Here is a 52,356-nt window from a genome sequence, read left to right as displayed (position 1 = left end):
CAACAATAGCAATTTCAATGCCCAATTCATGAACTTCTTTAATTTCCTGACAAATTTCGTGAATGGTGGGTGGTTGTATACCAAATCCAGCATCACCAGCAAGCGCTTCTCCACTTATTTTTAATATAATACGTTTGTACTTCGGTTCATCCATAAATTCTTTCCCTCCATCATTCATACAATAGTAATTTTACCACATTTAATGTGTAGCGTCATTAAAATATATTATATCATTTGTTCCTATATTACTATAAAAAAAAGCAGGAATAGTGAACTATCCCTACTTTTCTAACATATAATTATTTACCTAATTGACTTTGTACTTCAGCAGCGAAGTCTTCAGAGCGTTTTTCAATTCCTTCTCCTACTTCATAACGAATGAAGGATTTAATTGAAGCGCCATTTTCTTTCAGGTATTGTCCAACTGTTATATCTGGATTTTTAACGTAAGATTGGTCAACCAAGCTTACGTCAGCTAACCATTTATTCAAACGTCCTTGAACCATTTTTTCAACGATGTTTGCTGGTTTACCTTCACTTTTAGCTTGTTCAGTTAACATGCTTAATTCGTGATCTCTATCTTCTTGAGCGACATCTTCACGTGTAATATATTTAGGATTAATTGCCGCAATGTGCATAGCTACGTTACGTGCAACTTCAACGTCGTCTGTTCCTTCAACAATAGCTAAGACACTGATGCGCCCGCCCATGTGTTCGTAATCACCAAACGCGTCATTATCTGTCTTTTCTAATACTGCAAAACGACGGAAAGTGATTTTTTCACCAATGGTAGTCATTGCTTCAGTAATGGTATCTTGAATCGTTTCGCCATCCATATCTAATTGTAACGCATCTTCAACAGAAGCAGGATTGTTGTCGGCAACTGTTTTAGTAATGCCTTTAACTATATTTTGGAATTTATCATTTTTAGAAACGAAATCTGTTTCAGAGTTGATTTCAGCAATAGCTGCAACATTCCCATTAACATAAACGTTTGCTAAGCCTTCAGCTGCAATGCGGTCTGCTTTTTTAGCAGCTTTAGAAACACCTTTTTCTCTTAGGTAATCGATAGCTGCGTTCATATCGCCATCAGTTTCCACTAATGCATTTTTTGCGTCCATCATACCTACGCCTGTTTTATCACGTAATTCTTTAACTTGAACTGCTTTAATATTTGCCACTATACTTCTTCCTCCTCAGTAGATTATGGTTCTAACCTGTAAGTTTAAATTATTCGTTGTCGCCTTCTACAACTTCAACAATTTCATCTAAAGAATCAGATTTAGCTTCTTCTTCAAACTCTTCTTCTCCCTGGTTACCTTCGATAACAGCATCAGCCATCGTTTTAGTTAATAATTTAACTGCACGAATAGCATCGTCGTTTGAAGGGATAATTACATCGATCTCATCTGGATCACAGTTAGTATCTACCATTGCTACGATAGGAATGTTTAATTTTTGTGCTTCTTTAACTGCAATGTGTTCTTTACGTGGATCTACAATGAACAATACGTCTGGTTTTCTAGGCATATCTTTGATTCCGCCTAAGAATTTATCTAAGCGATCACGTTCTTTGACTAATAATCCCACTTCTTTTTTAGGTAAGACGTCAAATGTTCCGTCTTCTTCCATTTTTTCTAATTGTTTCAAACGTTTAATACGTTTTTGGATTGTGTCCCAGTTAGTTAACGTTCCACCCAACCAACGATGGTTGATGTAGAATGCGCCTGCTCTAATAGCTTCTTCTTTGATTGCATCTTGAGCTTGTTTCTTTGTACCTACAAAAAGAACAACTCCGCCATCTTCAGAAACGTCACGTACATAGTTGTAAGCTTTATCGATCAACTTAACAGTTTTCTGCAAGTCAATAATGTAGATACCGTTTCTTTCTGTGAAGATAAAAGGTTTCATTTTTGGATTCCAACGTCTTGTCTGGTGTCCGAAATGCACTCCTGATTCTAATAATTGTTTCATTGATACTACTGCCATTTTGTCATTCCTCCATTTGGTTTTTGTATTTTCCTCCCCTAGTGTCATCTGCCTGAACACTCCATGGCATCTGGAGCACCATTCAAAGCATCAACTAAGGTGTGAAATTAGTGCTTTATGCACCGTTTATAATTGTACTATAAAAAGTAATTAAATGCAATAATCAGATAATAATATCTTGCTAATTTTTAAATCCTATCGCATACTAATAAAAGAAGTAAAAAAAAGGAAGTGACTAATATGTTTTTCTCAGTAGTACGCAGCATAGTGCTTTTGTTATTTTGGATTTTAAATGGCAAACCGAATTTTATTGGTAAAGAAAATTTGCCTCAAGATGAAAATTATATTTTAATAGCCCCTCACCGCTCGTGGATAGATCCTCTTTATCTCGCGCTCGCCGCGTCACCCAAGCAATTCAGCGTTATGGCAAAAAAAGAATTATTCAAAAATCCGATAATCAGCTGGTTTATCACTAACATGAACGCTTTTCCAGTAGACAGAAACAACCCTGGCCCTAGCGCTATTAAAATACCTGTAAAATCTCTAAAAGAAAGTGATTTGGGTTTACTTATATTCCCCGCTGGAACAAGACATTCCAATGAATTGAAAGGCGGAGCAATAACGATAGCAAAAATGAGTAAAAAACCAATCGTCCCTGCCGTTTACAGTGGTCCGCTTACATTCAAAGACTTGATTAAGCGTAAGAAGGCAACTGTCCGCATCGGAGAACCTTTCTATGTGGAACGAAAGATTGAAGGGGTGAAAGATATAAATGCTTATTACTCTGAAAAGATTCAAACAGCTTTTGAACACTTAGACAAATAAACGATGCACAGAATCTTTTCAATCATTCAACTAATTATAGAAAGAGGCTGGAGCTATTGTTCCAGCCTCTTTCTATTTTTCAGGTTCTTAAGGACCAATTACTGGAAAAATCGATGTGATCCCTAATTGTCACGCTCGAAATGTCGAATTCACGAACATCTAGACTCCTAATCTGCGCTTTCCGGTACGTCTTTTCGCTAGCAAAAAAATAAAAAGCGGGATTAATCCTCAACGGATGAATGCCCCACTTTTTATTTATAACTATTTCATCTGTTATCTAGTCTGCAAGCCTAGATTTTGTAATTCGAACATGTCTTTATATTGACCACCGCGTTCAATAAGCTCGTCGTGTGATCCCCTTTCAACTATATGTCCGTTATCTAACACTAAAATCTGATCAGCATCTCTAATCGTTGAGAGTCTATGCGCAATAGCCACCGTTGTACGGCCTTTTCTCATGCGTTCTAAACCTTCTTGTATAAGTGCTTCAGTTTCAGTATCGATATTCGCTGTTGCTTCATCTAAAATAAGAATTTTAGGATCCCTAACAATGGTACTTGCGAATGAAATCAATTGTTTTTGACCGCTTGAGAAGCTAGCACCACGTTCAACGACTTTTGCATCATACTGACCTGGAAGCTCCTCAATAAACTTATCCGCTTGAACAAAACGTGCAGCCTCTATGATTTCTCTATCAGTGATTGAATCATTGAGTAATCGGATATTATCTTTTATAGTGCCGTAGAAGAGGAACGAATCTTGAAGTACTAATCCCGTACGTCCACGCAACTCTCTCATCGAAAACTCTTTAATAGATTTACCGTCAATGAAAACTTCTCCTTCTTGGAAATCATAAAAGCGCATCAAAACATTGATGATAGAAGATTTACCGCTACCCGTATGTCCCACCAGAGCAATCGTTTCTCCGGGATTGACAGTGAAAGAAATGTTTTTCAAGACATTATTTTTCCCGTCGTAGGAGAATGATACATTTTTGAATTCGATTTTCCCATCCACTATGTGTGCATCTTCATTGTCTAGCTGAGCAGGGGCATATTCCTCATTATCCATCACTGTTAAAATGCGGCTACTCGAGACGATCCCCTCTTGGAATAAGCTCATACTGTCCATTAGTTGTGTTAATGGTTTGAAAAAGTTGTTTGCGTATGATGTAAAGGCATAAATGATCCCTACTTCAACTGGTCCAGATAAAGCTTCTGTACCAAAGATACCTAAGATAACAACGATCGATAAGGTGTAAAGGAGATTAATGACTGGACTCAGCAACAATGCGTTGATTTTTATCATTGAAAAACGGGAATCAAAGTAAGACTTATTAATCTCTTCGAACTCTTTTTGCAGACGTTTTTCTTGACGAAATTGTTGGATGATTGAAATGCCATTAATAGTTTCCGCTAACTTAGTATTCAACAGACTCAATTTTGACTTCATGCCATTATACGTTTTCGAGCTATAAACTTGATAGATGCGAACAATGACTAATAAAACGGGTGCGAAGATCAAAATCCACAGTGTGACTGTTACATCAAGTAGAAACATGGCTCCTAATGAAATAACAACACCAAATACCCCTTGCATGATGACTAAAAATACATGCCAGAAATCTTTCATGGCTTCTGTATCGTTGGTTACACGTGTAATTATCCACCCTGTCGATGTCCTATCAAAAAAGCGCATCCCTAGTGTATGCAATTTCTCGAATAATTGATTACGAATATTCCGGACTGTTTTTTCTGAGGCCATATTGAAAATGTATAGCTCAAAATACCAGACCGTCAGACGAATCAGCGTGACACCGAAATGTAAACCTGCAAACATCAGAATAATTTGAAGAGTTACATTTCCAGTTGTTAAATGATCATCAATGAATAATTGAATGATCCGCGGTAAGGCTGCAGTTGAAATCGCCAGCGCCAAACTGAAGAATATAGCTAAGGCAAATTGTTTTCTATAAGGTTTTCCAAATTTCATAATTCGTTTCAAGACAACCATCTGTTCTTTGAAAGGTATGGATCGTCTAATTGATAGTTCTTTCTGTTCCATTATTAGTAATCCTCTCCTTCCAATTTACGTTCGAGTTGCTGCTGTTCATACATCTCTTTATACCATCCACCTTGTTCTAGCAGCTCATTATGCGTGCCTCTTTCGACAATCGTGCCTTCTTTAATGACGATGATCTCTTCAGCGTGCATGACAGAACTGATCCGGTGGGCGGCAATGATTGTTGTTTGGCCCTGACGAATTGTTTTTAAGCCTGACAAAATGGTTTCCTCTGTTTTAGCATCAACAGCTGACAGCGAATCGTCAAGGATCATTAACTCTGGATTAATAAGTATGGCACGTGCGATGGAAATCCGTTGTTTTTGTCCTCCTGATAAGGAGACACCGCGTTCGCCTACTTTAGTATCGTAGCCTTCGGGGAGATCCAGAATATCTTGATGAATATCAGCCAGTTTGGCTGCTGCTTCAACCGCTTCTTGAGAAACAGTTGGATCTGCAAACCGAATGTTCTCTCGAATCGTATTAGAGAAAAGATAATTATCTTGTGGTACATAACCGACTCGCTTGAGCAGCGCATCTAAAGTATAATCTTTGATGTCATAACCGCCGTAACGGATCGAACCTTTATAGGTATCATATTCGCGAAGCAATAATTTCATGATGGTTGTCTTACCCGCACCCGTCTTGCCTACGATGCCTAATGTTTTTCCTTGATCGATATTAAAATTAACATGATGTAATGCGACCATTTCGTCATCTGGATAGCTAAACGATTCGATATCAAATTCTAAAGTCCCAGAAATAGGTTCTTCGATCGCACCTTGTCGTTCGCTGATCGCAGTATCTTCTCTTAATAGATTTTCGATCCGGTCGTAACTAGCTGAACCACGTTCAATAATATTAAATAGTCTGCCAATGGCAAACATTGGCCATACCAGCATACCGATGTAGTTTATGAATGTTATAAAATCTCCGATTGAGATTTCATCTCCCGTAATAAGCAACCCGCCTACAAGAATGGTTAAGAAATAAGAAATCCCCATTATAAATGTAATAGCCGGATCGAAAAGAGAGTCGATCTTGTATACTGATTTGTTCTTTTGGACAACGTTATCTGTTTGATTGATAAACTCGTCGACATCTTCTTTTTCTTGTCCAAAAGTTTTGATTACTTTGATACCCTGGATGCTTTCCTGTACTTTATCGTTTAACTGAGAAAAAGCAGCTTGAGCATCCCTAAAACGTAGATGCAGGCGTCTGCCCAACACGCGAGATGTGAGTGCTAGGAAAGGCAAAGGAATGACGGCGATTAAAGTTAGTCTTAAATCGACGATAAACATCATTGCAATCAGCGTCGTTAGCCCAACACTGATTGCATCTGCCATAGTGAGGATTCCGCCACCTGCAACCATACGCAGACCTCTCAAGTCATTCGTTGCATGAGCCATCAGATCTCCGGCTCTATATTTTTGAAAAAAAACATTATCCATATTCGTGAAGTGATCGTATAATTGCCTTCTAACGATTTGTTCTAACTTAGCTGCGTTTCCCCAAATCCTTACACGCCACATGTATCTTAAGAGGTATTGTATGATAGCTGTTGAGGTTAAAATAATCAGCCACTGAAGCAAGGATTGTTGCGTCAGCGTTTCTGTTTCTATTTCATCGACAACAATACCGATAAGGCGTGGTGGTATAAGTTGTAAAATTGCTACGATCAATAAGCCAGCAACGCCCACTAAATAAGATTTCTTCTCTTTTTTAAAAAACCATCCTAATCGTTTAAATATGTCCATTATTCTAATCTCCCACAATTTACATTCTCTGTTATTACGAACCTTAACACAACATGACATATTGTCATGTTGTGTTAAGGTTCAGCGGACAGGATTCCTGCCCGCTGATTTACTATTTTCAAATGTTATTTCTTTTTCTTTTTAGTACTTTTTTTAGTGCTTTTTTGTTGCGTCTTCATTTGACTCAGCATTTGATTGATTTTTCTTTCAGACGGCTTTTGTCCCATTTGCGTCATCATCATGCGTAACATATTTTCATCGATAGGAGGATTTTTTTCGAAATAATCCATCATATATTTTCTTGCAATGAAGAAGCCTCCAACAAGACCACCAATTAAAGCTAAAATGATTAAAAATATAGCTAACCCTGTATTCATAAATATTCACTCCTCTCAACCGTTACTAGTAAAAAACTTGTCGCTCGTTTTAAATATGCGAATAAAACTGCTCACTGAAACTATTTTACACAATCAACGAGTAAAAATAAACCTATAAATTCAAATTAGTCAATTTATTCTTATAAATCAAAAAGTCTATCTTAAAAAACTTCCTTTCAACATGATAATTGAAAGGAAGTTTAATGATTAATCATTCAATTCATTTAATTGTTTAGTTGTTTATTGATAAATATGTGTTCACAACATTTTGTGTTGTAAAGCCATATGCTTCCACAACTGCATCCCCGTTACCACTTGCTCCAAATTTATCAATTGCCATAACTTCACCATCATTTTTGACATATCTATGCCATCCGAATGATGAGCCCATTTCAATGGCTACACGATTTGAAACAGAACTTGGGAGAACTGACTCTTTATATTCATCTGATTGATTTTCGAATAAGTCAAAACTTGGCATTGAAACGACAGAAACATCATGCCCCTGAGCTTTCAATTCTTTTTGAGCTTTGATTGCCAATGAAACTTCAGACCCAGTGGCGATCAAGATACCATCTGGCATTTCTTTATCTGCAGGTGAAAGGACATATGCACCTTTTTTGACATTTTTTCTAGCCAATTCTTTAGATCCAGCTAATACTGGAAGATTTTGACGAGATAATACTAACATTGTGGGTCTATCTTTAGACGTTAAAGCAATTTCCCACGCAGCTGCCACTTCGTTACCGTCAGCAGGACGTAAAACAGTTAAATTATGCATCCCACGGAAACTCGAAAGGTGTTCAACAGGTTCGTGCGTAGGGCCATCTTCACCGACAGCTACAGAATCATGTGTCATCACATAAATAGCTGGAATTTTTGATAGCGCAGCTAAGCGTACTGCTGGTCTGAGATAGTCAGTAAATACAAAGAATGTTGCCGCATATGTTTTGGTTCCGCCATGTAGTACAATTCCGTTCATGGCAGCTGCCATTGCGAATTCTCTAACACCATACCAGATGTTACGACCTTCATATTGCCCAGGTTGGAAATCTTTTTCGCCGTCGATCATTGTTTTGTTTGAACTAGATAAGTCGGCAGCTCCACCCCATAGGTTAGGAACAGCTTCAGCGATCGCATTGATCATTTGACCACTAGTTGCACGCGTTGCAGATGCACCATCTTCTTCAGAATAAGAAAGTAATGAGTCATCCCAATTTTCTGGCAGATCTCCAGATAGTGCAGTCTCGAATTTCTTACCTAAATCAGAATAGTCGTTCTTGTAGTTTTCAACCAAGGTATTCCATCCTTTTTCAAGGTTTTCTCCTTTTTCAACCATGTATTCGTTGAAACGGTCGCTTACTTCTTTAGGAACGTAGAAGTCTTCGCCTTCCCAGCCGTAAGCCTTTTTAGCTGCTTCGACACCTTCTGGACCAAGTGGTGCACCGTGAACGTTATGCGTTCCTTGGTTAGGTGCTCCAAAACCTATAATTGTTTTAACTTCGATTAAGGTTGGTTTGTCTGTTGTTTCTTTTGCCTGCTTGATAGCACTATCGATAGCTTCCAGATCATTACCATCTTTAACTAAGATATGTTCCCAGCCATATGCTTCAAAACGTTGGCCGACATTTTCAGTGAATGCTTTGGATGTAGGTCCGTCTAAGGAAATATCATTGGAATCATATAGCATGACTAATTTACCAAGTTTAAGATGTCCGGCTAATGAGGCTGCTTCATGAGAAACACCTTCCATCAAGTCCCCATCACCACATAAGGTATAAGTATAATGATCTACAATATTGAAGTTATCCTTATTGTAGGTTGCTGACAAATGTGCTTCAGCCATTGCCATACCGACAGCATTGGCGATACCTTGTCCAAGCGGTCCAGTTGTTGCTTCTACTCCATCTGTAACATGTACCTCTGGATGTCCCGGTGTATTTCCTTCCAACTGACGGAAATTTTTAAGATCATCAATACTTACATCATAACCAGATAAATGGAGCAAGCTGTAAAGCATCATGGAACCATGCCCCGCACTCAATACAAAACGGTCACGGTCGAACCATCTCGGATTTTTCGGATTGACATTTAAGTGACGTGTCCATAATGCATACGCCATAGGTGCAGCTCCCATAGGTAACCCCGGGTGACCTGAATTAGCTTTCTGTACGCCATCGATACTAAGTGTACGAATCGTATCGACTGCCATTTGATCAGTTTTATCAAACAATAAACTTCATTCCTTTCGTTTGTTTAAATTTTAAACTTTCTTTATTATTGTACTATTATTGGCCTTTCATTACAATGTAAACTCTATCATTTTATGAATCCACGTCTACTTATTCACGATTATGAATCCCTTTTTCTTTTTGAATTTCCTTAACTTTATCCGGTGTCACATCTTTACCCTCTGGATCGACTATTTTCATGCCCTCTATCTGATTTCGCATTCCAGAACGAAAAGCCTTAATATATTCTTCTCTCAAGCCTTTTTGTTCTTGTTTCTCTTCTTCTGATAATCCGTCATTTCTTTCTTTTCTTACTAATTCATTAATACGGTCAAGCTTTTGTTTTTCTAACATATTATCCTCCTTAAATCATTTCAGATGACTTATGTTCCACATTATTCATCATACCATTTGTCATTAAAAAGTGGTAGTTTTAGACGAAATTTCCATTCGTTTCTCTTGATTTTGTTCTTCGAACATCCGTTTGATTTGAAGACTGTACTGTGCTATACTTTAATAAAATATAGAACGGTTGTTCCATTTACAGAACATATTATAGAGAGGATTTTACTATGAGTACACGAGGGCGTAAAGGTGAAAAACAACTAGAAATTTTGAATTTCATCCATAAACAAGTGAAAAAGAAAGGTTATCCGCCTACTGTTCGAGAAATCGGTGAAGCGACCGCACTTTCGTCTACCTCTACGGTACACGGTCATTTAGCACGATTAGAAAAGAATGGGTATATCCTACGAGACCCTTCAAAACCTCGAGCAATCGAGTTTACTGCTGAAGGGTTAAACAAACTGGGTATTAATTTAGATGAAGATAAGATCCCACTTCTCGGAATCGTTACGGCTGGTGAACCCATCTTGGCCATTGAGGAAGCCACTGATTACTTTCCTGTTCCGACCGATTTGGAGTTAGAGAAAGGTAACCTCTTTATGTTAACCATACGTGGTGACAGTATGATGGATGTCGGTATTTTAGATGGTGACCAAGTTATTATTCGCAAACAAGAATCGGCAAATAACGGGGACATTGTGATTGCTATGACCGATGAAGACGAAGCTACCTGCAAACGTTTCTTCAGAGAAGACAATCATATCCGGTTACAACCCGAAAACGAAACAATGGATCCAATTATACTTAATCATGTTAAAATTTTAGGTAAAGTTATTTCGCTTTATCGAAGTCACATTTTTTAAACCCTTTTATTTGAATCACAATACAAAAAAACCAGCCTCCACACATGGAGAGGCTGGCTTTTTTGTATCAATATCTCATTAATGTAAAAATGTCATAGCCTTTAATTTTATCTCGGCCTTTTAAATCTTCCAATTCAATGAAGAATGCAGCACCGACCACTATTCCACCAAGGTTTTCTACGAGTTTGATTGTCGCAGCAATCGTCCCACCTGTAGCAAGTAAGTCATCTGTAATTAAAACTCTTTGTCCAGGTTTGATGGAATCTTTGTGCAGTTGTAAAACGTCATTACCATATTCTAGTCCATAACCTACTTCAATAGTATCTCTTGGTAACTTCCCTTTTTTTCTGCAGGGAGAAAATCCTATTTCTAATTCATAAGCGACAGGGCATCCAACAATAAAACCTCTGGCTTCGGGACCAACGATCATGTCGACACGTTTGTCTTTAGCAAATTCAACAATTCTATCAGTTGCGGCCTTGTAAGCTTTTCCGTCAGCCATTAAAGGTGAAATATCTCTAAATATAATACCTTCTTCTGGAAAATCAGGAACGTTAGCAATATAATTTTTAAAATCCATTTGTCTTCCTCCATCATTTGAATCGTTTATCATTATTTTTTCAGGTAAGTAAGCAACTCTTTGAAGGAACTATAGACGAGAATTTCTTCAGCCTCTATTTGTTCTAACCTTTTCTTGTAAGTTATCGTATCTTCCAAATTTTTCTTAGTTGGATGAGATACTAAGCTCAACTTCCCATCTTCCATTGTAACAAATTCATTCTCTAAAAACACCATTAACATAAATTTTATCGTATCTTTATCTAAATGCATGCTCTTGACCATTTGTTTAGTGTCCTTCGCTAATATTATTTCTTGTTTTGTAATCATCCATTTATACAATTTTTGAAAATGATGTTTTTTAGGCATCCCTTTCATATAGTAATCATTGGATGAATGAAAATACAAATGCATCGGATGTGATTGATACGTCTGATAAATCTGTTTGAAATCCTTAATATCCTCAGGAGTGTCCACTACTATTATGGGCATACCCGATGGAACATCCAGCAGCTCGTCTTTAGTTTTATAAATTTGATAAGAAGAATTTTTGTCGATCCTCGGTATCCAGCGTTTAGCAACCGTTACTTGGAAAAACAAAAAATGAACGTTTGCTGTTTTAAACATTTCTTCTTGGATCGTACTTTTCCGCTGATCAATAATTAACGGTTCGTTTGAATTATAATCCAGGGCTTGTAATTGTACTTTTCTGAAACCATTCCATTCATTGATTGAAATGTACCCGATGATATCAATTTCAGGAGATGATTTGAGTATATCAGACCATTCTGCACTATTAAATGCAATCATGTCCATTTGCTTATTATCCCTAGTTAAGGTTGCTTTGAAGTGTGTTTGATTGGCACCGATTCTTTTAGAGTTCTCTGGCAAAACAGACTCGATTTTGAATAACGGTTTTGCATTATCCTGACCAAACGGTTTAAGCAAGTCGATTTCTTCCACCAATTGTGTGTCAATTTCACTCCACTCAATTTTTGCATCAACTTTAAAAATCTTTTCGCTAGATAGTGTGCCTAAGCTTTTTTCAGCCTCCCTATTGATCTCGTCTGTAAATTCTTCTAGATAGTCACGATCCAAGCTTACCCCACAAGCCATCTCATGACCACCGAAACTTTGAAGTTTGTCTCTGAATTCATTGACACACTCAAAAAGGTTAAATCCTTCAATACTTCTTCCGGAACCTTTTATCTTGTTCTCCGACTCGTTTATAGTTAAGACCAGTGTAGGTTTATGGAATTTTTCCGAAACTTTACTCGCAACAATTCCTAAAACACCTTCATGCCAATTCTTTTTGGCTAAAACTAATAAAGGCTGTGATTGTTTTGTTTTTGCAAGGTCAAACGCTTCTTTAGTGATGCTTTCAACTATCTCTTTTCTCTCATCATTTTTCGCTAATATTTCCTTACTCAACTTGAATGCCTTTTCTTCGTCAAAAGTTGTTAATAAATCGACGACTAAAGAAGCATCTCCTAAACGACCGACAGCATTGATCGGTGGTGCAAGTTTAAAGCCAATCGTTTCCTCATCGATCGTTTCAGGTTTCAGGTCAGAAACTTGCATTAATGCTATTAACCCTAAACGCTGTGTTTGTTTCAGTGCCTTTAATCCAAAATAAGCTATCGCTCTATTTTCTTTTTTTAAAGAGACCAAGTCAGCGATCGTTCCGATAGCTGCTAATTCTAAGAATTCCATTGGACATTCACCAAGGAGTGCATGGGCGACTTTCAAGCTTACTCCAGCACCCGACAAATCCGGTGTAGAATAGTGTTGATTCGGGTGTCTCGGGTGAACGATAGCAAAAGCATCCGGAAGATCCTCTGGACATTCATGGTGATCAGTCACGATTACATCTACATCTCTAGATCGGGCATGTAAAATAGCCTGATGCCCGGAAATTCCATTATCGACAGTTACGATCAATTGTGTCCCATTGCTTATGAGCTGATCAAATGCATCCACATTTGGACCATACCCTTCCTTAAATCGGTTCGGGATAAAGTAATCGACCTGACCGCCTAGCAATTCAACAGCTTCGTATAAGATAGCCGTACTTGTGACACCGTCAGCATCATAATCACCGTAGATAGTTATTTTTTCATTGTTGGATACAGCTCTCTTGATTCGATCCACGGCTTTTGTCATGTCAAAAAGCAAGAAAGGATCATCGATCCAATCTTGGTCAGGCTCAACGAATTCCTCAATGGCTTCTTTAGTATATAAGCCTCTGGCGACACACAAGCCTATAAATGTTTTCGATTTATTTAGTTCAAGTGCTAATTTTTCAATTAACGATTCATCTGCTTGTTCATCAAATTTCCATAACGTTTTACTGTTTAGCATCCTGTCACTCCTCATATTACTCGCAGAACTTTATTATAACAAAAAAAAAGACACAATAAAGGAAAGACTTTATTGTGTCTTTTTTAAAAAATTTAAGTTGCTTATATTAATCCAGTATTTGAACGCCGATACCAATCAATCCGGGTCCGGTATGAACACCTAAGGCAGGGCTTATCTGATCGTAGAAAAAATGTTCGAAATTGGGTAATCTAGTTTTCATTTCTTCGCGAATATCTTCAGCCTCTTTACGGGCTGTTTCACCACCATAGGCAACAGCTAAATTATATTTCTTAGCACCTTTAGCAAAATCTTCAGCTAAATCGAGTGTTTTTTTAATTGATTTTGTTTTACCTCTAACTTTAGCAACAGTATGATAAATACCCTCTTCGTTGCAGGTAATGATGGGTTTCAAATTCATCATGCTTCCAACAACTGACTGAACCAAACCGATTCTTCCGCCTTTTTGTAAATATTCCAAAGTCGGTACATAGAAAAAGATTTTCGCTTTTTCGATACGTTCTGTTAAGTTTACTTTCAAGGTTTCCCAATCGATACCGCGGTCCACTTGCAGTGCAGCTTCGACAACTGTAAATCCAGAAGCAATCCCAATATTTTTTGTGTCTAGAACGAATATATCTAAGCCTTCATATTGTTCAGCAACTACACGAACCATATTATTGGTTCCACTTAAACCGCTTGATATTGTGATAGCTAAAACTTTTTCGTAACCCTCAGCTTTGATCTCATCAAACATCTCTTTGATCATTTCGCCGTCGGGCAGGGAAGTTTTTGGAACCTCTTTATCCATACGTTGATAAACTTCTTCAGCTGTAATGGTTACTTTATCAATGTATTCACCATCGCTAAAGATTATTTTTAAAGGTATCACTTTTACATCATATTTTTCTTTTATCTCTTGAGGTACATCTGAACCCGAGTCAGTTAGAATAGCAATTTTATTATCATTCATACCTTTTCCCCCTGCCTAAATTAACGAATTACTATATTACAATATATCATTTTTTTCTGAATGAGACTCTGTGCTTACTTTATCACTATCATCTTTATCAAATTCATCCTTGTTTGAACGTGTTTTTTTGCTGGACGGTATTTTAGATGTTTTTGAAGAACTGTCAGCTTTCTGATGTTTGCTCTTACGTTGATCTGTATACATTTTATACGTGGACAGAAGTGTAGCAATTAATGCCCCAAGTAATACTGATACAAAGATAATAACGATTAATGGCCATTCGACCTCAGCAAATCCGAAATTCACTGGAACAGGTTCAACATTTAATACAGATAAAATAGCTACGCCCAAAAATAATATAATTGCCCCAACCATACTCCATTGTTTTCTCATTGATTATTCCTCCTATAGATCATTTAATATAGTTAAGAATAACATATAATGATTATTTATCACATTAATATATATTATTTTCTGTCAAATAATTGATCAACAAGAAAATCACCAGTTGAGGGAAACAATGAATAAAGTCGAGAAGAGAATTCCAGCATGACGGGCAAGTTGACTTCTCTTTTTTTCGTGCCAATAATTTTTATCGTCTTTTCAGCTACCACTTCGGGAGTTAATACAAGAGGTGCTACTTTTTCAAGATAGCTGCCCTTTGGATCGAATTTATCAAAAAATGCTGTATCAACGGGTCCAGGATTAATAGTTGTGACTTGGATGTTATCTTCTTTGAGTTCTAATCTTAAAGCATCACTAAATCCTATAACTGCAAACTTGGTTGATGAATAAACTGCTGACTTTGGTGTCGCAATCTTACCAGCAATTGAAGCAATGTTAATAATATGACCATTTTTATGCTCTGTCATATTCTTAGCCACACATTGAGATAAATACATTAAGCCTAAAACATTAACTTTGAACATGTTTTCAACTTTGGAAAAATCGTAATCAAGGAATTTTTCTGAATGACCATAGCCCGCATTATTTATCAATACGTCTATTTTATTCAGTTTCGAATAAAGAACATCAACGACACGGTCTATTTCACTCAAATTAGAAACGTCTAAAGGACAGACGATTACATTTGCATCATATCGTTCTACACATTCTTGTTTGACACGTTCCAGTTGATCTTTTCGTCTTGCGCTGAGTATAAGGGTAGCGCCTTTACGTGCTAAGCCATAGGCAAGTGCTTCACCTATACCTGACGAAGCACCGGTAACCCAAATAACTTTATCTTTTAATGATTTCATCTTATTCCTCGTCTCTTTTTAATGGAATAGAAACTTCAGTAAAATCACTCATCACGAATGTATTCGGAAAAAGAGTTTGTGCTTCTTTTTCCATTAATCTACTATCAGCATAAAGATATCTTGCACTGATATGTGTCAATAAAAGTTTTGAAGCATTAGCTTTTTGTGCAACAGCAACAGCTTCAAGGTTTGTAGAATGATTGTAACTGTGCGCTAATTCCTCATCTGAATGAATAAACGTACTTTCATGAACTAATACATCCGCATTTTCTGCTAATTCAATACTATTCAAGCAGAATTTAGTATCTCCGAGAATTGTAACAATACGACCTTTTTGTTTAGGACCAATAAAATCTTTACCGTTAATCTCCTGGCCATCTTCCAATACAATTGTTTCACCTTTTTTTAATTTACCAAACATAGGTCCAAAAGGAACACCCACGGCTTGAAGCTTATCAGCCATGAGCACTCCTTCTCGATCCTTCTCAACAATTCTGTATCCAAACGAAGGAATTCCATGTTGCAATCGTTTAGTTTCAACTACAAATTGATCATCCTCAAAGATGATTCCCTCATTTTGAATTTCAACAAAACGGATGCCATATCTGATATGAGAATGTGAGAGTTTTAAAGACATGGTTACATACTGTTTGATCCCTTTAGGACCATAAATTGTTACGGGTGACTCTCCACCTTGAAATGCCCGACTACTTAAAAGGCCCGGAAGACCAAAAATATGATCGCCATGCATATGTGTAATAAATATTTTTTCGATTTTTCTAGGCTTTACCGTTGTATTCAATATCTGCTGCTGTGTTGCTTCTCCACAATCAAATAACCACATAGCATTTCTTTCATCCAATAACTTTAACATCATGCTTGAGACATTCCGATATTTAGCGGGGACACCTGATCCTGTTCCTAAAAATAATAATTCCATATGCCAATCCTTTACTTCTTTTATTCTACAAAATCAAACTCAAACTCATCTATTCTTACTGTATCACCATTTTTTGCACCACGGTCTCTAAGAACTTGATCAATACCCATCCCTCTAAGTTGACGTGCAAAACGCATAACAGATTCATCAAATTGGAAATTAGTCATTTTATATAATTTTTCAATTTTTTCTCCCGATATGACCCACGTACCATCAGGTTCTCTTGTAATCGAATAATTTTTATTCTCTGGTATGAATTTATATAAAACTCTTTCTTCTTTGTCTGTTTCGTCTTCATACAATGGAAATTCTGGCGTTGTTTCCAGTAAGTCAACCGTACGAGACATTACAGTATTTAAACCTGTTTGAGTGAGTGCAGATACTTCAAAAACTTCTACATCTTCATTTGCTTTTTCAAGCTCTTTTTTAAATTTCGCAAGATTTTCTTCAGAATTAGGCATATCCATTTTATTGGCGATGACTAACTGAGGACGTTCACGTAACTTCAAGTCATACTGTTCCAATTCTTCATTGATTGTAAAGTAGTCTTCAATCGGCTCTCTACCTTCGACCCCGCTCATATCTATCACGTGTAATAATACGCGCGTTCTTTCAATATGTCTTAAGAATTCAATCCCTAAACCGACGCCCTGCGATGCACCTTCGATTAAACCAGGCATATCCGCCAAAACAAAACTTCTGCCGTCTTCTGTATTGACCATGCCAAGATTCGGTACAAGCGTTGTAAAATGATACGCGCCTATCTTAGGACGTGCTGCAGAAACAACAGATAATAACGTCGATTTCCCTACAGAAGGAAAGCCTATTAAGCCAACGTCTGCCAGCACTTTCAATTCTAGTTCAATTTCTTTTTCTTCTCCAGGTTCACCGTTTTCTGCTATTTCAGGTGCAGGATTACTTGGTGATGCAAACCGGATGTTGCCTCTACCCCCGCGTCCACCTTTAGCGATGACTGCTTTTTGTTCGTTCTCTGTTAGGTCTGCATACATAATACCTGTAACGGCATCTTTAACAATTGTGCCTGGGGGAACTTTCACGTATAAATCTTTTGCTCCTCTACCATGCATGCCTTTAGACATACCGTTTTGCCCATTTTCTGCTTTAAAATGACGATTATAACGGAAGTCCATCAGCGTTCTTAATCCTTCATCTACGACGAAAATGATGTCTCCACCTTCTCCACCATCTCCACCTGCCGGTCCGCCATCAGGTATATATTTCTCTCGTCTGAAAGTCACCATACCATCTCCACCAGTACCGGCTTTCACTTTAACTTTAACTTGATCTAAAAACATAGACACTTATATTCCTTCTTTCTATAAAACACTCAACTGTCATCTATTTATTTTACACTAAATGGCAGTTGATATCTAATTGGATTTTTTATAAAAATAAGTCATAAGGTTTATGATGCTTCTCAAACCTTATAACTTATTTTTTTAACATAACACACATTATGACTAGCCTCATCATTTGCAGGCGCATAAGTAATTTTTTTTTCAATGAGTCGATTAAATTTTACCATGAAAGCATTCGTCTGATTTGTTAAATATTCGTCGTAAAAAGATTCAGCCACTTCGATTTTTCCAATTGAATAATCATTCTCAACGGTATTATTGATTTGAGTATAACTTAGTGTTTGATAATCAGAAAAAACCGTTTCATCCTGAGCTCCACTTAAATCTAATATCAGCTGTTTTTTAGCAGTGGGTCTCATTTCATACATATCTTCTAATAATTCATCTGATAACCAGGCATTTTTAATACTTGGACCAATAATCACGACATCTGCCTTCGACAATCGATAAACAAGCTGACCTAAATCGGCAGATTGGATATGGTTTCTCCAAGTAGAATTATTCGTTAGAGTCAACCATTTATTAACATTGGTAATTATCTCTCTGGATTTTTCATTTCTCTCAAGAAAGGTCAAGTAAGCTTCAGATTCTCTTATGATATATTTTACTAATTGAGTGATCAATTCATTATTTCCAATGATAAGATAATTAATATCTTTTTTTACAGGATAGTGACTTTTTAGATTTTGAATAGCTTTTGACACTTCTCCGTTTATCAAAGGATACAAAGGCTCTTTGTCATAAAGTGACAATGAAAAGTGTATAGCCGCATTAAATAATTCATATAAGACATTTCCAATGGTTCCATATGTCACGCTTTCGTACAGTGCTTGTTCCAAAACACTGATGGACTCTGTCGTTTCATTTGAAACACTCGTCAAATGAAATAAATGCTTAGTAACATCATCGTTAAATTTACTATACGTTTCTAAAATGATTTCTTCTAGTGGTTTCCCGGTATGTCGAGATAAATATCTTAGTAAATCACCGTGTTTAAAATTTTGTTCATCTATATAGAGATAATATTCATTTCTATTATTCGTCGTAACCAATGCCAGCTCAACTACTCCATCAAATGTACTTATATCATTTAAATGGCAGAGACGCATCGATTCATCTAGACCATACCTATGAATGTCATCAAAAGACACAGTATCTCGATTCACACCGTACATAATCAGTTTCATGCACTATCATCCTTTGGTAAATGAGCTAATATAGCATCCCAAACTGCTTGACGTCCTTCCTTCGTGAAAGAAGAAAAAGTGAAAAATTTATCAGAAGGATCTATATCGAGGGTTTTCCTAATGATGCTTTCATGTTTATTATGTTTTGATTTTTTGATTTTATCTGACTTTGTAGCCACAATAAACACTGGTATATTGTAATGTTTAAAAAAATCATACATTAACGTATCATGTTCTGAAGGTTCATGCCTAAAATCGACAAGTAATATGCCCAAAACAAGCTCTTCTCTTGTTGAGAAGTAATCGCCCATCATATGTCCCCATTTTTCCTGTTCAGCATTAGAAGCTTTGGCATAACCATAACCCGGAACATCAACGAAAAAAAGTTCCTCTTCAATATTAAAGAAATTCAATGTCCGTGTTTTTCCGGGTTTGCCGGAAGTTCGCGCCAAATTTTTTCGATTAACCATTGTATTTATAAATGACGATTTCCCCACATTAGAACGTCCTGCTATTACGATTTCTGGTAAGCCATCTTCTGGATATTGAGAAGGAGAAACTGCACTAATTGTAATTTCAGCATAATTTATATTATCGCTATTCATTCATACCTCTCCTCAATCTATTTAATAAAACACAAATTAGTATACCATATTTATCAAAAACATACAGGTTAATATTAAAAAAAAGTTACAATTATGTACTGTGTTACAAATAAGTGTCCGTTTCAGTAGATACATCTTCCAGTATTATTCTTTTCTTATGAAAAACTGCATAGTTTGAAACCTTATTTATTCGTCCGGCTTATCGTCTACCGACAGGCTCTTTTCTGTTCTCCCCCAGAGAATGTGCTTTACTACATAATTTTACTTACTAGTGATAAACTAGTTTTAGTAGATTTTCTTTCCAATATTTGACGTTAAATAATACAGAGGAGTGGAAAAAATGAAAACGAATCAATTTGAAAGAATGTCAGCTGGTAAAGGTTTCATAGCTGCCCTGGATCAAAGTGGTGGGAGCACGCCTAAAGCACTAGCTGCATATGGAGTGACGAATGATGCGTTTAAAACTGAAGATGAAATGTTTGATCTTGTTCATGAAATGCGTACACGCATCATAACAGCCCCAGCCTTCGATTCTGACTATATACTGGGAGCCATTTTATTCGAGCAAACGATGGATAGTAAAATTAAAGGCAAATATACCGCGGACTATTTATTAGAAGAAAAAGGAATTGCGCCTTTCCTGAAAGTGGATAAAGGTTTAGCCGATATCGCTAAGGGTGTCCAGATGATGAATCCTATCCCTGATCTGGAAAACATGCTGGAACGTGCAAATCAGCGCAATATTTTTGGTACTAAGATGCGTTCAGTCATTCATGAAGCTAATCCAGAGGGAATCAGAGCAATCGCTGATCAACAATTTGCGATCGCTAAAAAAATAATGGATGCCGGCTTAGTTCCTATTGTTGAACCAGAAGTTGATATCCATAGCAAAGAAAAAGAAGAAGCAGAAAGCATATTGAAAGAAGAAATCATGAATCATCTAAACAACTTATCTGATGATTATAATATCATATTGAAACTAACCCTTCCCGATGTTGCAAATCTCTATAAAGAAGCAACAGAACACCCTCGAGTGGTTCGCGTTGTTGCACTGTCAGGTGGGTATTCCCGTAAGAAAGCCAACGAAAAACTAAAAAATAATAAAGGTGTGATTGCCAGTTTCTCAAGAGCTTTAACTCAAGATTTACGGGTTGACCAGTCGGAAGAAGAATTTAATCGTGCATTGAAAAAAGCAATCGAATCTATTTATGACGCATCAGTTAATAAAAATTAAATCATTTAATACGGAGCAGCCAATTAGATGAAAGCTTGATCTAATTATTTTGGGAAACGTTCATTCTGTTCAATCCAGTTATACCCTAAATTCGAGTATAGTATTGAGATATCTTCCTGCTGTTTCATCATAAGATTAATTCTTATAGAAAGTTATTGTGTGACTACTTCTCTTTTAAATTATAAAAAAATCGAAATTTGGAGATGATCAGGAATGAAAAGAACATATGATGCAGTGGTTATCGGTAGTGGCGTAGCTGGACAGGTAACTGCTTCCGGACTAGCTTCCGCTGGAAAAAGAGTGGCGATAGTGGAAGCAGATCTATGGGGTGGGACTTGCGCAAATAGAGGTTGTGACCCCAAAAAAGTTCTAGTTTCTGCCGTAGAGGCTCGAAATAAAGTAATGCAGTTGAAAGGAAAAGGAATGGATGAAGTTCCTGCGATTAACTGGCCGGATCTAATGACTTTCAAAAAATCATTCACTGATCCGGTACCTGAACGAACTAAAGAGAGCTTGAAATCTTCTGGGGCTGATATCTACACTGGCCAGGCAGAATTTATAGATGAGAAAACACTACAAGTAAATGAAGATATATTGGAAGCTCATCAATTTGTCCTCGCAACAGGTGCTCGTCCATTTTTATTGAATATCAAAGGGAAAGAACATTTACTTATAAGTGATGATTTTCTATCTCTTCCAGAAATGCCGGATACCGTCACTTTTATAGGTGCAGGTTATATCGCATTTGAATTCGCAGCTATTGCTAACGCTGCTGGAGCAGACGTACATGTTATACAACACAACAGTCACCCCCTGAAAGATTATGACCAGGAATTCGTAAAAGAAGTGATAAGACAACTTGAAGCTAAGGGCGTAACTTTTCACTTAAATACAAATATTTCAAAAATCGAGAAAGTAGCCCATGGTTATGAGTTAACTGATGATAATGGATTCCATTTATCTACAAATTTAGTATTCGGTACGACTGGTCGTATACCCAACACAGAAATATTGAAATTGGAAAACGCTAAAGTCGATTATGATAAAAAGGGAATCAAAGTAGACGACCATCTAAAGACCAGCAACCCAGCTATCTTCGCCATCGGAGATGTCCTTTCTAAAAAACAGCCAAAACTGACTCCCATTTCAAGTCTGGAGGCTAGCTACCTTGTTTCACTCCTTACTGAGCAGACTAAAGAACCATTATCTTATCCGAGCATACCAAGCATCGTATTTTCCAGTCCGAAATTGGCTCAGGTAGGTATAACAGTTGAAGAAGCCAAAAATAACAAGACTAAATATGAAATTTCAGACATAGATGCGACTACCTGGTTTAGTTACCGTAGAACTAACGAACCTGTCTCAAAGGCAAAAATGATCACAGAAAAAGATTCTGGTCTTCTGGTTGGTGCAACTTGTTTAAATAATGAGGCAGATGAATTAATAAATGCTTTCAGTCTCATTATTGATAGAAAAATTACCACAACTGAACTTGCAAATATGGTGTTCGCTTATCCAACTATCGCTGGTGATCTCCCTTATTTTTATTCTTGATTAAATGAATCAATAAAAGCCTTCTAGACCCGAATGAAATCGGTTCTAGAAGGCTTTTATAAAGAAAATCAATTAATTTTTTTCTGTAAACTTAATTAACTGACCATTTCCCCATCTTTATCGTAGAATACTGGGTGTTTTTTTGTTTCTACTGTTTCTTTAGTAATGCGCACTTTCTTGATCTCTGTTCGACTAGGTATCTCGAACATGATATCCATCATAATGCTTTCAATGATCGAACGTAATCCTCGAGCACCTGTGTCTCGCTCGATTGCTTTTTCACCTATACTACGTAAAGCTTCTTCGTCAAATTCCAACTCAACGTCGTCAATTTTCAGAAGTTTCTGGTACTGTTTGACTAAAGAATTTTTAGGTTTCGTTAATATTTCAACTAAGTCATCTTCGTCTAATCTGTCCAGTACAGCAGTGATTGGTAAACGGCCGATAAATTCCGGGATCAATCCATATTTCAAGAGGTCTTCAGGAATGATTTGTTGAATAATGCTTCCTTTATCCTCTGTTTCTTTACGTTGGGTTGATGCACCGAACCCAATGACTTTGTCGCCTAAACGATTTTTAACAATCGTTTCGATGCCGTCAAAGGCTCCCCCTACGATAAACAGAATATTCGTCGTATCAATTTGAATCAACTCTTGATGTGGATGCTTTCTTCCGCCCTGAGGGGGAACACTCGCTGTTGTTCCTTCTAGGATTTTAAGCAGTGCCTGCTGCACACCTTCACCACTAACGTCACGGGTAATAGAGACGTTTTCTGATTTACGTGCTATTTTATCTATTTCATCAACATAGATGATTCCGCGTTGAGCTAACTCAACGTCGTAATCAGCTGATTGCAATAGTTTAAGAAGAATGTTTTCTACATCTTCGCCAACATATCCGGCTTCTGTCAAGTTCGTAGCATCTGCTATTGCAAAAGGAACATTCAAGATGCGTGCGAGAGTTTGAGCTAAATATGTTTTACCTGAACCGGTTGGACCGATCAGACAAATATTGCTTTTTTGCAGTTCGATATCATCTTCATCGCTATTTTCCAAGCTATTGATCCGCTTGTAATGGTTATATACCGCTACGGATAATGTTTTTTTCGCCGACTCTTGACCAATAATGTACTCATTTAAAATTTCTCTAATTTCAAAGGGTTTAGGTACGGTCATTTCCCCTTCAAACGATTGCTTACTGAATTCTTCTTCCATTATTTCTTGACACAAATCTACACATTCATTACAGATATAAACTCCAGGACCAGCTACAATTTTTTTCACTTGATCTTGAGATTTTCCGCAAAAAGAACATGAAATGTTTCCTGTTTGTTCTTCTTCATTAAACATTAAGTTGGCCACCTCGTTTCTAGGTTGTTCGTCGTTCGATACTTTTTTATTAAGAAAAACGGGAATGCTCCATTAGCATCCCCCTTTTTATTTTTTAATTATTCCGAGTCAGAATCTTTTTTTGATTCCAATATTTCATTTGCTGTTGATGTGATTAAATCAATCGCTTTTTTCAATGAAATATCTCTATTTAATAACTGTGGCGAAAGAACATTACGTACTTGTTCAATATCCATATTATATTGTTCAGCTAATTCAGCAGTTTCTTTTTCCATATCTTCTTCAGTAGCTTCAAGGTTCTCTTTTTCAACAATTGCTTCTAATACCAAGTTAGTGCGAACATTGAATTCTGCTTCGCCTTCAAATTGTTTATGCAAGTCAGCTTCAGTTGAACCTGTCATTTGATAGTACATTTCTGGTGAAATACCTTGTTGTTTCAAGTTGTTTAAGAACATCTCCATTTGACGATGCACTTCTTCATGTGCCATTTCACTTGGGATTTCTTCAATTTTTGCATTTTCTACAGCTTTTCTGATTGCTTCGTCATCACGAGCGTCGTTTGCTGCAGTTTCTTTTTTCTCTTCTAATTCTTTACGTGCTTTTTCTTTCAATTCAGCAAATGTTTCAACGTCTTCATCTAAATCTTTAGCAAAATCATCATCTAATTCTGGTAATTCTTTAGATTTAACTTCATGAACTTTAACTTTAAATGTTACTTCTTGTCCAGCCAAGTCCTCAGAATGATATTCTTCTGGGAAAGTCAGTTCAACTTCTTTTTCATCGCCAACTTTAACACCGATCAATTGTTCTTCAAATCCAGGGATGAACGAATTTGATCCTAGCTCCAGTGAATAATTTTCGCCTTTGCCACCTTCAAATGATTCGCCGTCTTTAAATCCTTCATAGTCGATGACGACTGTATCGCCTTCTTCAGCAGCCTCTTCTTTAATTGCTAATTCTGCTAAGCTTTGACGACGTGTTTCTAAACTTTCTTCAACTTCTTCTTCAGTTACTTCTCGGTCTTGTGTTACAACATCTATTTCTTTATATTGACCTAAGTCAACATCAGGTTTCAATGTTAATTCAGCAACTAATTCCCAGTCCTGGTCTTTGCCGACTGATTTGATATCAACGTCTGGTTGAGCAACAGGTTCTACGTCAATTTCTTCAATAGCTTGTGAGTAAGCAGCTGGTAATAAATCGTTTAATGTATCTTCATACAAAGCTGCTTCACCGTACATTTGATTGAAAATACGACGAGGTACGCGTCCTTTACGGAACCCAGGAACATTTAATGTTTTTTGAACCTTTTTAAATGTTTTATCTAACCCTTTTCCCACTGTTTCTTGATCAATTGTAAATTCTAAGCGACCAGTAGTTGGCCCAGTTTTTTCGAATTTTGTTTCCATTACTATTAACCTCCGACATTAATTGTATTTTAACGTTATAAAATGATCGCACTAGTTTCACTTTTCCTCTAGTAACAATCAATTTATTACACTTATTATTTGAACATACTCATATATCATACAATATTTAACTTGATTTGTAAACATTCGTTACTCAAATCTAAGCAATTCGCTGTGTATTTTTTTTATCCACCTATCGATATGTTTACTCTTTTTATTATCTGTTTTGTCCTGAGTTGAAAAATCTGGCTCGATAGCTCGAATAACACTTTCCACCCAATCCTCAATGGCATCTTTTTCCATGACCTTTTCTTCAAACGGATAAAGCATCAAAAATAGTGCATCGATTTCATTCTTTACTAATTGATGTAAAGAAGGATTTTGCATTAATTTTTCATTCATAACGTTCGTCAGTTCCTTCACCGTCGGATTATCTTCAATAGCAGTAGTATCTCCAGGATTTATTTCTTTTTTTTCATCAAACCAGAGATAGCTATACTGTTTGTCTATCCCTCTTTCAGCCAACAGCGAGAATAAGGTCGCCCTAACTAATGGATGGACATATGGATTGGTAAAAACTTGCAGAGCAACTTTTTCCAATTTATCATTAGGTAATGTATAAATATCCTCGATTTTGGAAAATTGCTCCAGAGTATTTAGAGATGCAAGTGAATAAAGTTCTTTAACTGTTTTTTCTTCAGCTTTTCTTTTGTTCTCTTCTTGCTCTCTTTTTAATTGATCAAGTTTTTCTTTCAGCCTGTTCCAGGTGTCTTTGTATTTTACTGATGGATTAGAGAGTGAATCTTTAATATGTTTTTCAGCTTGAAGAATTTGCCTGTTTTCTATCAAAACTTCGACATATATAAGCAACCTTTTTTCATCAGACTCGTAAAAGTGGATTTGTTCATTTGCCCGCTCAAGTGCTTCTTGATAATGACCCATCTGCAACAACGATGAAACGAGAAGGATATTGAGACTCTCCTCTTCTTTGATAGCATACGCTTTTTTCATGTGTATAATGGCTTTTTCTATATTTCCTTCTCTCAGACAACTCATCACTTGAGTCATGTACATATTGAAATTCTTTGGAAATTCAATTTGATCTCCCATATCCCTTCACCTCTTCAGTAGTCATCATACCAAATTTAAGGAAATATATGCAAAAAAAGCAATAGGATAATTCCCCATTGCTTAAAAGTTCCTGAATCTATCGTATCTTTTTTCTAACAGAGTCTCTCTGGGCAGTGCATTTAAGCTATCCAGTTTATCAATGATATCTATTTTCATCTGTTTGATTAAATCTTCTTTATTGATCCACTGGTCTGCATTTTTTTCATCAATAACCTTTTCAACGATCCCCAGTGCATTTAAATCATAAGATGTTAATTTCATTAAATCAGCAGCTTCTGCAGATCTCTTGGAATCTTTCCAGAGAATAGATGCAAATCCCTCGGGTGAGAGGATGGAATAAATCGAATATTCCATCATCCAAACTTCATCAGCCAATGCGAGTGCCAATGCTCCGCCGCTCCCACCTTCACCTAAAATAATAGATAAAATAGGCACGTTCAAACGACTCATTTCAAAAAGATTCTTAGCTATCGCTTCTCCTTGTCCACGTTCTTCAGCTTCTAAACCACAATATGCCCCAGATGTGTTGATAAAGTTGATGATCGGACGATTAAATTTTTCAGCTTGTTTCATCAGGCGCAATGATTTCCGGTAACCTTCAGGATGTGGAGAACCAAAATTCCGTCTCATATTTTCTTCGATGGACGATCCTTTTTGATTTCCGATAACCGTAACGGGTCTCCCGTTGATTTTACCAATGCCACCAATAATGGCTTCATCATCTTTATAGAGTCTGTCTCCGTGTAATTCGATAAACCCCTCGACTAATTGAGTGGTGATATCTTTCATGCTTAATCGGTCTAATTTACGTGCTTGATTAACGATGTCCATCGCATTACTCATTAAGATCCACCTTCTTCTTCTACTCTATCCGCTTGATAAGAATGCATGTCTATGAGTTCTGCAATGACGGAACGCAGTTTTTCTCTATCTACAATTTGATCGATAAATCCGTTCTTAAGTACCGTTTCAGCGAGCTGAAAGTCATCCGGTAATGATGCTTTGATCGTTTGTTCTATCACTCTTTTGCCCGCAAAACCTACGAGTGCACCTGGTTCGGCTAAAATGATATCACCCTGCATAGCAAAACTGGCCGTCACTCCGCCTGTAGTTGGATCAGTAAGGACGGTAAGATAAAACAACCCTTGATCAGAAAAACGTTTTATCGCCGCACTGGTTTTTGCCATCTGCATTAAAGAGAAAATCCCTTCATGCATACGGGCGCCGCCTGAGGCTGTAAAGAGAACAACCGGCAAGTTTTTATCCAGTGCTTTTTCAAATAAACGTGTGATTTTTTCACCTACTGCTTGGCCCATACTTCCCATTATAAAGTTAGAATCCATGATCCCGATAGCTGCTTGGTTGCCTTGAACATAAGCCTCACCAGTCAGCACAGCTTCTCTTAAACCCGTTTTTATCTGAGTTTGAGAAATTTTGTATTCGTAATCCGGAAAATCAAGCGGGTTATGTGTTGTTACGTCTTTATCCCATTCTTTAAATGTTTTAGGATCTACAGTAATCGATAAGCGCTCTTGTGCACTGATTCGAAAAGTATAATCACAATTAGGACAGCGGCGTGCTTTTCCTAAAGATTTAACATAAATGGGTTTCTGACAACTGGGGCACTTTTCAAACATGCCATCCGGTACTTGCGGGCCGTTTTCTCCCTCAGTTTTTTGCAGAGTAATATAAGGTCTTTTCTTAAACAACCTCATTATTAGCCTCCTTATCTTTCAGCCACTTAGGTATGATCACCTGTGACAGTGTATCGATTGTATACTCTCCGGTTCGGAAGTTAGTATCTTTAAGCAGGTCGATATGGAAATCCAAATTGGTCTGAATCCCTTCAATCACCATTTCATTCAAAGCGCGATCCATTTTACTGATTGCTTCTTCTCTGCTTTTTCCATGGGTGATCACCTTAGCGACCATCGCATCGTAAAAAGGTGGAATGGTCGCTCCGGCAAACATAGCTGTATCCACGCGCAACCCCAGCCCTCCTGAAGGCACGTTCAAAAAGTCTACATTACCGGGAGAGGGCGCAAAATTAAACAAAGGATTTTCTGCATTGATACGACACTCAATAGCATGCCCAGTCAGAACCACATCCGCTTGAGTGATCGAAAGGCGCTCGCCAAACGCAATCTTTATTTGTTCTTTAACGATGTCTATTGATGTAATCATTTCCGTTATCGGATGCTCTACTTGGATACGGGTATTCATTTCCATGAAATAAAATTTTTCGTCTGCATCCACTAAAAACTCAATGGTTCCAGCATTTTCATATCCCACTGTTTTTGCAGCTTCTACCGCACTTTCGCAAATAAGTTTTCTTGTTTTTTCAGACAACGTCGGACTCGGCGCTTCCTCAAGGATCTTCTGGTGATTTCTCTGAAGCGAACAATCACGTTCTCCCAAATGGATCACATTCCCATAATGATCGGCTAGAATTTGCACTTCAATGTGTTTGGCTGGTGTTATAATTCTTTCTACATACATTCTATCATCATCAAACGCTGCTTTAGATTCTGATTGAGCTTGCAGGAACTTCGCTTCCAGATCGTCTTCTTTGAACACCATCCGCATACCCTTTCCACCACCACCTGCTACAGCTTTGATGATAACGGGTAGCCCGATTGCAATAACCATTTCCTCTACTTCAGAAAAAGTGGTGATTGAATGGTCACTGCCTGGGACGACAGGCACATTGGCCTTCTGCATCATGGCACGTGCATTTGATTTATTACCCATTTGATCAATGATATCTTTATTGGGACCAATAAACGAAACGTTCACTTCTTCACACATTGCTGCAAAGGTACTGTTTTCTGATAGAAAACCAAATCCTGGATGAATAGCCTCTGCTCCTGTCAATACCGCTGCACTTAGAATGTTCTGTATATTCAAGTATGATTCGTTCGCTTTAGAAGGCCCTATGCACACCGCTTCATCTGCCAACTGCATATGAAGAGCATCCTTATCTGCCGTTGAGTATACAGCCACTGTTTTGATATTTAATTCCTGACATGCCCTGATGATCCGTACCGCAATTTCTCCTCGATTGGCTATAAGTATTTTTTGAAACATGCACATACCTTCCTTATACATTTTTAAACATTGAAAAGCTTATTTTCCGATGATAAATGTTAATTCTGCTTCACACACTTTTTTCCCATCGACGTAAGCAACGCCTTTTCCAATGCCCGCATAATCTTTAAGCTTAACGATATCTACTTTTAATACAAGGACGTCTCCCGGAACTACTTTCTTTCTAAACTTAACCTTGTTTATACCGCCCAAGTAGGCTGTTTGTGATTTAAATCTATCGAGTTTTAACAATGGAATAGAACCGGCTTGTGCCAGGCTTTCTACAATCAAAACTCCCGGCATTACAGGTTCTCCAGGGAAATGGCCTTGAAAAAATTCTTCGTTGATCGTTACATTTTTAATGGCCGTCACGTGTTCACCAGGTATCATTTCTGTTACTTTATCAATAAAATAAATGGGATACCGGTTCGGTATTAATTCCTGAATTTCTGCAATATTCATTGTCGTCATAGTAATCTCCTTTTAATTCGTTTTTATTTTAACTAAGGCTTGATCAAATTCGATCGCCTGTCCGTCTTCAATAAGTATTTCTTCAATAACACCCGAGACATCACTTTTGATTTCATTCATGACTTTCATCGCTTCAATAATGAGGATCGTTTGTCCGGCATCCACCAAGTCTCCCACTTTGACAAAGTCTGGCGAATCGGGAGAGGAAGAACGGTAACTGGTTCCTACGATCGGTGATTTTATATTGTGGATCGACTCATCAGTTGAATGGTCCTCTTCGACATCATTCACCGTATTTTCGTTATTCTTTTTGCTTTGCTTTATAACTTCATCATTATTTGACGTTTCATGCAGTGAATCATTCTGTTCTTGTGTTGAATTATCCTGCATGCCTGTTACCTGATCAGATTCGCGTTTACTTAATTTCAAAGAAACTGAAGAATTTTCCAGTTCGAAATACTTCAAACTTGACTGGTCAATCAAATGAATCAGTTCTTTTATTTCGTTGTTATTCATTCAGTCTCACTCCATTTTTTGAAACACGTCACAGCATTATGTCCTCCGAAACCAAGCGAATTATTTAAAGCATACATATTTTCTTGCTCGCGAGCTTCATTCAATATATAATCCAAATCACATTTTTCGTCTAATTCTTTTGTATTAATTGTCGGTGGCATAATATTCTCTTCAAGAGATTTCACGGTTGCGATAGCTTCGATGGCTCCTGCACCGCCGAGTAAATGCCCGGTCATACTCTTTGTACTTGATACTGCCACACTTTTAGAATTTTCTTCTCCAAAAGCCAACTTGATAGCGCTCGTTTCGGCAGAATCATTAGCTGGTGTAGACGTGCCGTGGGCATTAATATAGCCTACATCTTTTGGTTCGATACCCGCTTCTTTCATTGCTAACTGCATCGCTTTCGCAGCACCTTCACCATCTGGTGTCGGAGCCGTCATATGGAAGCTGTCACCGGTCGCCCCGTAACCTACTATTTCAGCATAGATATGCGCCCCACGTTCCAAGGCAGAGGTCAAACTTTCAAGAATCAAAATACCTGCGCCTTCTCCCATCACGAAACCGTGACGATTTTTATCGAAAGGAAGAGAAGCTGCATCCGGATCAGTACTCGTTGACAAGGCATTAAGCGCAGCAAAACCAGACATGCCGATTTCATTCAAACTAGCTTCTGCTCCCCCCGCTAGTATATAATCCGCATAACCATGTTTGATCTGTCTAAACGCTTCGCCAATTGAATTATTGCCTGAGGCACACGCCGTAACAATAGTTAAGTTAGGTCCTTTAGCTCCTGTTGCAATCGAGATGTTTCCAGCCACCATATTTCCAATTGCTTTTGGCACGAATAATGGTTCCACTCTGTCTAATCCTTTTTCATGCATTTTGATGATTTGTGTCTGCATCGTCTGTAATCCGCCGATACCGGAACCGACAATTACGCCTAATCGGTCAGCGTCAAAGTCAAATTCATCCAATCCGCTGTCTTTCATTGCCTCTAACGCTGCGGCAACACCGTACTGTGAAAAAGGATCCATCCTTTTGGCTGATTTTCTGTCCATTAAATCTCTAGCTTGAAAATCTTTCACTTCACCGGCAACACTTATATTGATCGCTTCACCATCAAATTTTGTTAATGGAGCAATACCATTTCTACCCGCTTTTAATCCTGTCCAAAACTCTTCAACTGAATTCCCTAGAGGCGTGATAGCCCCTAACCCAGTAACGACAACTTTTTCCATTCATATCCTCCTAGAATTAACCGTTCATGACCATTCCACCATCAACATGTAAAACTTGACCGGTTATATATTTTTGGTCACTCAAAAAATTCACTAATTCCGCGACTTCTTCTGCTTTTCCTAATCGTTTGAGTGGTATAGATTGTAACGCTTGTTCTTTGACCTCTTCAGTCAGATTATTGGTCATATCTGATTCGATAAATCCAGGTGCAATAGCATTCGCCACAACCCCACGCGGTGCGAGTTCTTTTGCGATTGATTTTGTGAAACCTATGACTCCAGCTTTACTTGCCGCATAATTGGCTTGTCCGACATTTCCTACTGTACCGACAACACTCGCAATGTTTATGATGTGACCGGAACGCTGCTTGAGCATCACTTTGGCTACTTCTTTAGTTGTAAAGAAAGTCCCTTTCAAGTTAACCGTTAATGTCGAATCGAAATCGTCTTCAGACATTCGTATAAGTAGATTGTCTTTCGTTAGTCCGGCGTTATTGATAAGAACATCTATTTTTTTAAACATTTTTTTTGTTTCTTTTATTAACTGTTTTGCAAATGATTCATCGCTTATATCGCCAATGATAGGATACACTTCTCCACCTAAACTGTTGAAATAATCCATTAAATCAGATGACATTTCACTTCGACCATTGACTACAACTGTATGTCCCTGCTTTAAAAAAGAGGAAGCAATAGCTTTACCTATACCTCTTGAACTTCCGGTGACAATAACAACTTTTTTACTGTCCATACTCGACTCCTTTAAGAATGTATAACTTTCGCTATAGTTTCTAATTGATTAACTTTTTCAATGTTTTTAACAGTGACATTTCTATCTATATTTTTGACGAAAGAACGCAAGGTTTTTCCCGGTCCCACTTCAACAAATGTTGTTATCCCATCAGAAATCATCTGTCTAATCATTTGTTCAAATTTGACTGGTGAAGAAATTTGACTCGTTAACAGTGATTTTATTGCTTCAGTATCCGGATAACTATTGGCAGTAACATTAGAATAAACAGGGTAGTTAAAGGACTGAAACTTAACTTCAGCAAGTGATTTAGTGAATGCCTGCCCTGCCGGTTCGAGTAATTTGGTATGAAAAGGACCACTGACATTCAGTTTAATGGCTTTCTTAGCTCCCTTGTTTAAAGCTTGGGTCATCGCCTTTTCAACACCTTCAGTTTCACCTGAAACCACTAACTGACCAGGCGTGTTGTAATTTGCAATAGCAACATAACTCTCTATTGATACTTCTTCGCATATCGATATTAACGCTTTTGCATCAAGTCCCAGGATCGCTGCCATGGCACCTTCACCATCTGGCACAGCTTTTTCCATTAAAGAACCGCGCTGATGAACGAGCGGTACAGCATCTTCGAGACTTAAAGAGCCTGAGGATATTAGAGCTGTATATTCCCCCAGACTCAAGCCGGCGACAGCATCCGGTGTCAAGCCGATCGTTTTTTTCATAACTTCTTCTATGGCATGACTGACAGTCAGTATCGCGGGTTGCGTATAGGCTGTCTCGTTAAGTCTCGAATCATCGTCAAAACAAATTTCAGCTAAGTCCACTTCAAGTAGTTTACTTGCTTTATCGAAAATCTGTTTTACTTCTTTGAATTCATCATAGAAGTCCTGACCCATGCCATTATATTGTGCCCCTTGACCACTGAATAAAAAAGCTGTTTTCAAGCTATCTCTCCTATCCTATACTGCATTTAAAAAATAATACATCAGTTTAAATTAGTTTGAATATCAAAGTATTAGCTTAAAAAAGTTTCGGATTTTTAACCAAATCTTCATATTCTTCCATCAGTTCCTGAATAATATCGTGGCTGCTTTGTTCTTTTTTTACTAGTCCGGCAATTTGCCCAGACATGAAGGAACCGCCATCCTTGTCTCCCTCGACTACTGCTTTTCTCAAAGCACCCTTAGCGATTTCTTCTAAGCGTGTAAAATCGGGATTTTCGTCACTCGCCATCTCTTTTTCTACTTTAAGGTATTCTTTAGTTAGCTTGTTTCTTAAAACCCTTACAGGATGTCCGGTTATTTGCCCTGTAACGACGGTATCGATATCACGTGCTTTAATGATACGTTGTTTAAAGGTGTCGTGAGCGATACTTTCATGCGCCACTACAAACCGTGTGCCTAATTGCACGGCTGCGGCTCCCAGCATAATCGCTGCAGCCATCCCACGCCCGTCAGCGATACCACCAGCTGCGATAACTGGAATACTTACTGCATCGACCACTTGTGGGACTAATGTCATCGTTGTTAATTTACCGATGTGACCACCAGCTTCCATTCCTTCACAAATGATGGCATCTGCCCCTTCATGTTCCATGCGTCTAGCTAATGCAACAGATGCAACGACTGGAATAACCGTGATCCCCGCTTCTTTAAATTTTTTCATGTATTTCCCCGGGCTACCTGCTCCGGTGGTGACAACTTTAATGTTTTCCTCGCAAACAACATCGACCACTTCGTCTACGTAAGGAGATAAAAGTAAGACATTCACTCCAAATGGTTTATCCGTTAGTTTTTTAGTTTCATGAATCGTTTTTCTTACGAATTCAGCAGGCGCATGACCTGCACCCAACATGCCTAAGCCGCCAGCATTTGAAACGGCAGCGGCAAGACTCGGTGTTGCTACCCAAGACATAGCTCCTTGTATAATAGGATAATCAATACCTATTCGTTCTATTAAAGTTTGATTCATCTAGGAGCTCCTTCCTGCTTATTTTGCCTCTATTTGTTTCTCAACATAATCGACGAGATCTTTGACAGTATTTAATCCTTCTTCAGATTCAATTTTAATATCAAATTCATCTTCGATATCGTTGATGATTTGGAATAAATCTAAACTATCTGCTTCTAATTCGTCTCTGAAGTTAGTTTTTAATTGAACTTCACTTTCTTCTTTGTCTAATTGATCCACGATAATTTCTTGTACTTGTTTAAATATTGTCATTTTAATTTCCTCCATGTAAGTAATTTTTTAAATTTTTATTAGTAACGTTCCCCAGGTTAATCCCCCGCCAAACGCGCTTAACACTATTTTTTGTCCACTGCCCAGTTGGATCGTATTATTCTCAACCAATTCGTCTAATAATATCGGTAAACTGGCAGCAGATGTGTTGCCATAATTCTGAATATTCATCGGAAATTTAGACAGCGGACTGTCCAGTTTCTTGGAAATGATTTCTATTATTCTTGCATTTGCCTGGTGCAAAAGCACATAATCGACGTCTTCAAGTTCTGTATGGCTGTTTTCCAGCACCAGACTAATACTCTGGGGTATCGTCTTGGTGACAAAATTGAAAATAGCCCGTCCATCCATTGTTAAATAGCCACTTTTTCCTTGCGAAACACAGAGTGGGTTCTTAACTTCTTGTTCCCCAGAAACTAATGCATCGCCTTTTCCGCCATCTGTATGTAGATCCTCGGCAATAAACGCTTCTGCATCTGCTTCTCTTTGTAACAGCACTGCTCCAGCTCCATCACCAAATAATACCGATGTTTTTCGATCATTCCAGTCTATAGCCTTTGACATAACCTCTCCGCCTATAACTAAAGCATACGGAAAATTCATATGTCGAAGCATTTTTTCTGCCACTGACAAACTATAGATGAAGCCTGAACATGCTGCACTTAGATCAAAAGCGACAGCATTATTAGCTTTCAGTGCCGTTTGAACTTTACTCGCAACGGAAGGCGATTGACTATCAGGTGTCATAGTCGCGACAATAATCAAGCCTATCTGACTAGGGTCAATCTCACTTTTAACAAGAGTCTTTTTACTTGCTTCTATACACAAGTCGCTCGTGTCCTGACCAGTCGACAGGTGTCTTTTTCTTATTCCGGTTCTTTTTTTGATCCATTCGTCAGATGTGTCCATCCACTGAGTAAGCGTTTCGTTGTCCACACTATTTTCAGGAATGTATCTGCCTGTTGAACGTATAGTCACTCCAAAGGTTTTCATTAGTTTGGCAACTGCTCCTTTGTTCGCTTCAAGAATTCATGAAGATTTTTTAATCCATGCATGAGTACTTCTGATTCTTTATCATCCATCTCAATAATTGTTTCTTTCACCATATCACGATGGAATTTATCATGCACTCGGTACAGCAATCGTCCTTTTTTTGTCAGAGCTAACGATACTACCCGACGGTCTATTTCACTTCTCACACGATTGACGTAACCTTTTCTCACCAAGTTGTTAACAGAAACCGTTAAGGTTCCTACGGTAATTCCTAGTTTCCTGGCTACTTCACTTGTCGTGTGTTCTTGGTACATACCTATGGCTTCTATCGTATGCATTTCTTTAATTGAAACATCTTTAAATTGGCTTGTTCGTAAAGTTCGCTCTTCAATCATCAACACATCATTGAAAATCGAAACCAAATAACTGTTGACTTCATTTATTCGTTGATCCACATCAACTCCTCCTAATCCATCATTTCAAATATTGTTTGAACATCAAACTATTTGACAATCAAAATAATAACTTAGATTCTTGATTCTGTCAAGAAAAGATTACAAAAAAAATAAGCCATCACTTTAATGGCTTATCTAAATTCTATTATTCTTCTTCTAAATCTTCAACGTTTTCAGTGATTTCAGTGATTTGATTCTTAAATCCTTCAATATCTTTAAAGTTTACAACCGTTTTTTCTTCAACAAGATCATGCATTCTTTCAGCTGAATTAGTCCAGTTTATTTTAACTATGGCACTATTGGTAAGAAGCTTTTCAATGATTCCTTCCATTGGTTCATCTCTGAAAGAAAAAACAATCTCATCTCCAACATCCGGTCTTAAATCTTCTTTTATGGTTTCAATTATTTCAACGGCTTCTTTGTAAGGCAAATTCAGCAGATTAGCAATACGGGAATTGCTGGCGCCTTTTCGAAGTTCTGTTTCCACTAGTTCTTGAACTTCAGCGGTTATTTCAACTTTTGCCACTTTCATCCCTCAATTCTTTCATAAAGTTTTTAAACTCCTTTAATCATTATACCATAAAAAAAAGTGTTTATCGATAAACACTTTAGGCACATTATCAACTTACTCCATAATCCTTAAAAGAATGAAGTTATTCTAATAATCCGGCTGCTTTAAATCCTAACTTTTTCAAAGTTGACTGAAGTGCTAAGATCTCGTCTTTTGAACAGGCTTCAAAGAGTTCTGCAATTTTTTCAGCATGTCTCGGAAAAATTTCTTTCATTAATTTTTCTCCTTCATCTGATAATTCACAAAACGTCACGCGTCTGTCACTTTTATCTGCGATTCGGTTAACAAAGCCTTTCTCCTCTAAGCGATCGACCACATAAGTGATACTGCTTGAAGCAAGCAAGACTTGTTGACCAATTTTTTGAATTGGTTGTTTACCTTTGCTGTATAAAAGTTCCAAGACAGTGAATTCAGTAGCATTTAATCCGTAAGTAGACATATCTTTTTTCACAACTTTTTCAACACTGGCAGACGCTTTTAACAGGATGGTCAAGGCTTTTAACTCATCTTGATTGTTCTTCATTTATACTCACCTTTACTTACTTTACTATTTTTATTTTTAGATATATTAACTTTTAAAGTAACGTATCATATATTAACACAAATAAAAAAGTGAGGAAAATATTAGATTTAATTCCCCTCACTTTTATGCAGATATTTAAAGAGTTTAGCATAGTAGAAAAATGCGAGTAATTGATAGGTGCTGGCGAGAATAACTAAGAAAGTGACAGTCACATTTGACAGGTCCGGGAAAAAGACCGCTATAAACATCGTAAGGTAAAAAACGATCGTTGCGATCTTGCCATACCACTTTGAACCATCCAATGTTATTTTTTTCCGGTATAGTCGTATATTTTCAACAAACATATACCCTTCTTTGATAATAAACAAGAGTAATAGAAAGCCAAATACTGGCCATTCCAGCATAAGCACACTAACTACCGCTATCTGAGTCAGTTTGTCTGCTATCGGATCAAGTAATTGACCTATTTTAGTCCCTTGATCAAAATGTCTGGCAATAAATCCATCTGCAGCATCGGTTATTCCGGATAAAACGAGAATGCCCGTTGCCAGCCAATAATCTTCTTCTGTTACAGCCGTGACGTAGAAGTATACAAAATAGGGAATAAGGATAAGCCTGAAGTAAGATAGAATATTTGGTATCGTAAACCAGTCTCTCTTAGACATATCATCATTCCTTTCAAATAGTAATTGAGTATGGGGAATCTGCGCACAGCTAAATCAAAGGTATAGTAAACTCTGAGAGATGCTCACTCGTTATGACCTTATGATTTTCATTAACAGTTACGGGAAATAACCGATGTAGTTAAAGAGAGCGTTGTATAATCTGACTTCTCGGTTTCTTTATTATTTATTAGTATATCACATTTTTTTCAGTAAACACTAACAGTAACACTACACGATACACAAAAAGAGCGAGTCTAATAATCAAATTTTATTATTTTAGTTCTAAAAAAAATGTTCAACTTCAAAACTCATCTCCTAATCCAGTCATGCATAAGATCAAATACCCTGGTTACTTTATCTATTATTTGTAGTAAGATTCATTTATCTATTACTGATCATCATTGGTCAGTTGGTATCCAGGCTTTTTATCTACAGGATAAAGTATTTTAGTTACTTCGGCGATTCGAAGTGACTCATTACTTTGCTTACGCTCGTATTTTAATATTTCCAGTTCATTCAGTTGTCTTTCCGTCACCATGTCCTCGCCTCCATTCTATTAATAACTCTGACAAGACTGTAGTATACTACAAATATGTAAGCGTTTCAATAAATAATGAATATAAACACCTGTTTTATCTACTTCCTGGCTGCTCATTTTTTAGTGTTCATCTGACTATACCCTGCCACTTTTTGATGGACGTTATAACGGAAACCTATCTTCCAATCAATAAAACAGTAATCAAAAACACAAAAAAACCCTATAATCACAAGGATTATAAGGTCATATACCGAGAGTGAGGGATTCGAACCCTCGCACAGCCATAAGCCGCCTAACGGATTTCGAGTCCGTCCCCTTCAGCCGGGCTTGGGTAACTCTCGTAGTTACAGGTATTAGTATATCTAATTCATTGACCAATATCAACCAAAAATGAAAGAGACAGGTGAAAAAAGTATATTTTCTACACCTGCCTCTTTCTAAAAAACCATTATTTTTAACGCTTTGATGAATCGTTAGGGTTATAAATTGTCTTCATGATTCGTTGCATCACTCTTTGGTTCTTTAAAATCCACACCAAACCCAGGTGCATGCATATTTTCAAGTTTAGAATGATCATCCGTTTCATTAGTTACAGGCTTTACTGTTTCTACGGAAGAAACTGTATCATCTTCTAACAGGACGTAACCGCCATTGCTAATCATTTCATCGTAAAGATGTCGATTTTTCCCTTCCAAAAGATGATTTCTCATTGTTGATTGCTTACTATCAGCAAATTCAGCAGCATTTACTGTATCAATTTTCACTGAAACCATTGATTTTATATCTGATTGTCGATCTTCTCCACAAACGATTACTAAATTCTCTCTCTTATAAGCACCACTCTGCAACAATTCCTCGATTGCTACAACCATATCATTAACCTCTTGATGTGCAACGATAAATTTCATGAATGACTCCTCCTATGATAAAATTCTTGAATGCTATAACCAATTGGCTTCTTTTCTTACCGATTAAAATGCTTGTGCTAATTTTTACGCTAAAGCGACGTCTAAAAACATCATGACTGCAAACCCAAGCATGGCTCCAATCGTTCCGATATCGTTCCAACGTTCAACTTTCGCTTCTGGTATGAGCTCTTCGACAACAACATAGATCATCGCACCGGCTGCAAATGAGAGAGCGTAAGGCAAGAGCGGCTGCATCGTTATGACTAATGCCGCTCCTGCAACGCCCGCAATTGGTTCGACAATCCCTGAAGCCTGTCCGTATGTGAAAGCTTTTAATCGGCTGAATCCATTTTTTCTTAAAGGTACAGAAACTGCCGCCCCTTCAGGAAAGTTTTGTAGACCGATACCGATAGCTAAGGCAATGGCACTTGTTACTGTAGCCGTAGGGTAACCGGCAGCGGCTGCTCCGAATGCCACTCCAACTGCTAATCCTTCAGGTATATTATGCAACGTGATGGCTAACACCAGTAAGACGCTTCGTTGCCAGTCCGTTTTGATTCCTTCCCTTTCATAGGTTCCCGGGTGTAAGTGAGGAAGTACTTTATCTGTGATGAACAGAAACAGACCACCGGATAAAAATCCGACGACTGCAGGGAACCATGCGGGTGTATCTGTCAGTTCTGCCATCTCAATGGCCGGCGCCAGCAATGACCAGAAACTTGCAGCAATCATAACACCTGCCGCAAAACCTAACATACCAGTCAGTACATTTTTATTGATTTCCTTAAAGAAAAATACAACAGATGCGCCTAATGCTGTGACGCCCCAAGTAAATAACGTGCCTAATAAGGCTTGAAATACCGGGTGTTGCTCAATAAACCATTCCATTAATCATTCTCCTTATATTATATATTCTGTTGTAATTATAGCTGAAAAAGACTACAAATGACATGATTCACAAATAAAAATTCTAATAATCAATAAAATTAAGCAAGTAAACTATTCTTCTATTTAATAAATTTCTTTATTGACATCTCATCTAAACTTCTATATAATAAAATATGTTGGTTAAATAGTTCCGGTAGCTCAGTTGGATAGAGCATTCGCCTTCTAAGCGAACGGTCAGGGGTTCGAATCCCTTCCGGAACGTATTTTTTACGATTGATTTGAATAAAGAAGACCCCGTCTATTTTTAGACGGGGTCTTCTTTATTCGTAATACTTGTCATTATATTTATTCGTTATGAAAGACTTCTCCTGTTTTTGTATAAAAGACTTCTTCTTTCTCTGCTATTTTATTCAAATAACGGGCTAACACAAAGAAATAGTCTGACAAGCGGTTAACGTATATTAGAATTTCTTTTGGTAAAGGTTCCACATCATGTAAAGATAGCATAGTTCTTTCTACACGTCGTGTAACGGTGCGAGCAACATGAGCTTGAGAGGCTTGTTTCGTTCCTCCGGGTAAAATAAAATACTTTATCTCACTTAACACTTGAGTAATTTCATCAATTTCTTCTTCGATTTTCTTGATTTCAGAACTTTCAAAGTTCATTTCCATTTTATTCTCTTTATCTGCAAGAATACTTCCTATGTCGAATAATTGATGCTGAATACGACTTAGAGAATCTCTGATATAATTTCTGGACACAGACCATTCCTCATTGATCAAACTTAACAACAAACCCACATGCGCATTGAGTTCGTCGACACTTCCATAGGCTTCTACTCTTTTATCGGTCTTTTTGATTGTCCCTCCGCCGATCAAGTTGGTGTTTCCATAATCGCCTCTACCAGTATATATTTTCATTTTTATCACTCCATAAATTCATCATCTATAAATACATTATAATTCATTTGACTTGCTTATAGCAATTCAAAAATAATAAAAGCATTATTCTTATGATAAGAATAATGCTTTTATATTTTTAATAGAGTTTTAAATAATTATCTTTTTCCCATTGGCTGACAGACGCCTTATAGGAGTTCCATTCTATCGTTTTTGATTGATAGAAATTTCTATAAATATGATTGCCTAAAGCCTCTTTCATTGTGATACTAGTCTTTAACACTTCTAATGCCTCGTGTAAGCTAGTAGGTAACGATTCGATACCATTTTCTTCTAAATCGGTTTTATTCATATCATAGATGTTGTCGCATGTCTCTTGAGGAGGCATCCATTCATTCTTGACCCCATCTAAGCCAGCTTTTAACATCACAGCTAAAGCTAAATAAGGATTCGCCATCGGATCGACGGAGCGAACTTCCAAGCGTGTAGATAATCCTCTTGACGCTGGAATTCTAATCATTGGTGTTCGGTTGCTCCCCGACCAAGCAATGTAAACAGGAGCTTCATAACCTGGCACTAGACGTTTGTAAGAATTCACAGTAGGATTGGTTATCGCCGTGTAAGCAGGGGCATGATGAAGTAGTCCCGCTAAAAATTGGTACGCTGTTTGGCTTAATTCTCTCTCATCTGTCTCGTCATAAAAGGCATTCTCTTCACCTTCGAATAAAGACATGTTGCAATGCATGCCCGATCCGTTGATTCCAAATAGAGGTTTAGCCATAAATGTCGCATGTAAACCATATTTACGCGCAACTGTTTTAACGATCAATTTAAATGTCTGAATATTGTCGCAGGCTTCAACTGCATCAGCATATTTCCAGTCGATTTCGTGTTGTCCCGGTGCTACTTCATGATGACTGGCTTCTATTTCAAACCCTAAATCTTCAAGTTCCAGTACAATATCTCGACGACAATTCTCAGCTAAATCTGTTGGGGCCAAGTCGAAATAACCACCATTGTCATTTAAGTTCTCAGTTACTTCATGATTTTCATTAAGTTTAAATAAAAAGAATTCAGGTTCAGGACCTAATTTAAATGAAGAAAAACCCATTTCTTTTGCTTCATTCATTACTCTTTTCAAGTTGATCCTAGGATCACCTAAGAATGGGGAACCATCCGGATTAAAAACATCACAAATCAAACGTGCGACTGTGCCACCTTTAAATGCTTCTATTTCCCATGGAAAAACTAACCATGTGCTTAAGTCAGGTTTTAAATACATATCTGATTCGTGAATACGCACAAATCCTTCGATCGAAGAACCGTCAAACATCATTTTTCCTTCTAAAACTTTTTCCACTTGGCTGACGGGCACCTCTACGTTTTTAACAATACCTAAAATATCTGTGAACATTAATCTCAAAAAACGGACATTCTGTTTCTTAACATCTTCAATTATCTTCTCTTTAGTTATTCCATTCATTTTAACATCTCCTCCCATATATACCAATATCTTTTTTATGCTTGCTAAACCTTACACAATAAGTACTTTTGAATAATACCACTATTGCTTTTGGAGTGCAAGTAAAATGTTTGAAAATCATTTCATTCTGATTGTTATCGTTAATAAGCTAAAAAATCCCTCTAAACGATTTCAACTTGATCGTTTAGAGGGATTTTTCTTGGAATGAATAATCATTTGCTTAGTATAATTTGAAGTAACGATCCATCTCATATTGTGATACCGATGTCGAATAATTTCTCCAGTCACTTTCTTTCGCAGCAACAAAACGTTCGAAAATATGATGACCCAATGCATCTTTAATTGTTTCGTCTTCTTTTAAGGCTTCTATAGCCTCAATTAAAGTTTTGGGCAATGACTGAATCTGGTTCTCATCCCGTTCAAATTGGCTCATATTATAAATGTTTTTATTTATCGGGCTAGGTGCGCTTTTGGCTTCAGAAATCCCTTTTAATCCAGCTTTTAATAATACTGCTAGAGCTAAATAAGGATTAGCTGTAGGATCGACACTTCTGAGCTCCACACGCGTAGATTGTCCTCTAGAAGCCGGTACTCGGATAAGCGGTGTTCTATTCGTTCCTGACCATGCGACGTAGACAGGCGCCTCAAAACCAGGTGTTAATCGTTTATAAGAATTGATGATAGGATTACAAATAGCTGTATAGGCTTGAGCATGATCCAACAACCCTGCAATAAATTGATAGGCCGTATTACTCAAGCCATCTTCATTACTTTCATCGAAAAAGGCATTCTTTCCTTGCCTGAACAATGACATATTAAAATGCATACCCGATCCACTAATGTTTTCTATGGGTTTGGGCATAAAGGTTGCATGTAGACTATATTTTCTCGCAACTGTTTTGACAATCAGTTTAAATGTTTGGATATTATCACATGCTTCTACTGCATCCGCATATTTCCAGTCTATTTCATGTTGGCCGGGAGCCGCTTCATGATGACTCGCTTCAATTTCAAAGCCTAATGCTTCGAGTTCTAAAACGATGTCTCTTCGGCAGTTCTCTGCTAAATCGGTTGGTGCTAAATCGAAATATCCTCCGTTATCATTTAGATTCTTGCTTGGGTTGCCGTTCTCATCCAGTTTGAATAGGAAAAATTCTGGTTCAGGGCCTAAATTGAATTCTGTAAACCCAAGCTCTTTCATACCTTTCAAGACACGCTTCAAGTTACTTCTAGGATCTCCTTCAAAAGGTTCTCCACTAGGCATATAGACATCACATATAAATCGTGCTATGCGACCGTCGCTTGAATCAATTTCCCAAGGAAAAACAAGCCAGGTATCTAAATCAGGATGCAGTTTCATATCACTTTGATCAATTTCTACGAAGCCATCAATTGAAGAACCATCAAACGCCATTTCATTATCCATTACTTTATCTAACTGGCTTATAGGCACTTCAACATTTTTAATGACCCCATCAATATCAGTGAACATCAACCGTAAGAACCTGACATTTTTTTCTTCAGCTTTTTTCCGTATTTCCTCTTTGCGATTGGAGGACATAATCCATTCATCATCCTTTCAGTCTTTTACTATTATTTCTTAATTAAGACTACGTACATATTGTTTGATTGTCAATTAATTTAACCTTTTCAAATAAATAACAATTTGAAAAAATGCGTTTCAAAAAAAAAAGCCGAGATCATTTGATCTCGGCTTTTAAGAACTATGAATTGTTACTGTTTTACTGCGTCTTTTAAAGCTTTACCAGCTTTAAATGCTGGAACTTTAGTTGCAGGGATTTGGATTTCTTCCCCAGTTTGAGGATTACGTCCTTTACGTGCAGCGCGGTCACGTACTTCAAAGTTACCAAAGCCAATGATCTGCACTTTTTCGCCGTCAGCTAATGTATCTTTAATTGATTCAAAGACTGCTTCTACTGCAGCTGTTGCGTCCTTTTTAGTAAGGTCAGCTGAAGTTGCTACTTTTTCGATTAATTCTGCTTTATTTGCCATCTTATTCTTTCACCTCCTCAAAAGAAGTTCGATGCATGCTAATTTAGTGAATCAACTTGCAATCTTACTACATTCTCATTTCAAAGAATATGCTTGGGTGAAATAGTCTGTTATGACATTTCAATTAAAAAGATACCACAGAATCGTTGACACTGCAATGCTTTTATAAAAATTCTCTTTGAAATGACCGAAACTTTTCATCAAAATATAGTTCTATAATAAACAGATTGGATTCCTCTTATTTTCGTCTGCGAGGAATAATCCGAATAGGTGTTCCTTCAAAATTAAATGTATCCCTAAATCTATTTTCTAAAAAACGTGCATAAGAAAAGTGAAGAAGTTCGGGATCATTCACAAAAATCACAAAAGTCGGAGGTGAAACAGCCACTTGGGTGGTGTAATAAATTTTAAGTCTGCGACCTTTATCAGTTGGCGTAGGGTTTGTTGCTACAGCATCCATGACCACATCATTTAAGGTAGACGATTGGATACGGAGATGCCGATTCATAAAGACTTGTTCGATGCGTTCAGGTAATAAGTGTAGACGCTTTTTAGTTATGGCGGATACAAATACAATGGGTGCATATTTCAGATATTGAAATTCATCTCTGACATCCAGTTCGAACTCTTTCATCGTATTGGTCTCTTTTTCAACCGTATCCCATTTGTTTACAACTAAAATGATTCCTTTGCCGGCTTCATGTGCATAGCCAAATACGTGCTTATCCTGTTCTCTAATGCCTTCTTCAGCATTAATAACACACAAGACTATATCTGAACGCTCAATGGCTCTAAGGGCTCTTAATACGCTGTATTTTTCAGTTTTTTCGTATATTTTACCTTTTTTACGCATACCGGCAGTGTCTATGACGACAAAATCTCTACCTTCTTTAGTCTGAAAACGCGTATCGACAGCTTCACGTGTTGTTCCAGCAATGTCGGATACGATAACACGTTCTTCACCAATAATTGCGTTTACTAAACTGGATTTCCCTACATTTGGTCGACCGATCACGCTAAACTTGATTGTTGATTCATCATAATCGCTTTCTTCATTATCAGGGAAATGTTTGATGACCTCATCCAAGACGTCTCCGAGACCTAATCCATGTGCACCTGAAATAGGATACGGCTCTCCTAATCCCAATGAATAAAATTCATAAATTTCATTTCTACTTTCTGGATTATCGACTTTGTTAACAGCCAGTATCACCGGTTTTCCTGACTTGAATAGAATGGGTGCAACTTGTTCATCTTCATAAGTGACACCTTCTCTAACACTTGCCATCATGATTATGACGTCGGCTTCTTCTATGGCAATCTGAGCTTGCTGTCTAATTTGAACATTTAGAGGCTCATCTTCCATCGTAATACCGCCTGTGTCAATAAGAGCAAATTCTCGCCCAAGCCATTCAGCGTCTGCATAGATTCTATCTCGTGTTACTCCTGATGTGTCTTCAACGATCGAGATACGTTCACCTACGACGCGGTTAAAAATTGTAGATTTGCCTACATTAGGTCTACCTACAATTGCTACAGTTGGTTTTACCATTAAAACACCTTCTTTCTATCTTTGTAATCTACTTAGTAAAAATAGGACACCCAACTGAAATAGGCAAGACACCTACTAACAGTTGGGTGCGGTAAAATATACCGTTAAATTAATTACTCTTCGTTGTTCTCCATAAATTTTGAAAGTTGATCCCCTATTTGATCCCCTAATGTAAATGATCCATCGTCATCGTCTTCACTTAATGATGGTTGCTTAACATTAGGCTTACTTCGAGACTCTTGTTTTTTAACTTTTTTAGGTGCTACACTGTCGGATATTTCATTTGGATTATCTTCTAAAGCCTTGATACTTAATGAAATACGTTCTTCTTCAGGATTAACGCTAAGAACTTTAACGTCAATTTCTTCATCTTTAGCTACAACTTCATGAGGTGTTTCCACATGTTTGTGAGCCATTTCAGAAATATGAACAAGTCCTTCAACACCTGGTTTAACTTCAACAAATGCACCAAAATCTGTTACACGTTTCACTATACCTTTCGTAACAGTACCAGCTGGTAATTCATCTTCAATATTATCCCATGGTCCAGCTAATGTTTCTTTGATAGATAGAGACACACGTTCTTGTTCTTTATCTACTTTAAGAACTTTAACCTTTACTTTATCACCTTTAGATAATTTGTCTTTTGGAGAGTTGATACGTTCATGTGCAATTTCAGAAATATGAACAAGCCCATCAACGCCACCTACATTAACAAACGCACCAAAGTTAGTTAATCGAACCACTTCACCTTCAACAACAGATCCTTCTTCTAAACTTTCTAGCGCTTTCTCTCTCTCTGCAGCATGTTCTTTTTCAAGTAAAACTTTACGAGATAAGATAAGTTGACGCTCTTTAGGATCTATTTCAATAATTTTGAAAGTATAAGTGTTACCTTCAAATTGATTTAAGTCACTGACAAAGTGCGTATCTATTTGAGATGCAGGAACAAATCCCCTTACACCTAAATCGACAGTTAATCCACCTTTAACAACACGTGAAACGGGTGCTTCAATCGTTTCATCATTGTCAAATTTCGCTTGCAATTCTTCCCATACTTTACGCTGATCTACGCGTTTTTTTGATAAAACAAAGCTTCCTTGTTCTTTATCCTGATTATCTCTTAAAACAACCACATCTATAATATCGCCCACGGATACAATATCGGTAGGATGATCAAAACGCTCTGATGATAATTCTCTTGGAGGAATAACACCTTCTTGTCCTCCGCCTAGCCCAACAATGACTTGTTTCTCATTGTCGATAGTTAAGACTTCACCCTTGACTATATCGCCAGGAGTAATATCAACGACATCTCTCATAACATCTGACATTGATTCAGCCTTATTCTTCGATGATTCAACAACAGGTTGTACCTGTGCTTCCTCGTTTTCTGCCATGACATCTTCAGGGGAAATGTCTTTAGCGGTATTGACTTCAACTTGCTCGTTCGCTATTTCGACTGCTTCCTCTTCTGTTGCCTCTGTATTATCTACTTCGTTTCTGTTTTCTTCTGTCATATTATTTGCCTCCCAAAACCAATAATTCCTACATATTTAATTGTACATAATATGTAATAAAATTTCCACTAAAACATGTTATCTGATAAAAATCCCTTATTTAGACTTCTTTTATTAAACTTTTTATCTTATTAACGACTTCATCAATAGACATTTTAGTCGTATCTATTCTTATGCCATCCTCTGCTTGTTTCAAGGGGGATGATTCTCGAGTAGTATCTTTATAATCTCGTTCTGCTATGTCTTTTTTTAATTGTTCTAAATCAGAAAATATACCTTTTTCTATATTTTCCTTGTGTCTTCGTTCTGCTCTTTCTTTAACACTGGCAACTAAAAAAATTTTCAGATCCGCATCGGGCAATACTACCGTTCCGATATCACGACCATCCATAACGACACCATGATTCAGTGCCATAGCCTGCTGACGTTTCACCATCAATTGACGCACTTTTGGATGAGCAGCGACAACAGATACCGTATTAGTGACATTATTTTCTCTGATTTCATACGTCACATCAACACCATTAGAAAATACTGTCTGACCGTTTTCACTAGGTTCAAACGTTATCTCTGTTTCTTCCAGCAATTTCACCAAGGCCTTCTGATCTTTTATATTGATATTGTTTTGTAAAGCCTCCAAGGTTAATGCCCGGTACATCGCACCTGTATCTACGTAAATCAGGTTCATTTCAGAAGCAATTCTCTTTGCCACTGTACTTTTCCCCGAAGATGCAGGTCCATCTATCGCAATGGTTAATGTTTTATTTTCCATTCTCTCCACACTTTCGTTTATAAAATTATTCAACTCTTAACTCTTGTCCGACTTGTACTGTTTCATCTTGAATGTTATTTAACTGCATCAACTCTTCTGTTGTCATTCCATGATTCAGTGCAATACGGTACATGTTGTCTCCTGCTTTAACATTATAAAAGTTAATGTTTTGAGCTGGTGGATTTTCCGGCGTGGATTCTGCTTCAGTTGTCACCGTTGATTCTTCAATGTCTTCTTCGTCATTTGACTGATTACTAGATTCAGTAGCCTGATTTTGAGTATTATCATTGCTATTTTTTTCTGGAATACTCTCACTCACTACATCATCAGCTACTGACACTGCTTCACCGTTCTCTTCTTCTGCACTAGTTAATAACTCATCTGAGTTTCCATCGGTTTCTTCATCATTAACAGAGGAATCTTCTTTATCGGAGTCTGTTAAATTCAGCTCGTCATCCTCTGGGGCATTAATTTCATCGTCTTCTTCCAATTGTTCTTCAACTTCTTCATCATTTTTCATTACTTGCTCAATTGATGGACCTGTTGGCTCCTCTGACAAGCTCTCTCTACTTGACCACCATAAATAGGCAGAAGTTGGCAAAATGATGAGTAAAGCCATAAATATCAAAGTCACAGTTAAAATGGGAGAAATACTTTTTTCTCTTTCACGTTTAGCTTTTCTTGATAAAGGTCCATCTTCTGTATCTTCAGCTTCTTCGTCAAAACGTTTTGACCAAAGATCTTCCATGGATTTACGATCTTTTTTGCCCATAGTCTAACTCCTCATATACGATTTGGTATTCATTATAGCATAAATAAAGCTATTATCTATCTTGCTCAGTAAAATTAAATAACTTTTTCATGACCATTTCCCAAGTTCGTTCATTATTATTATATTTATGATTAGAGTCTTTATTTATTTCATAAGGAAGTGATAGATGGGGCTGACAACTTGAACAGCATTGCTTAGAATCAACCTTCAATTCTTCGTTAAAGTAATTAAGCAATGTTTCTCTTTTACACTCCACCGTCAGTGCATACTTAACCATGATACTTAACTGCTCTTTCTTATAAAGAATGCGCTCTTCTATAAGGTGATGTGCGTTCTCTATTTGAATATTTTGTTTTATAAAATAATCTGCAAGTCTACTTTTGCTGTCATCCTTTAGTGCCTCCAAGGATTTGGGATGGGCGTATGCAAATGATAACTCGTCACTATTGGGAAAAGTATCTTGTTGTAATCTCATTTGTAGAAACTCATCCCCACTTTCATATAACAATAAGGCTACACCCCCTTTTTCATCTCTACTTGCTCGACCAATTTCCTGCAGATACATCTCCGGATTCGCAGGCATATGATAGTGAATAACAAATCTTATGTCCGGTTTATCTATTCCCATACCAAATGCACTGGTAGCACAAATAATATCTAGATCATTATCAAGAAATTGTGCCTGGATTTTCTTCTTGTCTTCTGCTTCTATGTCACTATGATAGCTTTCGGCAGAGAAAATCGTTGTCTGTCGAATTTTTTCTGCCATAGCGTCAGCAACTTTTTTACTTGAGAAATAAATGATTCCGGCACTCTTGAACTCGTTGATAGCCTGAATCATTTTGATAACTTTATCCCCTTTGCATAACTCTACTCGCAGTTGAATGGAAGGACGATTCACCGAGTAAATGATTTCCTTAACATTAGTCTGAAGATTTAAGTTTTCAATAATTTCATTTCTGACTTTTTCTATAGCAGTAGCCGTTAAAGCCATGGTAAGCGGTCCATCTAATGTCTTTCTGATTTCACCTAGTTTAAGATAATCCGGTCGGAAGTCCATGCCCCATTGCGAAATGCAGTGGGCCTCGTCCACCACGAGCAATGATAGTTTAATATTTTTCAAACGATTTATTATCCTATCATGCTGTAGCATTTCAGGTGACATGAATATAAACTTGAAGGACTCCAAGTTATTTATGATCAAGCTTTTTTCTTTCTGGGACATAAAGCTATTTAGCGCAACAACCGACTTCTCTCCATTTCTTTTCATCGTTTCCACTTGATCTTGCATCAGCGATAGTAAGGGAGAGACCACTAAAGTCGCACCCGGCATGAAATATGACGGAAGTTGATAACACAACGATTTTCCACTTCCTGTTGGTAACATGACTAACGAATGTTTACCATTTAAAGCGGCTTCAATTGCTTCTTTCTGACCAGGTCTGAATGTAGCATGACCAAATTTCTGATTTAACATTTCATACATCTGTTCCTCAAGCTTTTTAATCATTCTGTCTAATCCTTTCAATTTCAATTAAGCGATATGAGAAAAAATCTAAATCTTCTAAAACTATTTTCGCTTCAGAATACGTCGAGACCTGTTTTGATTCAAATAAATTATGCAAATTCGTATAGTGTGCAGAGGCGATATAGCGCTTATAATATGGCCAATTTTCTATTAAAACACATTCAAGTATGTGTTCTTTGATTGTATTGTTTTTCAGATTTCGTCTCTTAGCTACTTCGCCTAAGCTTACCCCATTTTCAAGCAAGTTTTTTGAAAGCCAGGCACTATGACTCAACCCTTCATCACTATCTTTATGCGTGTATTTCCATAACGAAGATAGTAACGGAAATGACTTTTCGTCTCGTTGTGCTATTTGATAACTTAGCTGATCGATTAAAACTTTGTAGTGTTCCGTCGATAGGTTGTTACTATTTTTAATTTGACGACTTGTGCTTCCGTTAGTTTTATATCCAACGAAGTGACTTGCAATAAAATTTGAGTGCTCCGTCGGAAACGATTTAAGCAGTGCATTCAATTCTTTGAACCACATTAAAGTCAATTCATCCATTCCTTTTCTATATCCAACTAACCATTTTTTTATGCTTAACTGATTTTCTATAGTAGAAAGATATGGCACGTAGTCCTTGTTTTGATGACTGTATTCAGAAAAAATTTGAGTGATAAAAATAAACCGATTCCAAAAGAGTTGTTTCGTTGTTGCATAGCGTAACTGATCCAAGTTATTTATGAAAGGATAATCTTTATTGAAATCTTTTTTTTCTTTTAAACCTTCTGGGGTTAGTGTTAAACGATCATCAGCAATCTTTAGCTGACGTTCACTTATAAGTATATGAATGATCCGTTCCCACTCTTTTATTGAGAGATCAGGAAAGAGTCCAAACAAAACATACAGCTTGTTTTTCTCAACATTAAATAAGACAGAGGGGGTTCGTTTTCCACTTGCAATGAGACTTAGTTGTTTAATTGTCACTATGGTATTTTTGTTAAACAAACTTAATATATAGTTTTCTAGAAAATGATCAGCCAACGTAATCTCACTCCTCTGAATTTTATGCCGTATCAATGGTTTAATTATATCATTATTTCCAGACTCAATAACCCTTAAATTCGAGATTTCTAAAACCAAAAAGAGAATAAATAACAGCCGGAAAAATCCCTGCTATTATTTATTCTCTTGCTAAATCAATTCTGGTTAATTTGTTTCATTAACAGCTAGTGACCGACTGCGCTTTTTCTGAAATTTTCTCTTCGTTTTATCTAACCATGGTTTCAGTTTAGCAAAAGCGACATAAAAAACGAGGCCAACTAAAATGCCTTTAATTAAGTTGAATGGAACAACAGCTAACATCAAATAGGTGCGCATCGGTCCAACGTCAAATCCCATAACCGCCATATAAGCTGGAGCAATAACCAACCAGTTCAATACCGACATCATGACTGTTAATGACAGAGTTGAACTGAAAATACCCACTATTTTATTTTTCAATGTCGAACCATATCTTATTAGCATGAAATAAATAGGTAGTGTGAAAGAGACCGATGCAATAAATGCCGCTGTATCTCCAATAGGGAACCCCATCTCGC

At 37.3% G+C, this 52,356-nt stretch carries 52 protein-coding genes, 2 tRNA genes and 1 pseudogene (1 of these 55 cut by a window edge); 5 read left to right on the top strand and 50 right to left on the bottom strand.

All coding sequences use genetic code 11. The features are described 5' to 3' along the window. From pyrH to rpsB, 3 genes and pseudogenes are all read right to left on the bottom strand, one after another. Positions 1-154 (bottom strand): annotated as a pseudogene (pyrH, locus tag R6U02_RS07860) (UMP kinase); the annotation flags it as partial. A gap of 145 nt (positions 155-299) precedes the next feature. Continuing rightward, complete coding sequence (gene tsf, locus R6U02_RS07855) at positions 300-1,181, bottom strand: translation elongation factor Ts (RefSeq protein WP_410263058.1); 882 nt, start codon at positions 1,179-1,181, stop codon at positions 300-302. A gap of 49 nt (positions 1,182-1,230) precedes the next feature. Beyond that, a complete protein-coding gene (rpsB, locus tag R6U02_RS07850; protein WP_410263057.1) occupies positions 1,231-1,989 on the bottom strand; it encodes a 30S ribosomal protein S2 in 759 nt (252 codons plus the stop codon). Between the two features lie 240 nt (positions 1,990-2,229). Between rpsB and R6U02_RS07845 the strand changes: the two genes are divergently transcribed. Continuing rightward, complete coding sequence (locus tag R6U02_RS07845; RefSeq protein WP_410263056.1) at positions 2,230-2,814, top strand: lysophospholipid acyltransferase family protein; 585 nt, start codon at positions 2,230-2,232, stop codon at positions 2,812-2,814. Positions 2,815-3,087: 273 nt separating this feature from the next. Here R6U02_RS07845 and R6U02_RS07840 read toward each other — a convergent pair whose 3' ends face one another. The 5 genes from R6U02_RS07840 to R6U02_RS07820 all read right to left on the bottom strand — a co-directional run bounded on the left by R6U02_RS07840 (position 3,088) and on the right by R6U02_RS07820 (position 9,594). Beyond that, positions 3,088-4,878 carry an ABC transporter ATP-binding protein gene (locus R6U02_RS07840; RefSeq protein WP_410263055.1) on the bottom strand — a complete coding sequence of 597 codons (1,791 nt, stop codon included), beginning with the start codon at positions 4,876-4,878 and terminating at the stop codon, positions 3,088-3,090. 2 nt (positions 4,879-4,880) lie between these two features. Continuing rightward, a complete protein-coding gene (locus tag R6U02_RS07835; protein WP_410263054.1) occupies positions 4,881-6,632 on the bottom strand; it encodes an ABC transporter ATP-binding protein in 1,752 nt (583 codons plus the stop codon). A 125-nt stretch (positions 6,633-6,757) separates the two neighbouring features. Beyond that, positions 6,758-7,009, bottom strand: a complete 252-nt coding sequence (locus tag R6U02_RS07830) for a YneF family protein (protein ID WP_410263053.1) — start codon at positions 7,007-7,009, stop codon at positions 6,758-6,760. Positions 7,010-7,241: 232 nt separating this feature from the next. After that, positions 7,242-9,242: a transketolase gene (tkt, locus tag R6U02_RS07825; RefSeq protein ID WP_410263052.1), complete on the bottom strand. Its 2,001-nt coding sequence runs from the start codon at positions 9,240-9,242 to the stop codon at positions 7,242-7,244. Positions 9,243-9,351: 109 nt separating this feature from the next. Further along, on the bottom strand, positions 9,352-9,594 hold the full coding sequence (locus R6U02_RS07820; protein ID WP_410263051.1) for a DUF896 domain-containing protein: 243 nt from the start codon (positions 9,592-9,594) through the stop codon (positions 9,352-9,354). A 218-nt stretch (positions 9,595-9,812) separates the two neighbouring features. Between R6U02_RS07820 and lexA the strand changes: the two genes are divergently transcribed. Continuing rightward, entirely contained in the window at positions 9,813-10,448 is a 636-nt protein-coding gene (gene lexA / locus R6U02_RS07815; protein ID WP_410263050.1) for a transcriptional repressor LexA, read from the top strand. A gap of 67 nt (positions 10,449-10,515) precedes the next feature. Here lexA and R6U02_RS07810 read toward each other — a convergent pair whose 3' ends face one another. The 9 genes from R6U02_RS07810 to yihA form a co-directional block, all read right to left on the bottom strand. Beyond that, positions 10,516-11,028 (bottom strand): adenine phosphoribosyltransferase, encoded by a 513-nt coding sequence (locus tag R6U02_RS07810; protein WP_410263049.1) that lies wholly within the window; start codon positions 11,026-11,028, stop codon positions 10,516-10,518. A gap of 32 nt (positions 11,029-11,060) precedes the next feature. Next, positions 11,061-13,367 carry a single-stranded-DNA-specific exonuclease RecJ gene (recJ, locus tag R6U02_RS07805; protein WP_410263048.1) on the bottom strand — a complete coding sequence of 769 codons (2,307 nt, stop codon included), beginning with the start codon at positions 13,365-13,367 and terminating at the stop codon, positions 11,061-11,063. A 106-nt stretch (positions 13,368-13,473) separates the two neighbouring features. Further along, positions 13,474-14,337: a DegV family protein gene (locus R6U02_RS07800; protein ID WP_410263047.1), complete on the bottom strand. Its 864-nt coding sequence runs from the start codon at positions 14,335-14,337 to the stop codon at positions 13,474-13,476. 36 nt (positions 14,338-14,373) lie between these two features. Further along, positions 14,374-14,730 carry a lipopolysaccharide assembly LapA domain-containing protein gene (locus tag R6U02_RS07795; protein ID WP_410263046.1) on the bottom strand — a complete coding sequence of 119 codons (357 nt, stop codon included), beginning with the start codon at positions 14,728-14,730 and terminating at the stop codon, positions 14,374-14,376. Positions 14,731-14,804: 74 nt separating this feature from the next. Continuing rightward, positions 14,805-15,596, bottom strand: coding sequence for an SDR family NAD(P)-dependent oxidoreductase (locus R6U02_RS07790; RefSeq protein ID WP_410263045.1), 792 nt, complete (start codon positions 15,594-15,596; stop codon positions 14,805-14,807). 1 nt (position 15,597) lies between these two features. Beyond that, a complete protein-coding gene (gene rnz / locus R6U02_RS07785; RefSeq protein WP_410263044.1) occupies positions 15,598-16,536 on the bottom strand; it encodes a ribonuclease Z in 939 nt (312 codons plus the stop codon). 20 nt (positions 16,537-16,556) lie between these two features. After that, the gene (obgE, locus tag R6U02_RS07780; protein WP_410263043.1) at positions 16,557-17,852 is read right to left on the bottom strand and encodes a GTPase ObgE; all 1,296 of its coding nucleotides are present in this window, start codon (positions 17,850-17,852) and stop codon (positions 16,557-16,559) included. A gap of 122 nt (positions 17,853-17,974) precedes the next feature. Further along, positions 17,975-19,102, bottom strand: coding sequence for a hypothetical protein (locus R6U02_RS07775; protein ID WP_410263042.1), 1,128 nt, complete (start codon positions 19,100-19,102; stop codon positions 17,975-17,977). Next, the gene (gene yihA / locus R6U02_RS07770) at positions 19,099-19,707 is read right to left on the bottom strand and encodes a ribosome biogenesis GTP-binding protein YihA/YsxC (protein WP_410263041.1); all 609 of its coding nucleotides are present in this window, start codon (positions 19,705-19,707) and stop codon (positions 19,099-19,101) included. The genes R6U02_RS07775 and yihA overlap by 4 nt, the downstream gene beginning before the upstream one ends. A 340-nt stretch (positions 19,708-20,047) precedes the next feature. On the opposite strand from yihA, the gene R6U02_RS07765 reads away from it, so the two are divergent. Both R6U02_RS07765 and R6U02_RS07760 read left to right on the top strand, forming a co-directional pair. Next, positions 20,048-20,941, top strand: a complete 894-nt coding sequence (locus R6U02_RS07765; protein WP_410263040.1) for a fructose bisphosphate aldolase — start codon at positions 20,048-20,050, stop codon at positions 20,939-20,941. Between the two features lie 213 nt (positions 20,942-21,154). Beyond that, positions 21,155-22,495 (top strand): dihydrolipoyl dehydrogenase family protein, encoded by a 1,341-nt coding sequence (locus R6U02_RS07760; RefSeq protein WP_410263039.1) that lies wholly within the window; start codon positions 21,155-21,157, stop codon positions 22,493-22,495. Between the two features lie 95 nt (positions 22,496-22,590). Here R6U02_RS07760 and clpX read toward each other — a convergent pair whose 3' ends face one another. The 22 genes from clpX to R6U02_RS07650 form a co-directional block, all read right to left on the bottom strand. Beyond that, positions 22,591-23,844: an ATP-dependent Clp protease ATP-binding subunit ClpX gene (gene clpX / locus R6U02_RS07755; protein WP_410263038.1), complete on the bottom strand. Its 1,254-nt coding sequence runs from the start codon at positions 23,842-23,844 to the stop codon at positions 22,591-22,593. A gap of 98 nt (positions 23,845-23,942) precedes the next feature. Beyond that, positions 23,943-25,253, bottom strand: coding sequence for a trigger factor (gene tig, locus R6U02_RS07750; RefSeq protein ID WP_410263037.1), 1,311 nt, complete (start codon positions 25,251-25,253; stop codon positions 23,943-23,945). A 150-nt stretch (positions 25,254-25,403) separates the two neighbouring features. After that, entirely contained in the window at positions 25,404-26,363 is a 960-nt protein-coding gene (locus R6U02_RS07745) for a hypothetical protein (protein ID WP_410263036.1), read from the bottom strand. An 81-nt stretch (positions 26,364-26,444) separates the two neighbouring features. Then, positions 26,445-27,227, bottom strand: coding sequence for an acetyl-CoA carboxylase carboxyl transferase subunit alpha (gene accA / locus R6U02_RS07740; RefSeq protein ID WP_410263035.1), 783 nt, complete (start codon positions 27,225-27,227; stop codon positions 26,445-26,447). Further along, positions 27,227-28,099 carry an acetyl-CoA carboxylase, carboxyltransferase subunit beta gene (gene accD / locus R6U02_RS07735; RefSeq protein ID WP_410263034.1) on the bottom strand — a complete coding sequence of 291 codons (873 nt, stop codon included), beginning with the start codon at positions 28,097-28,099 and terminating at the stop codon, positions 27,227-27,229. The genes accA and accD overlap by 1 nt, the downstream gene beginning before the upstream one ends. Next, positions 28,086-29,471 carry an acetyl-CoA carboxylase biotin carboxylase subunit gene (gene accC / locus R6U02_RS07730; RefSeq protein WP_410263033.1) on the bottom strand — a complete coding sequence of 462 codons (1,386 nt, stop codon included), beginning with the start codon at positions 29,469-29,471 and terminating at the stop codon, positions 28,086-28,088. Before accC ends, accD begins: the two co-directional genes overlap by 14 nt. Positions 29,472-29,510: 39 nt before the next feature. After that, complete coding sequence (fabZ, locus tag R6U02_RS07725) at positions 29,511-29,933, bottom strand: 3-hydroxyacyl-ACP dehydratase FabZ (RefSeq protein WP_410263063.1); 423 nt, start codon at positions 29,931-29,933, stop codon at positions 29,511-29,513. Between the two features lie 21 nt (positions 29,934-29,954). Beyond that, positions 29,955-30,458, bottom strand: coding sequence for an acetyl-CoA carboxylase biotin carboxyl carrier protein (gene accB, locus R6U02_RS07720; RefSeq protein ID WP_410263032.1), 504 nt, complete (start codon positions 30,456-30,458; stop codon positions 29,955-29,957). Further along, on the bottom strand, positions 30,455-31,699 hold the full coding sequence (gene fabF, locus R6U02_RS07715) for a beta-ketoacyl-ACP synthase II (protein WP_410263031.1): 1,245 nt from the start codon (positions 31,697-31,699) through the stop codon (positions 30,455-30,457). The genes accB and fabF overlap by 4 nt, the downstream gene beginning before the upstream one ends. 16 nt (positions 31,700-31,715) lie before the next feature. Then, complete coding sequence (fabG, locus tag R6U02_RS07710; protein ID WP_410263030.1) at positions 31,716-32,450, bottom strand: 3-oxoacyl-[acyl-carrier-protein] reductase; 735 nt, start codon at positions 32,448-32,450, stop codon at positions 31,716-31,718. A gap of 11 nt (positions 32,451-32,461) precedes the next feature. Beyond that, complete coding sequence (gene fabD / locus R6U02_RS07705) at positions 32,462-33,394, bottom strand: ACP S-malonyltransferase (protein ID WP_410263029.1); 933 nt, start codon at positions 33,392-33,394, stop codon at positions 32,462-32,464. A 76-nt stretch (positions 33,395-33,470) separates the two neighbouring features. Then, positions 33,471-34,421 (bottom strand): enoyl-[acyl-carrier-protein] reductase FabK, encoded by a 951-nt coding sequence (gene fabK / locus R6U02_RS07700; RefSeq protein WP_410263028.1) that lies wholly within the window; start codon positions 34,419-34,421, stop codon positions 33,471-33,473. Positions 34,422-34,439: 18 nt separating this feature from the next. Further along, positions 34,440-34,673, bottom strand: coding sequence for an acyl carrier protein (locus tag R6U02_RS07695; RefSeq protein WP_410263027.1), 234 nt, complete (start codon positions 34,671-34,673; stop codon positions 34,440-34,442). Between the two features lie 27 nt (positions 34,674-34,700). Next, on the bottom strand, positions 34,701-35,684 hold the full coding sequence (locus R6U02_RS07690) for a beta-ketoacyl-ACP synthase III (protein ID WP_410263026.1): 984 nt from the start codon (positions 35,682-35,684) through the stop codon (positions 34,701-34,703). Next, positions 35,684-36,139: a MarR family winged helix-turn-helix transcriptional regulator gene (locus R6U02_RS07685; protein WP_410263025.1), complete on the bottom strand. Its 456-nt coding sequence runs from the start codon at positions 36,137-36,139 to the stop codon at positions 35,684-35,686. Before R6U02_RS07685 ends, R6U02_RS07690 begins: the two co-directional genes overlap by 1 nt. A 145-nt stretch (positions 36,140-36,284) precedes the next feature. Continuing rightward, entirely contained in the window at positions 36,285-36,665 is a 381-nt protein-coding gene (locus R6U02_RS07680; protein WP_410263024.1) for a DUF2187 family protein, read from the bottom strand. 127 nt (positions 36,666-36,792) lie between these two features. Beyond that, positions 36,793-37,233 carry a MarR family winged helix-turn-helix transcriptional regulator gene (locus R6U02_RS07675; RefSeq protein ID WP_410263023.1) on the bottom strand — a complete coding sequence of 147 codons (441 nt, stop codon included), beginning with the start codon at positions 37,231-37,233 and terminating at the stop codon, positions 36,793-36,795. Between the two features lie 107 nt (positions 37,234-37,340). Further along, positions 37,341-37,898 carry a CDP-alcohol phosphatidyltransferase family protein gene (locus tag R6U02_RS07670; protein WP_410263022.1) on the bottom strand — a complete coding sequence of 186 codons (558 nt, stop codon included), beginning with the start codon at positions 37,896-37,898 and terminating at the stop codon, positions 37,341-37,343. 388 nt (positions 37,899-38,286) lie between these two features. After that, on the bottom strand, positions 38,287-38,436 hold the full coding sequence (locus R6U02_RS07665; RefSeq protein ID WP_410263021.1) for a hypothetical protein: 150 nt from the start codon (positions 38,434-38,436) through the stop codon (positions 38,287-38,289). A 250-nt stretch (positions 38,437-38,686) separates the two neighbouring features. Then, a tRNA-Ser gene (locus R6U02_RS07660) sits at positions 38,687-38,777 on the bottom strand. Between the two features lie 138 nt (positions 38,778-38,915). Then, a complete protein-coding gene (locus R6U02_RS07655; RefSeq protein ID WP_410263020.1) occupies positions 38,916-39,344 on the bottom strand; it encodes a hypothetical protein in 429 nt (142 codons plus the stop codon). Between the two features lie 84 nt (positions 39,345-39,428). Next, complete coding sequence (locus R6U02_RS07650; RefSeq protein ID WP_410263019.1) at positions 39,429-40,232, bottom strand: ZIP family metal transporter; 804 nt, start codon at positions 40,230-40,232, stop codon at positions 39,429-39,431. Positions 40,233-40,419: 187 nt separating this feature from the next. Between R6U02_RS07650 and R6U02_RS07645 the strand changes: the two genes are divergently transcribed. Beyond that, a tRNA-Arg gene (locus R6U02_RS07645) sits at positions 40,420-40,493 on the top strand. Positions 40,494-40,577: 84 nt separating this feature from the next. Here R6U02_RS07645 and R6U02_RS07640 read toward each other — a convergent pair. The 11 genes from R6U02_RS07640 to R6U02_RS07590 form a co-directional block, all read right to left on the bottom strand. Beyond that, entirely contained in the window at positions 40,578-41,153 is a 576-nt protein-coding gene (locus R6U02_RS07640) for a cob(I)yrinic acid a,c-diamide adenosyltransferase (RefSeq protein ID WP_410263018.1), read from the bottom strand. 118 nt (positions 41,154-41,271) lie between these two features. Next, positions 41,272-42,615 carry a type I glutamate--ammonia ligase gene (gene glnA / locus R6U02_RS07635; protein WP_410263017.1) on the bottom strand — a complete coding sequence of 448 codons (1,344 nt, stop codon included), beginning with the start codon at positions 42,613-42,615 and terminating at the stop codon, positions 41,272-41,274. A gap of 220 nt (positions 42,616-42,835) precedes the next feature. Then, complete coding sequence (gene glnA / locus R6U02_RS07630; RefSeq protein ID WP_410263016.1) at positions 42,836-44,176, bottom strand: type I glutamate--ammonia ligase; 1,341 nt, start codon at positions 44,174-44,176, stop codon at positions 42,836-42,838. Between the two features lie 173 nt (positions 44,177-44,349). Then, positions 44,350-44,628: an HU family DNA-binding protein gene (locus R6U02_RS07625; RefSeq protein WP_071849016.1), complete on the bottom strand. Its 279-nt coding sequence runs from the start codon at positions 44,626-44,628 to the stop codon at positions 44,350-44,352. Positions 44,629-44,866: 238 nt separating this feature from the next. Next, positions 44,867-46,180, bottom strand: a complete 1,314-nt coding sequence (der, locus tag R6U02_RS07620; protein ID WP_410263015.1) for a ribosome biogenesis GTPase Der — start codon at positions 46,178-46,180, stop codon at positions 44,867-44,869. A 113-nt stretch (positions 46,181-46,293) separates the two neighbouring features. Continuing rightward, on the bottom strand, positions 46,294-47,580 hold the full coding sequence (gene rpsA, locus R6U02_RS07615) for a 30S ribosomal protein S1 (RefSeq protein WP_410263062.1): 1,287 nt from the start codon (positions 47,578-47,580) through the stop codon (positions 46,294-46,296). A 220-nt stretch (positions 47,581-47,800) separates the two neighbouring features. Further along, positions 47,801-48,472: a (d)CMP kinase gene (gene cmk / locus R6U02_RS07610; protein ID WP_410263014.1), complete on the bottom strand. Its 672-nt coding sequence runs from the start codon at positions 48,470-48,472 to the stop codon at positions 47,801-47,803. 25 nt (positions 48,473-48,497) lie between these two features. Beyond that, positions 48,498-49,244 (bottom strand): LysM peptidoglycan-binding domain-containing protein, encoded by a 747-nt coding sequence (locus R6U02_RS07605; RefSeq protein WP_410263013.1) that lies wholly within the window; start codon positions 49,242-49,244, stop codon positions 48,498-48,500. 52 nt (positions 49,245-49,296) lie between these two features. Then, positions 49,297-50,754: a RecQ family ATP-dependent DNA helicase gene (locus tag R6U02_RS07600; RefSeq protein ID WP_410263012.1), complete on the bottom strand. Its 1,458-nt coding sequence runs from the start codon at positions 50,752-50,754 to the stop codon at positions 49,297-49,299. Continuing rightward, complete coding sequence (locus R6U02_RS07595) at positions 50,747-51,799, bottom strand: helix-turn-helix domain-containing protein (RefSeq protein ID WP_410263011.1); 1,053 nt, start codon at positions 51,797-51,799, stop codon at positions 50,747-50,749. Before R6U02_RS07595 ends, R6U02_RS07600 begins: the two co-directional genes overlap by 8 nt. A 165-nt stretch (positions 51,800-51,964) precedes the next feature. Further along, a protein-coding gene (locus R6U02_RS07590) for an ECF transporter S component (protein ID WP_410263010.1) crosses the window boundary here: on the bottom strand, positions 51,965-52,356 show its 3' portion. 220 nt of this gene lie beyond the right edge of the window; only the last 392 of its 612 coding nucleotides appear in the window; its start codon lies beyond the right edge, outside the window — the gene reads right to left on this strand; its stop codon occupies positions 51,965-51,967.

The sequence above is a fragment of the Alkalibacterium sp. genome (genome assembly GCF_046484155.1).
In the GTDB taxonomy this organism is placed as follows: Bacteria; Bacillota; Bacilli; order Lactobacillales; family Carnobacteriaceae_A; genus Alkalibacterium.
The sequence above is the reverse complement of the archived record's forward strand: the minus strand, read 5'-3'. Positions and strand labels throughout refer to the sequence as shown.

What these genes read in the sequence shown, in the direction of transcription:
- rpsB (WP_410263057.1), bottom strand. Translation starts at nt 1,989, where the DNA reads ATGGCAGTAGTATCAATGAAACAATTATTAGAATCAGGAGTGCATTTC.
- R6U02_RS07845 (WP_410263056.1), top strand. Translation starts at nt 2,230, where the DNA reads ATGTTTTTCTCAGTAGTACGCAGCATAGTGCTTTTGTTATTTTGGATT.
- R6U02_RS07840 (WP_410263055.1), bottom strand. Translation starts at nt 4,878, where the DNA reads ATGGAACAGAAAGAACTATCAATTAGACGATCCATACCTTTCAAAGAA.
- R6U02_RS07835 (WP_410263054.1), bottom strand. Translation starts at nt 6,632, where the DNA reads ATGGACATATTTAAACGATTAGGATGGTTTTTTAAAAAAGAGAAGAAA.
- R6U02_RS07830 (WP_410263053.1), bottom strand. Translation starts at nt 7,009, where the DNA reads ATGAATACAGGGTTAGCTATATTTTTAATCATTTTAGCTTTAATTGGT.
- R6U02_RS07820 (WP_410263051.1), bottom strand. Translation starts at nt 9,594, where the DNA reads ATGTTAGAAAAACAAAAGCTTGACCGTATTAATGAATTAGTAAGAAAA.
- lexA (WP_410263050.1), top strand. Translation starts at nt 9,813, where the DNA reads ATGAGTACACGAGGGCGTAAAGGTGAAAAACAACTAGAAATTTTGAAT.
- R6U02_RS07810 (WP_410263049.1), bottom strand. Translation starts at nt 11,028, where the DNA reads ATGGATTTTAAAAATTATATTGCTAACGTTCCTGATTTTCCAGAAGAA.
- recJ (WP_410263048.1), bottom strand. Translation starts at nt 13,367, where the DNA reads ATGCTAAACAGTAAAACGTTATGGAAATTTGATGAACAAGCAGATGAA.
- R6U02_RS07800 (WP_410263047.1), bottom strand. Translation starts at nt 14,337, where the DNA reads ATGAATGATAATAAAATTGCTATTCTAACTGACTCGGGTTCAGATGTA.
- R6U02_RS07795 (WP_410263046.1), bottom strand. Translation starts at nt 14,730, where the DNA reads ATGAGAAAACAATGGAGTATGGTTGGGGCAATTATATTATTTTTGGGC.
- R6U02_RS07790 (WP_410263045.1), bottom strand. Translation starts at nt 15,596, where the DNA reads ATGAAATCATTAAAAGATAAAGTTATTTGGGTTACCGGTGCTTCGTCA.
- rnz (WP_410263044.1), bottom strand. Translation starts at nt 16,536, where the DNA reads ATGGAATTATTATTTTTAGGAACAGGATCAGGTGTCCCCGCTAAATAT.
- obgE (WP_410263043.1), bottom strand. Translation starts at nt 17,852, where the DNA reads ATGTTTTTAGATCAAGTTAAAGTTAAAGTGAAAGCCGGTACTGGTGGA.
- R6U02_RS07775 (WP_410263042.1), bottom strand. Translation starts at nt 19,102, where the DNA reads ATGAAACTGATTATGTACGGTGTGAATCGAGATACTGTGTCTTTTGAT.
- yihA (WP_410263041.1), bottom strand. Translation starts at nt 19,707, where the DNA reads ATGAATAGCGATAATATAAATTATGCTGAAATTACAATTAGTGCAGTT.
- R6U02_RS07765 (WP_410263040.1), top strand. Translation starts at nt 20,048, where the DNA reads ATGAAAACGAATCAATTTGAAAGAATGTCAGCTGGTAAAGGTTTCATA.
- R6U02_RS07760 (WP_410263039.1), top strand. Translation starts at nt 21,155, where the DNA reads ATGAAAAGAACATATGATGCAGTGGTTATCGGTAGTGGCGTAGCTGGA.
- clpX (WP_410263038.1), bottom strand. Translation starts at nt 23,844, where the DNA reads ATGTTTAATGAAGAAGAACAAACAGGAAACATTTCATGTTCTTTTTGC.
- tig (WP_410263037.1), bottom strand. Translation starts at nt 25,253, where the DNA reads ATGGAAACAAAATTCGAAAAAACTGGGCCAACTACTGGTCGCTTAGAA.
- R6U02_RS07745 (WP_410263036.1), bottom strand. Translation starts at nt 26,363, where the DNA reads ATGGGAGATCAAATTGAATTTCCAAAGAATTTCAATATGTACATGACT.
- accA (WP_410263035.1), bottom strand. Translation starts at nt 27,227, where the DNA reads ATGAGTAATGCGATGGACATCGTTAATCAAGCACGTAAATTAGACCGA.
- accD (WP_410263034.1), bottom strand. Translation starts at nt 28,099, where the DNA reads ATGAGGTTGTTTAAGAAAAGACCTTATATTACTCTGCAAAAAACTGAG.
- accC (WP_410263033.1), bottom strand. Translation starts at nt 29,471, where the DNA reads ATGTTTCAAAAAATACTTATAGCCAATCGAGGAGAAATTGCGGTACGG.
- fabZ (WP_410263063.1), bottom strand. Translation starts at nt 29,933, where the DNA reads ATGAATATTGCAGAAATTCAGGAATTAATACCGAACCGGTATCCCATT.
- accB (WP_410263032.1), bottom strand. Translation starts at nt 30,458, where the DNA reads ATGAATAACAACGAAATAAAAGAACTGATTCATTTGATTGACCAGTCA.
- fabF (WP_410263031.1), bottom strand. Translation starts at nt 31,699, where the DNA reads ATGGAAAAAGTTGTCGTTACTGGGTTAGGGGCTATCACGCCTCTAGGG.
- fabG (WP_410263030.1), bottom strand. Translation starts at nt 32,450, where the DNA reads ATGGACAGTAAAAAAGTTGTTATTGTCACCGGAAGTTCAAGAGGTATA.
- fabK (WP_410263028.1), bottom strand. Translation starts at nt 34,421, where the DNA reads ATGAATCAAACTTTAATAGAACGAATAGGTATTGATTATCCTATTATA.
- R6U02_RS07695 (WP_410263027.1), bottom strand. Translation starts at nt 34,673, where the DNA reads ATGACAATATTTAAACAAGTACAAGAAATTATCGTGGATCAATTAGAC.
- R6U02_RS07690 (WP_410263026.1), bottom strand. Translation starts at nt 35,684, where the DNA reads ATGAAAACCTTTGGAGTGACTATACGTTCAACAGGCAGATACATTCCT.
- R6U02_RS07675 (WP_410263023.1), bottom strand. Translation starts at nt 37,233, where the DNA reads ATGAAGAACAATCAAGATGAGTTAAAAGCCTTGACCATCCTGTTAAAA.
- R6U02_RS07670 (WP_410263022.1), bottom strand. Translation starts at nt 37,898, where the DNA reads ATGTCTAAGAGAGACTGGTTTACGATACCAAATATTCTATCTTACTTC.
- R6U02_RS07665 (WP_410263021.1), bottom strand. Translation starts at nt 38,436, where the DNA reads ATGGTGACGGAAAGACAACTGAATGAACTGGAAATATTAAAATACGAG.
- R6U02_RS07655 (WP_410263020.1), bottom strand. Translation starts at nt 39,344, where the DNA reads ATGAAATTTATCGTTGCACATCAAGAGGTTAATGATATGGTTGTAGCA.
- R6U02_RS07650 (WP_410263019.1), bottom strand. Translation starts at nt 40,232, where the DNA reads ATGGAATGGTTTATTGAGCAACACCCGGTATTTCAAGCCTTATTAGGC.
- R6U02_RS07640 (WP_410263018.1), bottom strand. Translation starts at nt 41,153, where the DNA reads ATGAAAATATATACTGGTAGAGGCGATTATGGAAACACCAACTTGATC.
- glnA (WP_410263017.1), bottom strand. Translation starts at nt 42,615, where the DNA reads ATGAATGGAATAACTAAAGAGAAGATAATTGAAGATGTTAAGAAACAG.
- glnA (WP_410263016.1), bottom strand. Translation starts at nt 44,176, where the DNA reads ATGTCCTCCAATCGCAAAGAGGAAATACGGAAAAAAGCTGAAGAAAAA.
- R6U02_RS07625 (WP_071849016.1), bottom strand. Translation starts at nt 44,628, where the DNA reads ATGGCAAATAAAGCAGAATTAATCGAAAAAGTAGCAACTTCAGCTGAC.
- der (WP_410263015.1), bottom strand. Translation starts at nt 46,180, where the DNA reads ATGGTAAAACCAACTGTAGCAATTGTAGGTAGACCTAATGTAGGCAAA.
- rpsA (WP_410263062.1), bottom strand. Translation starts at nt 47,580, where the DNA reads ATGGCAGAAAACGAGGAAGCACAGGTACAACCTGTTGTTGAATCATCG.
- cmk (WP_410263014.1), bottom strand. Translation starts at nt 48,472, where the DNA reads ATGGAAAATAAAACATTAACCATTGCGATAGATGGACCTGCATCTTCG.
- R6U02_RS07605 (WP_410263013.1), bottom strand. Translation starts at nt 49,244, where the DNA reads ATGGGCAAAAAAGATCGTAAATCCATGGAAGATCTTTGGTCAAAACGT.
- R6U02_RS07600 (WP_410263012.1), bottom strand. Translation starts at nt 50,754, where the DNA reads ATGATTAAAAAGCTTGAGGAACAGATGTATGAAATGTTAAATCAGAAA.